This is a genomic window from Aphanizomenon sp. UHCC 0183 (assembly GCF_009712065.1).
Lineage (GTDB): Bacteria > Cyanobacteriota > Cyanobacteriia > Cyanobacteriales > Nostocaceae > Dolichospermum > Dolichospermum heterosporum.
Genome location: NZ_VILC01000002.1, coordinates 55,557 through 110,344 on the forward strand (window position 1 = coordinate 55,557; position 54,788 = coordinate 110,344).

General features: G+C 37.6%; 68 protein-coding genes and 3 pseudogenes (1 of these 71 only partly in view). 33 read left to right on the forward strand and 38 right to left on the reverse strand.

Annotation, left to right across the window (positions count from 1 at the left end):
* On the forward strand, nt 1-202 hold a 202-nt coding region (locus FJR37_RS00815), incomplete at its 5' end, for a tetratricopeptide repeat protein (protein WP_168465033.1).
* 782 nt (nt 203-984) lie between these two features.
* On the opposite strand, the gene FJR37_RS00820 is transcribed toward FJR37_RS00815, so the two are convergent.
* The 3 genes from FJR37_RS00820 to gloA form a co-directional block, all read right to left on the reverse strand.
* On the reverse strand, nt 985-1,614 hold the full coding sequence (locus FJR37_RS00820; protein WP_039204377.1) for a methyltransferase domain-containing protein: 630 nt from the start codon (nt 1,612-1,614) through the stop codon (nt 985-987).
* Nucleotides 1,615-1,772: 158 nt separating this feature from the next.
* On the reverse strand, nt 1,773-4,391 hold the full coding sequence (gene clpB / locus FJR37_RS00825) for an ATP-dependent chaperone ClpB (protein ID WP_168465034.1): 2,619 nt from the start codon (nt 4,389-4,391) through the stop codon (nt 1,773-1,775).
* Between the two features lie 92 nt (nt 4,392-4,483).
* Nucleotides 4,484-4,876, reverse strand: coding sequence for a lactoylglutathione lyase (gloA, locus tag FJR37_RS00830; protein WP_015080233.1), 393 nt, complete (start codon nt 4,874-4,876; stop codon nt 4,484-4,486).
* A 166-nt stretch (nt 4,877-5,042) separates the two neighbouring features.
* On the opposite strand from gloA, the pseudogene FJR37_RS00835 reads away from it, so the two are divergent.
* Nucleotides 5,043-5,618 (forward strand): annotated as a pseudogene (locus FJR37_RS00835) (Uma2 family endonuclease).
* A 25-nt stretch (nt 5,619-5,643) separates the two neighbouring features.
* Nucleotides 5,644-6,222: a Uma2 family endonuclease gene (locus FJR37_RS00840; protein WP_039204374.1), complete on the forward strand. Its 579-nt coding sequence runs from the start codon at nt 5,644-5,646 to the stop codon at nt 6,220-6,222.
* A gap of 303 nt (nt 6,223-6,525) precedes the next feature.
* Here the strand turns inward: FJR37_RS00840 and FJR37_RS00845 are convergent, their stop codons facing one another.
* The 5 genes from FJR37_RS00845 to FJR37_RS00865 all read right to left on the reverse strand — a co-directional run bounded on the left by FJR37_RS00845 (nt 6,526) and on the right by FJR37_RS00865 (nt 12,203).
* Nucleotides 6,526-7,359, reverse strand: coding sequence for a hypothetical protein (locus tag FJR37_RS00845; RefSeq protein ID WP_168465035.1), 834 nt, complete (start codon nt 7,357-7,359; stop codon nt 6,526-6,528).
* Nucleotides 7,360-7,533: 174 nt separating this feature from the next.
* Entirely contained in the window at nt 7,534-10,314 is a 2,781-nt protein-coding gene (gene secA / locus FJR37_RS00850; protein ID WP_039204139.1) for a preprotein translocase subunit SecA, read from the reverse strand.
* 173 nt (nt 10,315-10,487) lie between these two features.
* Nucleotides 10,488-11,024: a cytochrome c gene (locus tag FJR37_RS00855; protein ID WP_039204137.1), complete on the reverse strand. Its 537-nt coding sequence runs from the start codon at nt 11,022-11,024 to the stop codon at nt 10,488-10,490.
* A gap of 16 nt (nt 11,025-11,040) precedes the next feature.
* Complete coding sequence (locus tag FJR37_RS00860) at nt 11,041-11,679, reverse strand: hypothetical protein (protein WP_168465036.1); 639 nt, start codon at nt 11,677-11,679, stop codon at nt 11,041-11,043.
* A gap of 149 nt (nt 11,680-11,828) precedes the next feature.
* Nucleotides 11,829-12,203 (reverse strand): cytochrome c, encoded by a 375-nt coding sequence (locus FJR37_RS00865; RefSeq protein ID WP_039204151.1) that lies wholly within the window; start codon nt 12,201-12,203, stop codon nt 11,829-11,831.
* Nucleotides 12,204-12,632: 429 nt separating this feature from the next.
* On the opposite strand from FJR37_RS00865, the gene petG reads away from it, so the two are divergent.
* Nucleotides 12,633-12,746: a cytochrome b6-f complex subunit V gene (gene petG, locus FJR37_RS26700; RefSeq protein WP_015078754.1), complete on the forward strand. Its 114-nt coding sequence runs from the start codon at nt 12,633-12,635 to the stop codon at nt 12,744-12,746.
* Between the two features lie 281 nt (nt 12,747-13,027).
* Here petG and rsmD read toward each other — a convergent pair whose 3' ends face one another.
* Both rsmD and hisH read right to left on the reverse strand, forming a co-directional pair.
* Nucleotides 13,028-13,606 carry a 16S rRNA (guanine(966)-N(2))-methyltransferase RsmD gene (rsmD, locus tag FJR37_RS00875; protein ID WP_168465037.1) on the reverse strand — a complete coding sequence of 193 codons (579 nt, stop codon included), beginning with the start codon at nt 13,604-13,606 and terminating at the stop codon, nt 13,028-13,030.
* Nucleotides 13,607-13,732: 126 nt separating this feature from the next.
* Nucleotides 13,733-14,368: an imidazole glycerol phosphate synthase subunit HisH gene (hisH, locus tag FJR37_RS00880; RefSeq protein ID WP_027402806.1), complete on the reverse strand. Its 636-nt coding sequence runs from the start codon at nt 14,366-14,368 to the stop codon at nt 13,733-13,735.
* Nucleotides 14,369-14,434: 66 nt separating this feature from the next.
* Between hisH and FJR37_RS00885 the strand changes: the two genes are divergently transcribed.
* Nucleotides 14,435-15,013 carry a peptidase C15 gene (locus FJR37_RS00885; RefSeq protein ID WP_168465038.1) on the forward strand — a complete coding sequence of 193 codons (579 nt, stop codon included), beginning with the start codon at nt 14,435-14,437 and terminating at the stop codon, nt 15,011-15,013.
* Between the two features lie 38 nt (nt 15,014-15,051).
* Nucleotides 15,052-16,410: a DUF3370 domain-containing protein gene (locus tag FJR37_RS00890; RefSeq protein ID WP_168465039.1), complete on the forward strand. Its 1,359-nt coding sequence runs from the start codon at nt 15,052-15,054 to the stop codon at nt 16,408-16,410.
* Nucleotides 16,411-16,617: 207 nt separating this feature from the next.
* On the opposite strand, the gene FJR37_RS00895 is transcribed toward FJR37_RS00890, so the two are convergent.
* Complete coding sequence (locus FJR37_RS00895; RefSeq protein WP_168465040.1) at nt 16,618-16,806, reverse strand: hypothetical protein; 189 nt, start codon at nt 16,804-16,806, stop codon at nt 16,618-16,620.
* Nucleotides 16,807-16,968: 162 nt separating this feature from the next.
* Between FJR37_RS00895 and FJR37_RS00900 the strand changes: the two genes are divergently transcribed.
* Nucleotides 16,969-17,211 carry a hypothetical protein gene (locus FJR37_RS00900; RefSeq protein WP_168465006.1) on the forward strand — a complete coding sequence of 81 codons (243 nt, stop codon included), beginning with the start codon at nt 16,969-16,971 and terminating at the stop codon, nt 17,209-17,211.
* Nucleotides 17,212-17,525: 314 nt separating this feature from the next.
* A complete protein-coding gene (locus FJR37_RS00905; protein ID WP_053541094.1) occupies nt 17,526-17,768 on the forward strand; it encodes a hypothetical protein in 243 nt (80 codons plus the stop codon).
* Nucleotides 17,769-18,536: 768 nt separating this feature from the next.
* Here the strand turns inward: FJR37_RS00905 and FJR37_RS00910 are convergent.
* The gene (locus tag FJR37_RS00910; protein WP_168465041.1) at nt 18,537-19,469 is read right to left on the reverse strand and encodes an NAD-dependent epimerase/dehydratase family protein; all 933 of its coding nucleotides are present in this window, start codon (nt 19,467-19,469) and stop codon (nt 18,537-18,539) included.
* A gap of 293 nt (nt 19,470-19,762) precedes the next feature.
* On the opposite strand from FJR37_RS00910, the gene FJR37_RS00915 reads away from it, so the two are divergent.
* The 9 genes and pseudogenes from FJR37_RS00915 to FJR37_RS00955 all read left to right on the forward strand — a co-directional run.
* Entirely contained in the window at nt 19,763-20,905 is a 1,143-nt protein-coding gene (locus FJR37_RS00915) for a glycosyltransferase (protein WP_168465042.1), read from the forward strand.
* A 112-nt stretch (nt 20,906-21,017) separates the two neighbouring features.
* On the forward strand, nt 21,018-21,776 hold the full coding sequence (locus FJR37_RS00920) for a sugar transferase (RefSeq protein WP_168465070.1): 759 nt from the start codon (nt 21,018-21,020) through the stop codon (nt 21,774-21,776).
* Between the two features lie 530 nt (nt 21,777-22,306).
* Complete coding sequence (gene gmd, locus FJR37_RS00925; protein WP_168465043.1) at nt 22,307-23,386, forward strand: GDP-mannose 4,6-dehydratase; 1,080 nt, start codon at nt 22,307-22,309, stop codon at nt 23,384-23,386.
* 20 nt (nt 23,387-23,406) lie between these two features.
* Nucleotides 23,407-24,351 (forward strand): GDP-L-fucose synthase, encoded by a 945-nt coding sequence (locus tag FJR37_RS00930; RefSeq protein WP_168465044.1) that lies wholly within the window; start codon nt 23,407-23,409, stop codon nt 24,349-24,351.
* A 144-nt stretch (nt 24,352-24,495) separates the two neighbouring features.
* Nucleotides 24,496-25,047, forward strand: a complete 552-nt coding sequence (locus tag FJR37_RS00935; RefSeq protein ID WP_168465045.1) for a 5-formyltetrahydrofolate cyclo-ligase — start codon at nt 24,496-24,498, stop codon at nt 25,045-25,047.
* A 178-nt stretch (nt 25,048-25,225) separates the two neighbouring features.
* On the forward strand, nt 25,226-26,584 hold the full coding sequence (locus FJR37_RS00940) for an AAA family ATPase (RefSeq protein ID WP_168465046.1): 1,359 nt from the start codon (nt 25,226-25,228) through the stop codon (nt 26,582-26,584).
* Complete coding sequence (locus FJR37_RS00945; protein WP_168465047.1) at nt 26,581-27,246, forward strand: retron system putative HNH endonuclease; 666 nt, start codon at nt 26,581-26,583, stop codon at nt 27,244-27,246. The genes FJR37_RS00940 and FJR37_RS00945 overlap by 4 nt, the downstream gene beginning before the upstream one ends.
* An 81-nt stretch (nt 27,247-27,327) precedes the next feature.
* The gene (locus FJR37_RS00950; protein WP_168465048.1) at nt 27,328-28,062 is read left to right on the forward strand and encodes a carbonic anhydrase; all 735 of its coding nucleotides are present in this window, start codon (nt 27,328-27,330) and stop codon (nt 28,060-28,062) included.
* 228 nt (nt 28,063-28,290) lie between these two features.
* Nucleotides 28,291-28,380: pseudogene (locus tag FJR37_RS00955) on the forward strand (5-formyltetrahydrofolate cyclo-ligase); the annotation flags it as partial.
* 76 nt (nt 28,381-28,456) lie between these two features.
* Here FJR37_RS00955 and FJR37_RS00960 read toward each other — a convergent pair.
* Nucleotides 28,457-30,091 (reverse strand): AAA family ATPase, encoded by a 1,635-nt coding sequence (locus FJR37_RS00960; protein ID WP_168465049.1) that lies wholly within the window; start codon nt 30,089-30,091, stop codon nt 28,457-28,459.
* A 14-nt stretch (nt 30,092-30,105) separates the two neighbouring features.
* A complete protein-coding gene (locus FJR37_RS00965; RefSeq protein WP_152608956.1) occupies nt 30,106-30,615 on the reverse strand; it encodes a hypothetical protein in 510 nt (169 codons plus the stop codon).
* Nucleotides 30,616-30,645: 30 nt separating this feature from the next.
* Here FJR37_RS00965 and FJR37_RS00970 point away from each other — a divergent pair, with 30 nt between their 5' ends.
* Nucleotides 30,646-31,593, forward strand: a complete 948-nt coding sequence (locus tag FJR37_RS00970; RefSeq protein WP_039204149.1) for a hypothetical protein — start codon at nt 30,646-30,648, stop codon at nt 31,591-31,593.
* 86 nt (nt 31,594-31,679) lie between these two features.
* On the opposite strand, the gene FJR37_RS00975 is transcribed toward FJR37_RS00970, so the two are convergent.
* The 3 genes from FJR37_RS00975 to FJR37_RS00985 all read right to left on the reverse strand — a co-directional run bounded on the left by FJR37_RS00975 (nt 31,680) and on the right by FJR37_RS00985 (nt 33,593).
* Nucleotides 31,680-32,693: a vWA domain-containing protein gene (locus tag FJR37_RS00975; RefSeq protein ID WP_160290047.1), complete on the reverse strand. Its 1,014-nt coding sequence runs from the start codon at nt 32,691-32,693 to the stop codon at nt 31,680-31,682.
* 187 nt (nt 32,694-32,880) lie between these two features.
* Nucleotides 32,881-33,237 (reverse strand): hypothetical protein, encoded by a 357-nt coding sequence (locus FJR37_RS00980; protein WP_152608941.1) that lies wholly within the window; start codon nt 33,235-33,237, stop codon nt 32,881-32,883.
* 119 nt (nt 33,238-33,356) lie between these two features.
* A complete protein-coding gene (locus FJR37_RS00985; protein WP_039203738.1) occupies nt 33,357-33,593 on the reverse strand; it encodes a hypothetical protein in 237 nt (78 codons plus the stop codon).
* A 299-nt stretch (nt 33,594-33,892) separates the two neighbouring features.
* Between FJR37_RS00985 and FJR37_RS00990 the strand changes: the two genes are divergently transcribed.
* From FJR37_RS00990 to FJR37_RS01005, 4 genes are all read left to right on the forward strand, one after another.
* A complete protein-coding gene (locus FJR37_RS00990) occupies nt 33,893-34,069 on the forward strand; it encodes a hypothetical protein (protein WP_160290024.1) in 177 nt (58 codons plus the stop codon).
* A 56-nt stretch (nt 34,070-34,125) separates the two neighbouring features.
* Complete coding sequence (moeB, locus tag FJR37_RS00995) at nt 34,126-35,298, forward strand: molybdopterin-synthase adenylyltransferase MoeB (protein ID WP_039203739.1); 1,173 nt, start codon at nt 34,126-34,128, stop codon at nt 35,296-35,298.
* 469 nt (nt 35,299-35,767) lie between these two features.
* Nucleotides 35,768-36,484 (forward strand): response regulator transcription factor, encoded by a 717-nt coding sequence (locus tag FJR37_RS01000; RefSeq protein WP_039203740.1) that lies wholly within the window; start codon nt 35,768-35,770, stop codon nt 36,482-36,484.
* Nucleotides 36,485-36,693: 209 nt separating this feature from the next.
* Entirely contained in the window at nt 36,694-37,500 is an 807-nt protein-coding gene (locus FJR37_RS01005) for an endonuclease/exonuclease/phosphatase family protein (protein WP_039203741.1), read from the forward strand.
* A gap of 454 nt (nt 37,501-37,954) precedes the next feature.
* Here FJR37_RS01005 and FJR37_RS01010 read toward each other — a convergent pair whose 3' ends face one another.
* Both FJR37_RS01010 and FJR37_RS01015 read right to left on the reverse strand, forming a co-directional pair.
* On the reverse strand, nt 37,955-38,119 hold the full coding sequence (locus FJR37_RS01010) for a hypothetical protein (protein ID WP_168465050.1): 165 nt from the start codon (nt 38,117-38,119) through the stop codon (nt 37,955-37,957).
* 142 nt (nt 38,120-38,261) lie between these two features.
* Nucleotides 38,262-38,912 (reverse strand): alpha-ketoglutarate-dependent dioxygenase AlkB, encoded by a 651-nt coding sequence (locus FJR37_RS01015; RefSeq protein ID WP_168465051.1) that lies wholly within the window; start codon nt 38,910-38,912, stop codon nt 38,262-38,264.
* Nucleotides 38,913-39,538: 626 nt separating this feature from the next.
* On the opposite strand from FJR37_RS01015, the gene FJR37_RS01020 reads away from it, so the two are divergent.
* Both FJR37_RS01020 and FJR37_RS01025 read left to right on the forward strand, forming a co-directional pair.
* On the forward strand, nt 39,539-39,838 hold the full coding sequence (locus FJR37_RS01020; protein ID WP_015212917.1) for a BrnT family toxin: 300 nt from the start codon (nt 39,539-39,541) through the stop codon (nt 39,836-39,838).
* Entirely contained in the window at nt 39,835-40,035 is a 201-nt protein-coding gene (locus FJR37_RS01025; RefSeq protein WP_039203742.1) for a hypothetical protein, read from the forward strand. Before FJR37_RS01020 ends, FJR37_RS01025 begins: the two co-directional genes overlap by 4 nt.
* A gap of 103 nt (nt 40,036-40,138) precedes the next feature.
* Here the strand turns inward: FJR37_RS01025 and FJR37_RS01030 are convergent, their stop codons facing one another.
* Nucleotides 40,139-40,477, reverse strand: coding sequence for a type II toxin-antitoxin system HicB family antitoxin (locus FJR37_RS01030; protein ID WP_039203744.1), 339 nt, complete (start codon nt 40,475-40,477; stop codon nt 40,139-40,141).
* A gap of 53 nt (nt 40,478-40,530) precedes the next feature.
* A complete protein-coding gene (locus tag FJR37_RS01035; RefSeq protein ID WP_039203745.1) occupies nt 40,531-40,791 on the reverse strand; it encodes a type II toxin-antitoxin system HicA family toxin in 261 nt (86 codons plus the stop codon).
* 386 nt (nt 40,792-41,177) lie between these two features.
* On the opposite strand from FJR37_RS01035, the gene FJR37_RS01040 reads away from it, so the two are divergent.
* Genes FJR37_RS01040 through FJR37_RS01055 form a run of 4 tightly spaced genes read left to right on the forward strand, consistent with a single transcriptional unit; the run spans nt 41,178 to nt 42,483 of the window.
* On the forward strand, nt 41,178-41,420 hold the full coding sequence (locus FJR37_RS01040) for a transcriptional regulator (RefSeq protein WP_039203746.1): 243 nt from the start codon (nt 41,178-41,180) through the stop codon (nt 41,418-41,420).
* Between the two features lie 5 nt (nt 41,421-41,425).
* On the forward strand, nt 41,426-41,755 hold the full coding sequence (locus FJR37_RS01045; RefSeq protein WP_217355143.1) for a type II toxin-antitoxin system RelE/ParE family toxin: 330 nt from the start codon (nt 41,426-41,428) through the stop codon (nt 41,753-41,755).
* A gap of 8 nt (nt 41,756-41,763) precedes the next feature.
* Nucleotides 41,764-42,240 (forward strand): hypothetical protein, encoded by a 477-nt coding sequence (locus FJR37_RS26300; RefSeq protein WP_217355144.1) that lies wholly within the window; start codon nt 41,764-41,766, stop codon nt 42,238-42,240.
* Nucleotides 42,241-42,483, forward strand: coding sequence for a type II toxin-antitoxin system RelE/ParE family toxin (locus FJR37_RS01055; protein WP_168465052.1), 243 nt, complete (start codon nt 42,241-42,243; stop codon nt 42,481-42,483).
* Between the two features lie 314 nt (nt 42,484-42,797).
* Here FJR37_RS01055 and FJR37_RS01060 read toward each other — a convergent pair whose 3' ends face one another.
* The 3 genes from FJR37_RS01060 to FJR37_RS01070 form a co-directional block, all read right to left on the reverse strand.
* Complete coding sequence (locus FJR37_RS01060; protein ID WP_039203749.1) at nt 42,798-43,007, reverse strand: type II toxin-antitoxin system HicB family antitoxin; 210 nt, start codon at nt 43,005-43,007, stop codon at nt 42,798-42,800.
* 1 nt (nt 43,008) lies between these two features.
* Nucleotides 43,009-43,257 carry a type II toxin-antitoxin system HicA family toxin gene (locus tag FJR37_RS01065; protein WP_168465053.1) on the reverse strand — a complete coding sequence of 83 codons (249 nt, stop codon included), beginning with the start codon at nt 43,255-43,257 and terminating at the stop codon, nt 43,009-43,011.
* A gap of 140 nt (nt 43,258-43,397) precedes the next feature.
* Nucleotides 43,398-43,583: a hypothetical protein gene (locus tag FJR37_RS01070; RefSeq protein WP_152608942.1), complete on the reverse strand. Its 186-nt coding sequence runs from the start codon at nt 43,581-43,583 to the stop codon at nt 43,398-43,400.
* A 145-nt stretch (nt 43,584-43,728) separates the two neighbouring features.
* Here FJR37_RS01070 and FJR37_RS01075 point away from each other — a divergent pair, with 145 nt between their 5' ends.
* On the forward strand, nt 43,729-43,947 hold the full coding sequence (locus FJR37_RS01075) for a hypothetical protein (protein WP_015078641.1): 219 nt from the start codon (nt 43,729-43,731) through the stop codon (nt 43,945-43,947).
* Nucleotides 43,948-43,982: 35 nt separating this feature from the next.
* A pseudogene (locus FJR37_RS01080) lies at nt 43,983-44,381 on the forward strand (type II toxin-antitoxin system VapC family toxin); the annotation flags it as partial.
* Between the two features lie 436 nt (nt 44,382-44,817).
* Here the strand turns inward: FJR37_RS01080 and FJR37_RS01085 are convergent.
* The 7 genes from FJR37_RS01085 to FJR37_RS01115 all read right to left on the reverse strand — a co-directional run bounded on the left by FJR37_RS01085 (nt 44,818) and on the right by FJR37_RS01115 (nt 48,803).
* Nucleotides 44,818-45,393 (reverse strand): Uma2 family endonuclease, encoded by a 576-nt coding sequence (locus tag FJR37_RS01085; protein WP_168465054.1) that lies wholly within the window; start codon nt 45,391-45,393, stop codon nt 44,818-44,820.
* A 6-nt stretch (nt 45,394-45,399) separates the two neighbouring features.
* Complete coding sequence (locus FJR37_RS01090; RefSeq protein WP_053541113.1) at nt 45,400-45,711, reverse strand: HigA family addiction module antitoxin; 312 nt, start codon at nt 45,709-45,711, stop codon at nt 45,400-45,402.
* Nucleotides 45,712-45,789: 78 nt separating this feature from the next.
* The gene (locus FJR37_RS01095) at nt 45,790-46,068 is read right to left on the reverse strand and encodes a type II toxin-antitoxin system RelE/ParE family toxin (protein ID WP_053541114.1); all 279 of its coding nucleotides are present in this window, start codon (nt 46,066-46,068) and stop codon (nt 45,790-45,792) included.
* Between the two features lie 436 nt (nt 46,069-46,504).
* Nucleotides 46,505-46,921 carry a hypothetical protein gene (locus FJR37_RS01100; protein ID WP_039201219.1) on the reverse strand — a complete coding sequence of 139 codons (417 nt, stop codon included), beginning with the start codon at nt 46,919-46,921 and terminating at the stop codon, nt 46,505-46,507.
* 12 nt (nt 46,922-46,933) lie between these two features.
* Nucleotides 46,934-47,290 carry a papain fold toxin domain-containing protein gene (locus FJR37_RS01105; RefSeq protein WP_039201220.1) on the reverse strand — a complete coding sequence of 119 codons (357 nt, stop codon included), beginning with the start codon at nt 47,288-47,290 and terminating at the stop codon, nt 46,934-46,936.
* The gene (locus tag FJR37_RS26165) at nt 47,176-47,415 is read right to left on the reverse strand and encodes a hypothetical protein (RefSeq protein WP_174763371.1); all 240 of its coding nucleotides are present in this window, start codon (nt 47,413-47,415) and stop codon (nt 47,176-47,178) included. Before FJR37_RS26165 ends, FJR37_RS01105 begins: the two co-directional genes overlap by 115 nt.
* Nucleotides 47,416-47,423: 8 nt before the next feature.
* Entirely contained in the window at nt 47,424-48,803 is a 1,380-nt protein-coding gene (locus FJR37_RS01115; RefSeq protein WP_168465055.1) for a DNA cytosine methyltransferase, read from the reverse strand.
* A gap of 207 nt (nt 48,804-49,010) precedes the next feature.
* On the opposite strand from FJR37_RS01115, the gene FJR37_RS01120 reads away from it, so the two are divergent.
* On the forward strand, nt 49,011-49,301 hold the full coding sequence (locus FJR37_RS01120) for a type II toxin-antitoxin system Phd/YefM family antitoxin (protein WP_235335068.1): 291 nt from the start codon (nt 49,011-49,013) through the stop codon (nt 49,299-49,301).
* Here the strand turns inward: FJR37_RS01120 and FJR37_RS01125 are convergent.
* Nucleotides 49,251-49,928 carry a hypothetical protein gene (locus FJR37_RS01125; RefSeq protein ID WP_168465056.1) on the reverse strand — a complete coding sequence of 226 codons (678 nt, stop codon included), beginning with the start codon at nt 49,926-49,928 and terminating at the stop codon, nt 49,251-49,253. The genes FJR37_RS01120 and FJR37_RS01125 overlap by 51 nt on opposite strands.
* A gap of 316 nt (nt 49,929-50,244) precedes the next feature.
* Here FJR37_RS01125 and FJR37_RS01130 point away from each other — a divergent pair, with 316 nt between their 5' ends.
* Nucleotides 50,245-51,042 carry a hypothetical protein gene (locus tag FJR37_RS01130; RefSeq protein ID WP_168465057.1) on the forward strand — a complete coding sequence of 266 codons (798 nt, stop codon included), beginning with the start codon at nt 50,245-50,247 and terminating at the stop codon, nt 51,040-51,042.
* Nucleotides 51,043-51,055: 13 nt separating this feature from the next.
* On the opposite strand, the gene FJR37_RS01135 is transcribed toward FJR37_RS01130, so the two are convergent.
* From FJR37_RS01135 to FJR37_RS01160, 6 genes are all read right to left on the reverse strand, one after another.
* Nucleotides 51,056-52,231, reverse strand: a complete 1,176-nt coding sequence (locus FJR37_RS01135; RefSeq protein ID WP_168465058.1) for a DNA cytosine methyltransferase — start codon at nt 52,229-52,231, stop codon at nt 51,056-51,058.
* Between the two features lie 131 nt (nt 52,232-52,362).
* On the reverse strand, nt 52,363-52,938 hold the full coding sequence (locus FJR37_RS01140) for a Uma2 family endonuclease (RefSeq protein WP_039201117.1): 576 nt from the start codon (nt 52,936-52,938) through the stop codon (nt 52,363-52,365).
* 7 nt (nt 52,939-52,945) lie between these two features.
* Nucleotides 52,946-53,257, reverse strand: coding sequence for a HigA family addiction module antitoxin (locus tag FJR37_RS01145; protein ID WP_039201116.1), 312 nt, complete (start codon nt 53,255-53,257; stop codon nt 52,946-52,948).
* Nucleotides 53,250-53,498 carry a hypothetical protein gene (locus FJR37_RS01150; RefSeq protein WP_168465059.1) on the reverse strand — a complete coding sequence of 83 codons (249 nt, stop codon included), beginning with the start codon at nt 53,496-53,498 and terminating at the stop codon, nt 53,250-53,252. The genes FJR37_RS01145 and FJR37_RS01150 overlap by 8 nt, the downstream gene beginning before the upstream one ends.
* Before the next feature lie 413 nt (nt 53,499-53,911).
* Nucleotides 53,912-54,124 (reverse strand): type II toxin-antitoxin system HicB family antitoxin, encoded by a 213-nt coding sequence (locus FJR37_RS01155; RefSeq protein ID WP_039200400.1) that lies wholly within the window; start codon nt 54,122-54,124, stop codon nt 53,912-53,914.
* Nucleotide 54,125: 1 nt separating this feature from the next.
* A complete protein-coding gene (locus tag FJR37_RS01160) occupies nt 54,126-54,353 on the reverse strand; it encodes a type II toxin-antitoxin system HicA family toxin (RefSeq protein WP_235334821.1) in 228 nt (75 codons plus the stop codon).
* A gap of 238 nt (nt 54,354-54,591) precedes the next feature.
* On the opposite strand from FJR37_RS01160, the gene FJR37_RS01165 reads away from it, so the two are divergent.
* Nucleotides 54,592-54,788, forward strand: the 5' portion of a protein-coding gene (locus FJR37_RS01165; RefSeq protein ID WP_168465060.1) for a hypothetical protein. The gene runs 19 nt beyond the window's last position; only the first 197 of its 216 coding nucleotides appear in the window; it begins with the start codon at nt 54,592-54,594; its stop codon lies beyond the right edge, outside the window.

Below are 54,788 nucleotides of genomic sequence, written 5' to 3' on the forward strand. Positions count from 1 at the left end.
TGTGAATAATTTGGCAGGATTGTATGAATCTCAAGGTAAATATTCAGAAGCTGAAAATTTAGCTAAACAAGCAACCCTTCCCGCATTTAATACAGAAACAGCGTTAACCTTACTAGAAAGAATAGAAAATAATCCTGAACTATTGTCATCTATTCAAGAATCTTTGCAACAGCAAACAGACGCATCTGATGACAATACATAAAAACAGGTTTACGATGCAATCATAAAATTGTCTGAATCAGGATATCCAGGATTATAGGATTTACAGGATGATAAGTGTCAAAATACTTGATAAATTATTAAAATCCTGAAGAAGATCATGCTTGAGTTAAATAAATATAGTGCAATTTTGTGGGAAACCCTCACAAAACTAATTTTGATTCGCGTAATTCATCATCATAGCAGTATGCACCTAAATGAAATATATCTTAAGCCCCCTCCTCGCTTGCGGGGAGGGGGTTGGGGGTGGGGTTCTTATATCTCACTCAACCGAGAACCACTATAACTTATCAAAAACCATTGAGAATAACTACAAAAACCATAAATAGAAAACTACTTAGATAGAAAATGACGCAATAATCAAAGTAAAATCCCTAAATGATCCATAACAATTACTCTTATACATATCATTCTATAAATCCTATAATCCTGGACATCCTGATTCAGACAATTATTCCCAAAGCATCAGATAACAATCCAGAAAAATACTCTCATCATCCATTCATAACCCATCACCAAAAAAAGATAATAAAGCTATTGACTTCTCATTTTAAATATGTTATCCTAAACTTGATAAGGAAGAACTGCCTCACAAATAGACAACTTGACTCTCCGCGCCTCTGCGTCTCTGCGTGAGAAAAAATCATAGTGATGCAGCCCAAGCAGTAGGTTTCAAGAAAAAATCAGAACGGAAACGTCCCACCAAAAAGAAAACCGAGTAGATAGACAAGGATATTCTGATGATCTTAGAATGAGCGATCGCACTTATATTTTTTCTAAGATCAAAAAGTAGTGATATGGGAAAGTAGGATCAACATATTCTTCCCTCACTATCAAACCAGCTTTAGCAACAGATTCCAAAAACCGCTTTTTAGGATATCCTTTCAATCCCAATTCCCAATAATGTTCATCACAAAGTGGTGTTGTACTCCAAAATTGGGGAATTTCCCAGAGTAAATGTCTGGCTTTAAGTAGAAAAGAAGTTTTGATTTGCAATGACAGATATTGAGTAGTATTGGGAATCGAAATTACCAAATATTTCTTAGTAACTGCGGCGAGTTTTTGCAATGCTAATTCAGATTTTTCGTAAGGGAAATGTTCTAATACCTGAAACAGAACAATTGCATCAAACTTATCTTTTGGTAGTATAAAGTCCGCCGTCAAATCCAAGATTATATCTGGTTTGAGACTGGGATCAATATCCGCAGTAGTTACATTATAATTACTTTGTCGGAGTATTTCTGTAAGCAAAGAATTAAAAATACCAATTTCTAGAACATTTTTAACCTGACTACCCAAGGAAAACAATAACCGCGACTGATGATGATAACTAATAAATCTTTCCTTGGAAAGATATTGCGAACTTGTAATCCCTAACGAAGAAATCAATTCCATAGAAAGCCCCCTATTTACTAATGAAAATTCATTTAAAGTTTAGCGTTGGATAATGGCGGTATGAAAACTAAAAATTCCCTTTCTCAAACTCTTTGCGCCTCTGCGTGTTAGCGAAGCGGGGCGAAGCCTGACAAATTCATACTTTCATTCAGCAACGCCTAAACTTTTTTACTAAAACTTAACCCAGTTTCAGCCTTATCAATGATGATAGTATCACCAGAAACAAAAGTATTTTCCAGTAACTTCGTAGCCAGAGGATTTTCTACCTCTCGTTGAATTGAGCGTTTTAATGGACGTGCGCCATAAACTGGATCATAACCAGCTTCCACAAGATGATCACAAGCGGCTTGAGATATCTCGAAAGAGATTTTTTGTTCTTTGAGCAGATTTTCCACCCGTTTAAGTTGAATACGGATAATATGCCCCATTTCTGAACGATTAAGAGCGTGGAAAAGAATTAAGTCATCTATGCGGTTGAGAAATTCGGGACGGAAGTGACTTCGCAAACCTTCCATCACCTTATTACGCATTAAATCATACTTGGAATCATCCCCAGATACATCCAAAATATGTTCACTACCAATGTTGCTAGTCATAACTATGACAGTATTCCGAAAATCTACAGCCCGTCCTTGGGAGTCAGTAACTCTACCATCATCCAATACCTGCAATAAAATATTAAATACATCGGGATGGGCTTTTTCCACTTCATCTAACAGCACCACAGAATAAGGATGTCTGCGAATCGCTTCCGAAAGTTGTCCCCCTTCTTCATAACCAACGTATCCGGGAGGCGCACCCACTAAACGGGAAACCGAGTGTTTTTCCATGTACTCGGACATATCCAAACGCACCAAAGCATCATCCGAATCAAAGAGAAATTGAGCTAAGGCGCGGGCGAGTTCGGTTTTACCCACTCCAGTTGGTCCCATAAACAAAAATGAACCAATAGGTCGCCCAGGGTCTTTCATCCCTGCACGGGCGCGACGAATCGCCGCAGAGACAGCGGAAACGGCTTCTTCTTGACCAATTACCCTTTCATGCAAATGACTTTCTAATTGCAGTAATTTTTGCCGTTCTGATTCCAAAAGGCGATTGACGGGAATTCCTGTCCATTTAGCGACAATTTCGGCAATATCGGCTTCGGTGACTTGTTCGCGCAACAAAGTCGAACCTTGGGTTTGCATTTCTAAAAGTTTCGCTTCTTTAACTTCTCGTTCTCGTTGCACACCTTCTAACTTACCGTACTTCAATTGAGCGGCTTTGTTTAAGTCATAGTCTCGTTCTGCTTGTTCAATCTGCACCCGCATGGCATCTTCTTCTTTCTTCAACCCGCTGATAGATTCTAAAATATGCTTTTCCCCTTGCCATTGTTCATTAAATATTTGCTGTTTAACTGTTAAACTGGCAATTTCTTGTTCAATTCGTTCTAATCTTTCCCTGGTTGGAGAAATACTCTGTTCTTCTCCAGATAATGACAGCTTTTCCATTTCTAGCTGCATTAAACGCCGGTCAATGGTTTCTAATTCCGCAGGTTTGGATGTAATCTCCATTTTCAATTTCGCTGCGGCTTCATCAACTAAGTCTATCGCTTTGTCTGGTAAAAAGCGGTCAGCAATATACCGCGCTGATAAGGTTGCAGCAGCGACTAAAGCGGAATCGGAAATTTTAACATTATGATGCACTTCATAACGTTCTTTTAAACCTCGCAAAATCGAAATTGTATTTTCTACTGTTGGTTGATCTACATATACTTGTTGAAATCTTCTTTCTAATGCTGCATCTTTTTCAATAAATTTGCGATATTCATCTAAGGTAGTTGCCCCAATACAACGCAATTCACCCCGCGCCAACATTGGCTTAAGTAAGTTTCCGGCATCCATTGAACCTTGTTGATTAGAACCAGCCCCGACAACGGTATGCAGTTCATCAATAAAGAGGACTACTTGCCCATTTGATTCCGTAACTTCACGGAGGACATTTTTTAAGCGGTCTTCAAATTCACCTCTATATTTTGCTCCTGCAATCAAGCTACCGATATCCAAGGAAATCAATTGGCGGTTCTTCAAAGATTCAGGAACGTCGCCATTCACCATTCTTTGGGCTAAGGCTTCAGCGATCGCAGTTTTGCCAACTCCAGGCTCACCAATTAATACAGGGTTATTTTTACTACGTCGAGATAGAACCTGGATTACCCGGCGAATTTCATCATCTCTACCAATAACTGGATCTAATTTTCCCGCTTTTGCCTGTTCTGTCAAATCTCGTCCAAATCTTTTTAAAGCTTCCTCTTGCACATCCGCTTCTGCTTTTGGAGATGCTTTGATTTGGGGAGTAGCGCGAACCGATTTAACCCCAAGTTCTACTTGAGCAATATCTATATTTAAGCTTTTAAATAATCTTCTACCAACCCGTTCATCATTACCAAACGCTAAAATTATATGCCCTTCTGAGATTTCCTCCTCTCTCATTTTGGCTCTAATTTCATCGGCTTTGTCTAAGAGTAAATCTAAATTCCGCCCCAGGTAAAGTTGATCACTTTTTCCAACCTTTGGTTGACGTTGGGTAAAAGCCTCTAGTTGTTGTTTGAATCGGACTGAATCAACTTCCGCACGGGTGAGAATGGCTGTAGCTAGGCTGGTAGGCTCTTCTAAAAGGGCGATAATTAAATGTTCAACTTCTAATTGTTGTTGTTTATAAGCACGAACCACGTCTTGGGATTTTGTTACCGCTTCCCAGGCTGTATCAGTAAATTTATCAGGATCTGTAGGCTGCATTTGTAAAATTTTAGATTTTAGACTTGTAATTTAAGTTTAGGGGGGAATTGGGTAATGGATAAAGAAGTTATCTTCCTACCCTCTACCCTAAATTATTCTGGAGTTTTTAATTGAATCAATTCAACTTTATAACCATCTGGATCTTCCACAAAAGCAATTACCGTTGAACCATGTTTCATTGGTCCTGGTTCTCGGACTACTTTACCACCCAGTTGTCCAATGGTCTCACAGGTAGCGTAAATATTATGCACACCCAAGGCGATATGACCATAGGCACTACCTAAATCATACTTTTCTACGCCCCAGTTGTGGGTGAGTTCTAAAACTGAATGATCACTTTCTTCTCCATAACCGACAAAAGCCAGGGTAAATTCTCCCGCTGGATAATCTTTCCGGCGGAGTAACTTCATTCCCAATACATCACAGTAAAATGTTAAGGATTCTTCTAAATTACCGACGCGAAGCATTGTGTGTAGTAATCGCATATTTACCCTTTGTTTAATTCCTGTATCTTATATTCTATAGGGAATTTCCACGAAATCTGCGTTTAATTCTGCTTTTAATTGCTCAACCGTTGGTAACTATATATTAACTAATTTCAGCAACGGCTTGTGGTAAAATTGATTTTAATTTCAGATGGAGGAAATAATTATGATTTCATCACCTTTGATATTACATTTTCCCTCATCAGTGCAAATGACAGATGATCAATTTTTTGATTTCTGTCAAGAAAACCGTGATTTACGCATTGAGAGAAATAGATTTGAAAATATATTAATTATGCCACCTGTTGATTCAGAAACGGGAAATCGAGAATTTCATATTATTGGACAGTTAGCAATTTGGTCAGATGAAAATGGTACAGGAATTGGCTTTTCTTCCAGTGCGGGATTTACACTTTCCACAGGTGCAATACGTTCTCCTGATGCTTCCTAGATAAAGTTAGCAAGATGGGATCAACTTACACCTGCACAACAAAAGAAGTTTGCACCTGATTTTGTGATTGAATTAAGGTCTGCTTCTGATAACTTGTAACCTTTAAAAGATAAAATGCAGGAATATATGCAAGAACCAGGAATCCAATTAGGTTTATTAATTGACCGTAAAAATCGCCGAGTTTATATTTATCATCCTGGAGAAATAGAGGAATGTTTAGAAAATCCTGATACTGTGAGTTGTGAATCTGTTTTATCAGGATTTGTTTTGGATATGAATAAAATTTGGTAAACCAAATAAACGGAAGGAAATTATTATGCTTTCATCTCCCTTAATGTTACAAATGCCTTCATCAATGACAGATGATCAATTTTTTGAATTTTGTCAACTAAACCGTGATTTACGGATTGAGAAAAATAGATTTGGAGATATATCAATTATGTCACCCGCAGGTTCAGAAACAGGAAATAGAGAAGGTAGAATTATCCAACAATTAATGAATTGGACAGATGAAGATGGTACAGGAATAGCATTTTCTTCTAGTACAGGATTTACACTGTCTACAGGTGCGAAACGTTCTCCTGATGCTGCTTGGGTAAAGTTAGAAAGATGGAATCAACTTACACCTGCACAACAAGAGAAGTTTGCACCTATTTGTCCTGATTTTGTGATTGAATTAAGGTCTGCTTCTGATAACTTGCAGCCTTTAAAGGATAAAATGCAGGAATATATACAAGAACCAGGAATCCAATTAGGTTTATTAATTGACCGCAAAAATCGCCGAGTTTATATTTATCGTCCTGGACAAGTAGAAGAGTGTTTAGAAAATCCTGATACTGTGAGTTGTGATCCTATTTTACCGAGGTTTGTGTTGAATATGAGTAAAATTTGGTAGTGATAAAATTGCGAGTGAAAGGAAGCAATCTCTTGACAACCGATAAACCACCTAACGCAAAAATATCTCAAAACCCTTATTCCTCTGTGTCCTCTGCGCCTCCGTGGTTCGTTAATCAGGATAATTTATTTCTTGGAAGTCCCTTACTTAAAAAACAGCTTAGGAACGCAAATTTAATAACCTGCAATTCTGACTTAACCTGAAATGGTGCGTTACGCTGTCGCTAACACACCCTACTTTTGCACTTTATTTAATTCATATTTCTTACCTCTCTACAGACAAGTAAAAAGGTACTTTAAATCTTTAAAAAGGCGTAATAGAGAGTGATTTAACTTTTTTAGTTCCTCTTGGTGGTGAAAAGGTAAAAGTCTGGGGAGTGACATTAGGATTTGCGATTCTATTGAGGATTTTTTCTGTTAATAAGATATCTAATCCTTCACTTTTACCGACTAACTGTACTTGTTTGAGGTTAGCATTGTCTGGTTGCACAAAAGCACTAAATGTAAATCCCTCTTTAGCATCTTTGTAATGATAGACATAGAAAGAATTAGTATCTACAGTAGCCTGATTTCCTTTAATTACTCCATCAATAGCCGAAATAAGATAAGACAAAACATTTTTATCTGATAAATTACTATTAGCAATCTGTTTTCTTTCTTTAGCAGGAATATTTAAAAATGCTGAGGATGATATACTCATAAAAATTCCATCCCCTGATTTATCGAACTTTTGATAAGTAGTGACAGTATATTGCTTTAAATCAGGTCTGTGAATCCAAACCTGTTTACCGTCCGAAACTATTACAGTCAAAGGTTTGATTTCACCTGTAGTTCCTACAGTAGCGATTTCTGAGCGAAACTTTTGATCTGACTGGACAATGGTTTTGGTTTTGAGGTTGATATCAGCATTCACACCTTGACCACCTACTTTGAATTTTAGCTCTGATTCGGTGAGATAGCGATCGCTCTGCAAAAAGCCAGTAATAGCCTTAACCAGCAAGACTAAATCTATTTTTTCTGTAGTCTCATTGGTGGTTGTGGGTTGGAGAGGAGTATTTTGAGGTGGGATAGCATTGACAGCACCACCCAGAAGAGTAATAAGGCTGACAAATGCGATTGTGGATATAGTCAGTTTCATAAGTAATTTGTGATTAAAAGTCAATCATAAACTAGTATTTTATACATTTTGCCAATCTTATACCACATTTTGTGCTAACTCTCCTTCGTGGTTCATTTTTCCCCTAATTAACATAAAACAAAGACGCAGAAAAAACTCTCTGCGCCTTGTGCGTCTCCGCGTGAAAATATTACCTTAAACCATCTCAGCAGTTTGCTGCGCTTGAGGCTGGAACATAAACAGAGAATAAACCACATCACGGCGGATATTCACCATCATATCCAAGAACAACTCATAACCCTCGCTCTTATACTCAATCAGCGGGTCTTTTTGCCCATAACCACGCAAGCCAACCGACTCACGCAAAGCATCCATTTGTTGCAGATGCTCCCGCCATAAAGTATCTATGCGTTGGAGAATAAAGAACCGTTCCGCTTGACGCATTAAACCTGGTTGAATTTGGTCAATTTGCGATTCCTTCATATCATAGGCAATTCGCGCCTGTTCATGGAGGAAAGCCTTAATTTCCACCACCACCATATCCTCCAATTGGCTAGACTGCATATCAGCCAACAGGTAAACAAACTCCTTCACCTTATCCACCAACTTATCCAATTCCCATTCTTCCGAAGGTAAATCAGGGTTGATGTAATAATCAACAATGTCATCCATCGTTTTTTCCGCGTATTTAACCACCTGTTCCTTCAAGTCTTGACCTTCCAATACCCGGCGACGTTCCGCATAGATCGCCCGACGTTGGTTATTCATCACCTCGTCATACTCAAACACCTGTTTACGGATGTCGTAGTAATAAGTTTCGACCTTTTTCTGTGCGCCCTCTAAGCTGCGGGTTAACATTCCCGACTCAATCGGCATATCTTCTTCCACTTGGAAAGCATTCATCAAGCCGGCAACGCGATCGCCCCCAAAGATTCGTAATAGGTTATCCTCTAAACTGAGGAAAAATCTGGTAGTTCCTGGGTCGCCTTGTCTTCCCGCCCGTCCGCGTAATTGATTGTCAATCCGTCTTGATTCGTGACGTTCCGTTCCAATAACGTGCAAACCGCCACGTTCCACCACTTGATCATGTTCGCGGACAGTAAATTCTTCATATTCATGCTTAACCTGCTGGTAAGCTTCCCGCAACTTCTGAATTACCACATCATCTGTCGGGGCTTTTTCCGCCGCCACAGCCACCTTATCTTCTGCTTCCAACTCCGGTAAACTCCGTTCACCGTAAGCCTTAACAGCCACCTCTACAGCCGCTTTTAAAAGCTGTTCTGTTTCCTTGGTTAATTGAGTGGGGAAAATTTCTGGAGAAGCCCGCCAAGTTTTCACCTTTTTACCAGGAACAAAGCCTTGTCCACCACCGCTACCACCCATAGGTAGTCCCGAAGCCCTTTGTACGCCAAATTCATCATCTTCAGGGCTGACAATGCGGGGCATAAAGTATTCCCGTAGTTTCAACCGCGCCATATACTCGGAATTACCACCCAGGATAATATCTGTACCCCGTCCTGCCATGTTAGTAGCGATAGTTACAGCCCCACTGCGTCCAGCTTGGGCAATAATTTCCGCTTCCCGTTCCACATTTTCTGGTCTAGCGTTAAGCAACTCATGGGGAATATCTATTTCCTTGAGGAGTCGGCTGAGAAGTTCGGATTTTTCGACACTGGTTGTCCCCACTAACACAGGTCTACCATTTTCGTGCATTTCGGCACATTCTTTAGCGATCGCTCTCCACTTCCCTGGTTCAGTCTTAAACACCATATCAGACAAGTCTTCCCGTCTTCTAATCCGGTTAGTGGGAATAATCGTGACTTCTCGTTTGTAAATCTTTTCAAATTCCACCTCTTCCGTTTTTGCAGTTCCCGTCATTCCCCCCAATTTGGGATATAGCAAAAATAAGTTTTGATAGGTAATTGTCGCCAAAGTTTGGGTTTCTGGCTGAATTTCTACGTGTTCCTTCGCTTCAATTGCCTGATGCAACCCATCACTCCACCGTCTGCCCGGTAATACCCGACCTGTAAACTCATCCACAATCACCACTTCATCATTGCGGACAATATAATTTACATCCTTAAGAAACAATTCCTTGGCTTTAATCGCATTAAACATAAAATGCGCCCAAGGGTCTTCCGGGTCAAATAAATCTGTCACACCCAACTGACTTTCTGATTCAGCAAAACCCTCATCTGTCAAGAGAACGTTACGATCCTTTTCATTAACTTCGTAATGATCATCTTTTTTGAGACTAAAAGCAATTTCCGCCGCTTGCAGGTATTTTTCTGTCGGTCTTTCCACCTGACCAGAAATAATTAATGGAGTTCGCGCCTCATCAACTAAAATCGAGTCTACCTCGTCAATCACACAGAAATTAAACGGACGTTGCACCACCTCAGCCATAGATGTAGCCATATTATCCCGGAGATAATCAAAGCCAATCTCGCTATTGGTGACATAGGTAATATCACACGCATAATTTTTTTGGCGCTCGCTGGGGGTCATAGTGGACTGAATTAGCCCCACACTTAACCCCAAAAACCGGTGTACCTGACCCATCCATTCCGCGTCCCGACGCGCCAGGTAATCATTCACAGTAATTACGTGGACACCCTTACCAGTCAGGGCATTTAAATAACTTGGTAAGGTAGCTACCAAAGTTTTCCCCTCACCAGTTTTCATTTCGGCAATTTGTCCAGTATGCAGAATTATCCCACCCTGTAATTGCACATCAAAATGTCGCAATCCTAAGACACGCCGCCCCGATTCCCGAACCACAGCAAAGGCTTCCGGTAAAATATCATCTAGAGTTTCGCCTTTAGCCAACCGTTGTTTAAACTCGACGGTTTTAGCTTTTAACTGTTCATCAGATAGCGGCTTAATATCTTCCTCTAAGAGGTTAATTTCTGTAATGTAAGGTTGGTATTTTTTAAGTTTACGAGCGTTGGGATCGCCCAACAAAAGTTTTAGCATGGCAGTTTATAGAATTAAATCAAGGGAAATAGAGATTTAAGCTTTAGCTATATAATTATAGACTTTGAATGTCACTGGTCATTGGTCATTGGTCATTGGTCATTGAGAAAATTCTTCCTCCTGAACTCCTGATAGCGCAGCGTGGCGTTAGCCATACTCCTGAACTCCTAACTCTACTCCCATTCTGCACTGAGGCTGCGGAAATTATACTTATCAGCCCCAATATGACAACTTACACAACTACTCATAGTTGCAGGTTTGGGTAATTTGACACCGGGATGCAAAGCCTTAAAATAACGAGAGTCCTTGAGACGATAGGGTGTTGCTTCCTCTTGTAGTTGTACACGGGAAAATGTGTAAAGATATTTTGATACCAAAAGATGTGAAAACTTATCTAAGGGCTTAATTTGTGCGCCATAGTGCTGGGAGTCCTGTAAAAGATTTTTCCAAGTTTGGCTAGGAAATACAGCAGGTGGTAATGCGATGTGACAAGATGAGCAGTTTTCTAAATACAGTTCTTGTCCTGGTTGATATTGTGCTGGTATGACATCAACAGTCCCAATTGAGTCCACCGGGTTTGCACTGTGGGCGCTAGTGGCGAATCCCAATATCCAGCCTATAGCCACACTCCAAGCAAAAATCACCAGCATCACCATAAGTAGTTGGCGTTTTAGTCGGCGGTGGGATTTACTTTTAACTAAATTTGGCATAGAGTTCTCAATTTGACTATTTATTTGCAGTGGGTAGGGGAAAAGTTCCTAAAATCTCATCAACTCCAGCGCCTCTGGTTTCACTATCACTGACCCAATCATTATTATCATCTGTAAAATTTACTCCAGCTTGAAAATAACATTGGAGTTGTATCAATTGCTGATCTTTTGATATTAAAAAGTTGAAATCTCCCCCTTTTGTGGAACATTCAAATTGAGCTTTTTTAACTTGATTACTGTATTGTTTTTGTAGATATTTAGCATAGGGTGGATCGGTGGGTAAGGGTGTTAAAAATTTATTTTCATTTCCGGGGATAGGTAATGTACCTAAATAAGCTCCAAAACGACTACCATTTTTGGGTTTTTTAGCATCCCAACAGGTAAAATAGATTTTTTTATTTTCATCATCAATTACTAAGCTAATAATGTTATTCCGTGGACATTCTTTGTTATATTTTTCAATATATTCTGGATAAAATTTAGTTAGTTGTTTCCATAGGTTTTCACATTTTTGCTTTCCGCAAGATCCTTTAATAATTCGCTTTTGGGGTGTCTTTCCTAATGCAATTTCTGAATTAAATAATTCTAAATTCACTAAAGGAATAACTAATGATGTAATGATGGGGAATAAAAGAATTAAGTTGTTTAATTTCATATAAATGTAGTTGTAAACACTTTGGTTGTCTATTTTTTGTTGCGTTTCCTTGTTACCAGTTTCCAGCTTCTATGTCTACTAGAACTATTTAAATGGGCATGATAATTTATCAGTAAGCTTATAATCTTTTTTTAATCATGCACAAATATTCATAAGCTTTCTAAATAGCTTAAAAGGTCTGCCATTTCTTGGACACTAGGCTGGAATTTGGGCATGGGGGGAGTTTCACCGCTAGTTACTTGATGAATCAGTCCATAGCGGGATTTATATTTGGAGATTTCATGTAAACTTGGACCAACTAGTCCGGTTGCGTCTAAACCATGACAACCAGCACAGTTGATTTGAAAAATAGCTTTCCCCTGGACTGGGTTGCCTTGACGGGATAGAACACTTTTAACATAAGGATCGGAGGCTTTGACGATTTCCATCCCAAATAGGATTAATGGGAGGGCTATCAGTATCGCTACGATGAAGATAACGATCTGTTGAATGAGGGTTTCAGGTTTGATTAGCTGGTTATCCAAAAGGTTTGCTTTGACAATGTGCAAGTTTTCATTTCCTACACATAGCTTAAAATTTCTTGATTGTGTTCGCAAGTACAAATGATAATTTTTATCTAGTATTTATATTTTAATCTATATTCGTGATACAATCAGATTGTCAGCAAAGACATTAAAAACCTACCGGGGGACTCTCGGAAAGTTACGCTTGTCAGAGATGATTCTGCCAGTAATGGCAAACAGGATCAGGGCAAGAACCCAAATATTTAAGGAACCATGCCTGAAGCTGGGATAATTGAGAGATATAGACTGAAACTCTCTATAGAATCCCCGCGTCTTTATACCGGGGAGTGTCAAATTTAAAGCTACTATGGAACGCGGGATTAATGCAAAATTTGGTAAAATGAAAAATAGGAATCAAATCTTTCAATAATTGCAACAAGGAGCTTTACAGTGGTTGAACCCCTACTATCAGGTATTGTGCTTGGTTTAGTTTTTGTGACTTTAAGCGGTTTATTTTACGCTGCCTATAGACAATATAAGCGTCCTACAGAATTGGGCGGCTGATATTGATTGATGAGTTGGGAGTGAGGAGTATTGCCTTTACCATAGACCTCTTGCCTCAGTCCTAACACCCGCCTCAGAATTCATTCTGAGGCTAATAAGTAATTAGACAAAAATATTTATATTTACAGTCATTGCGAGCGAAGAGAAGCAATCACAACCCTTGGAATTGCTTCATTTTACTTCGTTTCATTCCCAATGACATTGTGTAATTAATTCTGTCTCACTACTTAGCAGAAGTCTTCTAAAGAAGACTGCTAAGGGAGTGCGTGGAGTATGTCACTCTATTTATTCTGAACTTCTGCAACTCCTGACTCCTGAATTCTTTCTTGATAAAATGTCAAAGCGGTTTTACCATAGCTTTTTTGACGACAGATTTCCCAGTTGGGGATAGTTAGTGGTGTCCAATCTTGGTAACGATGTTCGACTGCTATTTCTCCCTGGGAATCTAAAAGCTGATATTGAGCGATCGCTTGTAATACTGGTTCATATAATCCACTAGTATAAGGTGGGTCAAAATATATTCTGTCAAATTTTTGACCTGATAATTTTTTTAACTGTTGAGTAATATTTCCCCGTAATAGCTGAAATTTCTGTTCTGGTTTGGCTACCTGTTGCCAATTTTCTTGGATGATGGCACAGGCTTGACTTGATTGTTCAATGCCAATCACGACACTGGCTTCTCTGCACAAAGCCTCCGCACCCATAGAACCACTACCGGCGCACAAATCTAACCAGCGACAACCACTGATTCTCCCCTGCCAAATATTAAACAATGCTTCCCGGACTCGCGCACTGGTAGGTCTGGTATGTTCACCTGGTAAAGTTTTAAGCAGACGATTCCCGTAAATTCTTAGACTCATTATTCAATTTTAGATTTTGGATTTTGGATTTTGGATTGACCCTAGAGAGAAATAGGACCATACCATCAAGATCATCCGATTTTGGATTTTGAGTAAATAAACACCTGAAAATATTGCAAACTTTTGTTAAGCAAAAACTTTTTCACGGACTTGAGCCACAAAATTAGATAGAATTTGCAATCCCACATTTGATGATTTTTCAGGATGGAATTGGACAGCCATGAGATTTTCATGAGCGATCGCTGCTGTAAAACTTTGATCACCATGAGTCACAGTTGCCGCCTGCACTTGGGGATTTGTCGGTTCAACATAGTAAGAATGCACAAAATAAACCCAAGGATCTATAGGTAAATGTTCCCATAAAAGGTTTTTTGGCTGGTTGAGTTGGAGTTGATTCCAACCCATGTGGGGAATCGTCATCCCCGGTTCAGAACGAAACCGGCGGACTTTTCCTGGCACAATTCCTAATCCTGGTAACGTTCCTTCGGCACTGGATTCAAACAAAATTTGTAATCCTAAACAAATACCCAGGAACGGTTTGCCAGAGGCGATCGCATCTTTAATCGGTTGTTCCAAACCACGCGATCGCAAATGTTGTACCGCCGGATCAAATGCTCCCACTCCTGGTAAAACTATAGCATCTGCTTTTGCCAACTCTTGAGAACAATAAGTAACCAGAGGAGTCGCCCCAGCTTTTTCTAATCCTTTGCAAACAGAGTGCAAATTTCCCATATCGTAATCAACAACTGCAATCACTGCCATTTAGCTGCTCCTTGTAAATTTATGAGGGAGGGCTTTTAATTATTCTAATTCTAATTATTATTTATAATGCAAAAAAAAATACTATTAACTTCTTTTGACATTTGGTTAAGCCAACAAAAGTCAAATTCATCCGATGACTTGTTACTCGCACTAGCCAAAATGGCTTCACTCTCCCATGATTTAAATTTTTTGCCCCGTTTACCTGTAGATGTGCAACTGGCAAGTTCCCGCGTCATTGCCAAAATCAATGAACTCCAACCAGACTACATTATTTGTTGTGGCATGGCGGAAACTCGTTCCCAATTAAGCGTAGAAGTCCTTGCCCGTGGTACAGGCATCTTGCCTGTAAAATCTCCAAATTCTCTCGACATCTTGCCTCAAGAGTCTATAAATTCCCCCGAAAATATTTTCCAAACCAGCGTTGATCTCGAAAAATTATTAGTCCAAACAGCAGCAGTTGAGATTAGCTACGACTGTGGTAAGTTTGTCTGCGAGGGACTTTATTATTCAGTCTTAGACTATTTACACCAGTCCCAACTGTCAATTAAGTGTATTTTTGTTCATGTCCCAATTTTGAATCCAGAAAATTCGCTAGAGATAATTGCCGATTTCATTTTGATCATGAATAACTTGGCACTTCTCTAGAGAGATTAACGTCTGTTTAAACAAATTTACTGAGTATTATGTTGCCACTATTACTTGCTTTCACCCTTGCTCAAGCTGTTCCTGCCACGCCACCACCAGAAGAAATATTACAAATACAATCAGTACGTCCTTTACCGGGAAAATTGGATTCATTACCAGTATTTAACAGCAATAGTCCAGAACTGGTATCAGAAGAAGGAATTTTACTTTCTACCTTTCCAGCAACGGGAAAAAAAGTCCCATCAGCCCATTTAGATTTTCCCTTGCGCGGACAGTTTGATATTTTTGCCCATCATATTGCCAAAGCTGACCCACCGGAAAATTTACGTTCTTTGTATTTGGGCATCATCTTACATAACCCTGGTTCTCAACCAGTGGCAGTAAATATATTGCAAGGTGCAAGTTATTTAAGTCAACCAGATGCCCCGTTTAAGGAAATAGCATCTTTAATTCCCAATGACTTAGGCACAGTTTTTTCTGGTCCTGGGAGTCGGGTTATGTCTGATATTTTGAGAGGGAAAAGACAAGATATTTTTCCTCCCCAAATTGTTATTCCCCCAGGGAAAAGCCAGATGTTATTAAATTTACCCATTCCCGTTCAAGGATTAACACCCCCTTTAAATGGTCGGTCTACATATTTACGACTGCGAAGTAATGGTAATGTTTATGCTGCTAGTTTAGCGATGTTTGCCCGCATAAATACTGACGGTAGTGAACGTGCGCCGAATTTATCAGAATGGCAAAATTTATTAGATAATGGTGAATTATCTACCCCTAGAGATAAAGTCCCCACAACCATCACAGGAAACAACAAACCGACAATTTACGGGCGTGTAGCCGGAGTATCTAAGGGTTCTCGATGGTTAGCAGATATAGTAGATGAACCTAAAAGCAAGTATTTAACTATTCCTCAACCTGGTGCAGCCTTTTCCTACGGTTTGAGTACCTTACATGGGGGAACATTAGGCACAAATCAAATTCAAACCGCACCGATGTTAGTGCGTTATCCTGACACCGCTTATTACGCTCATGGCAATTATGGGATTCAATATAGTCTCAAGTTACCTTTATACAACAATACTCAAAATCCACAAACTGTGAGTGTTGCGATTCAAACTCCACTCAAAGAAAATCAATTAAGTAAACCTGGACTCCGCTTTTTTAAGTTACCGACTCGTCAAATCTTTTTCCGAGGAACTGTACGCTTACGTTATCAAGATCAGGGAAAATGGCAAAATAAATTTGTGCATTTAGTTCAGAAGCGCGGTGAATTAGGAGAATCATTAGTCTCATTAGATATAAAACCAGGAAATACATCTTTAGTCCAAGTAGACTTTCTGTATCCACCAGATGCTTCACCACCACAGGTTTTAACTGTGTCAACTCAAGCCAAGTAGTTCAACATAACCAAGTCATATCCCCGACTTCTTAAAGAAGTCGGGGATATTTATCTTTGGGGATCTTTTTGTTTATAGTGGGCATCATCCGACAAGAGATTTTTTGATCAATTAGATATTACTCCAGGTGTTTGTCATACATTATTAGCTCTTGTTACTTTTCGGACATCCTCCCAAGAGGCACTAAAACTACTACAACTACTGAAACTAATAAGTAAGAATTTTATCAAAAATATCATACAAAAAGCCGTAATTATGACAATATCTTTTTGATGGAATTTCGGTTATCGTCATTTGATAATCTTCGTGTCGCTTCTTGCTTTTTAGATTTAGAGATTTCCAATTAAAAAAATATCCCAAAATTTCCTGTTGATAGCGTAGTGTGGCGTTAGCCATAGTATGTCCATCCCGCAAAATTGGATACCGTTCGCGGAGCGTCCTGGAGGAACCTGGTGCTGCTGCAAGCGGTTCATCTTTTTTGTGGAGTTATCTTAAATCCAGTGTTCAATCTCATACTTCAATTTGGTAACGCTAAAATTCTTTATCGAGAAAATAAACATGAATAAAGACAGGATAGAACTAGCTAAAGAGAATTTAACAACGCATAAAGAAAATATGCGAAAGACGTTAGAACATCGCTTACAATTAGCCAAAGCGCAGAATGATGAAAACCTATCACGTCAGTTAGAAGCGGAAATGAGAGAATACAGCGAAAATCCTGAACCTTCTGGCATTACAATTGATTCTCTTGGGTTTCTACGCATCTTTAAGACTATTCTTGCTCCAAAGAGGGGAAAATAGTAAATAAGCTCTCGCTGCTGCCAATTGCATCATGATCCCTTTGGTCAGCGCGACCATGAATTGTAAAGTTCAGGATATTTTCATAGCAATTGCCAAAAATTACTAATTTAACGAAGTTAAGGACAATTGTCTCAAGTTAATTTTTTTTCACATAAGGCTACAACCAAGTTGTACAATGATTGCCAAAATTGTTATTGAAGAACTTTGCTTAACTTCGTTAAATTCGCACATACTATCGAGAATTTGAGCAATAATGAAGCTCTTCAGATTAAACTTCAGTGTCTAATCTAAAATTCTTTGTTAGGATAACGAAAATGAGTATAAAAAGAATGGAATTGGCTAAACAAACTGCAAGAAAGCATCAAGAAAATATCCAAAAAATCCTAGAACATCGCTTGCAAGTAGCGAGAACGCAGGATAACGAAAACCTATTGCATCAGTTAGAAGGGGAAATGAGAGAATATAGCGAATACCCTGAACCTTCTGGCATTAAAATTGATTCTCTTGGGTTTCTACGCATCTTTAAGACTATTCTTGCTCCAAACAGGGCAAAGTAGTAAATAAGCTGTCGGGGCTGCTAAGTAGGTGAACACAATAAAACCAAACTGTGTAAAGAAATGTAAAATCGCCCAAACCCTCTTCACTCTTGCCTCTTGCATGAGTGCCTTTTGCCTTGCCATAACGACAATTTTCAACACCAACCTACTTATACTCAAAACGGCTAGAAGCTGGACTTTTTTATCATACAAAGAACAAGTTCAAAGCCTCTCCCCGTTGAGGGGAGAGGCTAGGGGTGGGGTTTTATGGCAACCCATAGGTGTCAACTTAAGCTCAAATCTCTACCACATCTCGTTCCTAGTCTCTGACTAGGAATGCAGTTGATGAGGCTCTGCCTCTAATAACTCAATTTGCTAGTTATCTCGTTGAGGCTGGTAATTGGTAATTGGTAATAGGTAATAGGTAATTGGTAATAAAAGCTCTGGTTTCATCCTGTTCATCCTTTAATCCTGGATATTATCTCGACTATGGCTACGCCACGCAGGCTATCGCTCGATAACCACCTGATTCTGACAATTTACCTACAGCAATTTCCAATCATATAAGGTACATCTTAGCCCCCTCATCGCTTGCGGGGAGGGGGTTGGGGGTGGGGTTCTTGTTCCGGGTTTGATGACAATTTGCTGTAACTAGCAACTTACATTAATATCATTGAAGGCAGAGCCTTCTAGAATTCATTCCCAGTCAGAGACTGGGAATGAGATGACTTGAGTTGTTTGCGAGATAGATGTTTTCCGTTAAGTTGACACCATTTTACCCATTACTCATTACGTGGCGTTTAAAATCTCATCATCTACAGAAAAATCAACTTCTTTTTTATCTGCACCAGTCGCTAAATAGTCATTTTCTAAAGAATCTTTTAAACCAGAAATTAAATCATATTTAGGTTGCCAATTTAATTCTATTTGTGCTTTATTCACTGATGCAAAGAAATGCTGTACCCGCATCGGAAAAGCTTTCCGTTTACCGAAATCAAACTTTTTCGGATCATAATGGACGATTTTCACATCATCGGCAGATTTACCAGCAGCTACAGCACAAGCACGCGCTAACCCATCGAAAGTGACAAAGCGATCGCCCGAAATATTATAAATCTGCCCAATTGCCTGATCATTATCAATTATTTGGGTCATCGCTTGAGCTAAATCCCAGACATGACCAAGCTGAGTTAGGTGCATACCATTTCCGGGAATACAAATCGGGCGATCGCGCACAACTCTATCAAAAAACCAACTTTCCAAAGGATTATAATTTTGCGGTCCGTAGATATAAGTAGGACGAATAGAAGTAAAAGGAATTCCTAACTGCTTGAGGTAAGCTTCCGTTTCATGTTTACCCTTGTGACGACTCTTAGGATCAACAGCATCCCCTTCTAAATGGGGCATTTGGTCAGATTTGAGGTAAACACCCGCAGAACTCATATAAACAAAATGTTTGACCCGTCCTTGAAAAATTTCTGCCAGAGGTTGTGTATCCGTTAGTTCCCTACCATTATTGTCAAAAACGACATCAAAACTTTCTGGCGCTAACTTTTCTTGAAGTTGAGTTGAGTTAGTGCGATCGCCGATAATTTGTCCTACCCCCGCAGGTGCAGCATGATTACCACGATTGAACAAAACCACCTCATGTCCAGCTTTCATCAGTAATTCAGTCAAATACACCCCAATAAACCGAGTTCCACCGATAACCAGAATCCGCATAATTTTCTAATTCCTGAATAAAAATCACCCTTATTTGTAGAGGTTATCAGGTTGTAGTATCACTAGAGGAACATCTTTTGGTAGGATTATATCTTCTATTCAATCTAGAGATTTTCTGACTTCTGGATCACAGTGAGGAATATTTAATATAGCGGTATGCAGTTGGATGAGAACATAAACTTGTCATAGAACTTAGGCAGCACAAGACTTTAAACTCTGTCACCTGTCACCTGTCACCTGCTATATCACCTCATTAAAATAGCCTAATTACCTTCCACCCATTCAACTTAACCGTGTCCCTAGAATATGCCTTAGTTCATGAGTGGTTAACCCCTCAAGCCACAGGAGGTTCAGAACTCGTAGTCCAGGAAATATTAAATCACATTGACGCTGATTTATACGCCCTGATAGATTTTGAATCCAGCAATCCAGAAAGTTACCTGTACAAACGTCAAATTGGCACAACGTTTTTACAGAAATTTCCCCAAGCCCGCCAAGGAGTCCAAAAATATTTACCCTTATTACCCTTGGCTATTGAGCAATTGGATTTGCGAGAATATGAAGTCATCTTATCTTCATCTCATGCTGTAGCTAAAGGAGTCTTAACCACCCCTAATCAATTGCATATCTGTTATAGCCATAGCCCCATGCGCTACGCTTGGGATTTAACCTTTGATTATCTCAAGCAAAGCAAACTAGGGCAAGGAGCAGTCGGCTGGATCACCCGCCAAATCCTCCATAATTTGCGGCAATGGGACGTAATTAGTGCCAATCGAGTAGATTACTTCATTGCCAACTCTCAACACACAGCCAGACGGATTTGGCGTTGCTATCGTCGAGAAGCAACCGTCATCTATCCACCAGTCAACCTAGATGAATGTCTCTTTTCCTCGGAAAAAGAGGATTTTTACCTGATAGTTTCTCGGTTAGTTAGTTATAAACAAGTTTCCTTAATTATTGAGGCTTTTAATCACCTAAAAAAACCCTTGATCATTATTGGCACAGGTCCCCAAATGAACAAACTACGGGAAATAGCCCAACCACATATTCACATCTTAGGATGGCAACCCGATCATATCGTCAAAAATTATATGTCCCGTGCCAAAGCCTTTGTTTATGCAGCTTGCGAAGACTTTGGCATTGCCCTAGTTGAAGCCCAAGCTTGTGGAACTCCCGTAATTGCCTATGGTGCAGGTGGTGCATTAGAAACAGTTAGAGATATTCAGACACATCCTGATACAGGAACTGGTATATTATTCAAAATCCAAACAGTAGGAGCTTTAGTAGATGCCGTAGAAAAATTTGTAGATCAGCAACATTTATACAGTTATGAGTATATACAAACACACGCTAATCAATTTTCTCGCCAGGTTTTTGCAGAACGCTATCTCAGTTTTGTGAATGAATGCCGTGAAAAAGGAGTTTACAGACAGTAAACATCAGCCTTTTGTATTTATTTTCTCAGAAGACAGGAAATTTTTCCTCAAAATTACTGCCTTTTAGCTTTAAGATCGGGACTATGTGTGGTGTGGATTATAAAGGAGTATGATGACTGCCCAGAGTTCACTCCTCTCCGGCAAGCGATACCCGCGGAAGGATAACAGTACATCTATGACTGTTTTATCAAAACGTGGTCAAAAAGTTAAACAGCCAAAGGTGAAATCCAGAAGTTTATCTTTTGAGGGTTTATACGGAGAGTTCTTTAAACGACTGTTTGATATAGTTTTTTCATTGTCGGTCTTGATTTTGTTTTCTCCCATTTACATGATATTGGCCTTATTGATAGCCATAAGCTCCAAAGGTCCGATATTTTATGTTCAAGAACGGGTAGGCAAAAACTACCGCAGCTTTAATTGTATTAAGTTTCGCACTATGGTCAACAATGCCGACGAAATTCTCGTCGAAATGATGGCCACATCACCTAGCTTGCGAGCAGAATTTGAAGACAACTTTAAGCTCAAAACAGACCCAAGAATTACTAAAATTGGTCACTTTTTGCGAATTACCAGCTTAGATGAATTTCCCCAATTTTGGAATGTTCTCAAAGGAGATATGAGTGTAGTTGGTCCAAGACCTTTAGTAGCGGAAGAATTAATAAAATATGGTGATTATATCAATCATGTTTTAACGATTCGTCCTGGAATTACTGGTTTGTGGCAAGTATCCGGGCGTAATGATATTCCATATCCTCGCCGGGTGCAAATAGACCTCCATTATGTCAATTTTAGGAATTTTTGGCTCGATTTGCGGATTATCCTCAAAACAGTTAATGTTGTCATCATGCCGAAAAATAAAGGAGCTTACTAAGTAAGTACAACAATTCCCTCTTATGGGGCAACATTATGCCCCAAAAACCATTTTTGACAGCAGGCAATAGGCAATAGGCAATAGGCAATAGGCAATAGGCAAGAGTGAAGAGTGAAGAGGGTTTGGGCGATTTTACTTTTCTTTACACAGATTGGTTTTATTGTGTTCACCTACTTACACACTTTAGTTTTATTCTGTTCACCTAAGTAGGTGAGCGTTGAAAATTGTCGTTATGGCAAGGCAAGAGGCAAGAGGCAAGAGGCAAGAGTGAAGAGGGTTTGGGCGATTTTACATTTCTTTACACAGTTTGGTTTTATTGTGTTCACCTACTTACTTAAAATCAGGAATACTAATTGACATAAACCTATAATTATTTGTTAAATTGTTTTTTAACCAAAATATTTGTTGAACCTGATTTAATAGCGACTAAATATTTGCAGCCTGACTATTGGGCAGTTATATCACTTAAATGCTAATTTATATCAGACTGTTTGTAATCTTCAACTAAAAACAACAAGGCATCACCAAGCATGACACAAAGAAAACGAGCTTTAATTACTGGTATTACTGGTCAAGATGGTTCTTATTTAACCGAACTTTTACTAGAACAAGGTTATGAAGTACACGGAATTATTCGCCGTACTTCCACCTTTAACACAGACAGAATTGATCATATGTATGAAGATCCTCATAACGAGGGCGCAAGGCTATTTCTCCACTATGGTGATTTGACAGACGGAACAACTCTACGGCGGATTTTAGAAGAAGTTAAACCTACAGAAATTTATAACTTAGGCGCTCAATCCCACGTTAGGGTAAGTTTTGACTCACCTGAATATACAGTAGACGCTGTAGGTATGGGGACATTACGGTTATTAGAAGCAATCCGCGACTACCAACATCGGACTGGGATTGAAGTCCGTTTCTATCAAGCTGGTTCTTCGGAAATGTATGGTTTGGTGCAAGCAGTTCCTCAAAGTGAAACCACACCTTTTTATCCCCGCAGTCCCTACGCTTGTGCTAAGGTGTACGCTCACTGGCAAACCATCAATTACCGCGAATCTTACAATTTATTTGCTTGTAACGGTATTCTTTTTAATCATGAATCTCCAAGACGGGGAGAAACATTTGTTACTCGGAAAATTACTAGAGCAGTAGCCCGCATTGTTGCTGGTAAACAAAAAAATATCTACATGGGTAATTTAGACTCCAAGAGAGATTGGGGCTATGCGAAAGATTACGTCAAAGCTATGTGGTTGATGTTGCAGCAAGAGCAACCGGATGATTATGTGGTGGCTACAGGTGAAACCCATTCAGTGAAGGAGTTTCTGGAGTTAGCATTTAGTTATGTTAATCTCGATTGGCAGAAATACGTAGAATTTGATCAACGTTATCTGCGTCCTGCTGAAGTGGATTTACTAATTGGTGATCCCACTAAAGCCCAGCAGAAATTAGGCTGGCAACCATCGGTAACATTTAAAGAACTGGTTGCGCTAATGGTGGAAGCTGATTTACAAGCTGTGGGTTGTACTTCCTCCAATGGGAATGGTGGAAAACAAATTCAAGATATTGCTACTACCCGTCAAGAATTCGGATCTCTACACTTTTAATTCAGATCAAGGATAATAATATGACAGCCTTAGAATTAGAAAATAAACGAATTCTTGTCACTGGTGGGGCGGGTTTTCTCGGTCGTCAAGTGATAGATCAATTGTGTCAGCATGGCGCTAATCGTGAGAAAATTACTGTAACGCGATCGCACGATTGTGATCTACGGGTATGGGAAAATTGTCAACGGGCAGCAGACCAACAGGATATTATCATTCACTTAGCCGCTCATGTGGGGGGTATTGGTTTAAATAGAGAAAAACCCGGTGAGTTATTTTATGATAACTTGATCATGGGGACTCAGTTAATCCATGCAGCTTATCAACAGGGGATAGAAAAGTTTGTCTGTGTAGGAACTATTTGCGCCTATCCTAAGTTTACCCCTGTACCATTTAAAGAAGATGACATCTGGAATGGTTATCCAGAAGAGACTAACGCCCCCTATGGAGTGGCGAAAAAAGCCCTGTTAGTGCAACTGCAATCTTATCGTCAGCAGTATGGGTTTAATGGTATTTACCTGTTACCTGTAAACTTGTATGGACCTGAAGACAACTTCAACCCCAGCAGTTCTCATGTAATTCCCGCTTTAATTCGTAAAGTGCAAGAAGCCCAAACTAGGGGAGAAAAGCAACTTCCTGTTTGGGGTGATGGTTCTCCTACCCGTGAGTTTTTGTATTCTACGGACGCAGCACGGGGAATAGTCATGGGAACACAGTTTTATAATGATGCTGAACCCGTCAATTTAGGAACTGGTTACGAAATCTCTATCAAAGATCTAATTACCTTAATTTGCGAATTGATGGAGTATGAGGGTGAACTTGTGTGGGAAACCGACAAACCCAATGGCCAACCCCATCGTTGTTTAGATACGGAAAGGGCAAAACAGGCTTTTGGCTTTACTGCTGAGGTAGAATTTAGAGAAGGCTTGAAAAATACTATTGATTGGTGGCGCAAAAACGCCTCATAGAGAATCTCGTTCCCAGTCTCCGACTGGGAATGCTTCATAGAGTCTCTGACTCTAGTATATATAGAAGGCAGAGCCTTCTTAATTCATTCCCATACAGAGTATGGGAACGAGGGAAATCTAAAATCTAAAATCTAAAATCCAAAATTGTCTCAGCTAAATAAAAAAGAACTGCGGCGGACTTTACTCCAAAAACGCCAGTCAATGACATTATTAGAATGGAGAGAAAAGAGCGATCGCCTCACCACCAACATCCAAAACTCAGTTATATTTAATCAAGCAAATACAATTCTGGCTTTTTTTAGCTTTCGCCAAGAACCTGATATTAGCTCGCTGTATACCAACATTAACAAACGTTGGGGTTTTCCCCGTTGTGTTGATAAATCTCTAGTTTGGCATTCTTGGCAACCTGATGACACAATTAATATCGGCGCTTATGGGATTACTGAACCTCACCATGAAGCACCGATAATTGAGATTGAAGAAGTAGATTTAATTCTTGTCCCCTGTGTGGGTTGTGATGTCCAAGGATACCGCTTAGGTTATGGTGGTGGATATTATGACCGTTTGTTAAATTCTCCAGGTTGGGATAAGAAGCCAACTATGGGAGTGGTTTTTGATTTTGCTTATTTATCTCAATTACCTGTTGATAGTTGGGATAAGCCTTTAGATAGGGTGATTACAGAAAATGGATATTAGGTAATTATTAAATAATTTAAAGATGAATGAACCACTCCAGGCACAGAGGTCACAGAGAAATGAGGGTTTGAGAGATGTTTTGCGTAAGTCCTGATTTTATTAAATCGGAAATTTTTGATAAGATAAAAATATCATCTTGTTGGCGATTTGAATTTACAATTATATTCAATTTGTAATTATGCGTATTGAAGAACTACATTTACAAAACTTTCGAGGTTTTCGAGAACTCAAATTAACGCTTCCTCCTGATTTGGCTGTGTTTATTGGAGTGAATGGTTCAGGTAAATCGTCTATTTTAGATAGTATTGCTATCCTTTTATCTCAATTTGTAGCCGACGTGAGTGTACATTATGAATCTCGTCTATATATTGAAGAGGATGATATTCAAATAACTTCCAATGAAGTTTTTCTATCTACTCGTGTTGAAGTTGATTCAAATAACAAGTTGTGGTGGGAAGTTAGTCAAGATAGAAAAATGGGAATGCAATCCACGAAAGGAGACCTTTTTAATTATTTGCTGGAGAGACTTTTAAACGAAGTAATTCCTATTCATGATGATGAGCGAATTTTACAAATTAATAATAAAAATGATTTAATTTTACCAATTATCGTTTTTTATCACACCGACAGAATATTAATAAAATCTTCAGCCATAAAAGATATGAGTGAAGAGGAAAGAGAAAATACTTATGATAATAATAGACTTATTGGTTATCAAACAGCTTTTTCAGGAAATATAAATGATTTTCGAGATTTCTTATATTGGTTTAAAGAAGAAGAAGAATATGAAAATGAAGTTAGATTAAGACAAGATACCAACCTTAGAAATCCACGTCTTGAAATTATTAGAAAAGCATTAGAAACATTTTTAGAAGGTTTTCCTAATACCCAATTCTCAGATTTACACATAGTGCGCGTGAGTTCGAGTAGAGAAGGTGGTATTCGTCGTTTAAGTAAACCTTCGTTAGTTATTAAAAAAAATGGTGAAAACTTCAAACTAGATCAACTTTCCAACGGGGAAAAAACCTTACTCATGATAGTAGTTGACATTGCAAGACGGTTAGCAATTTTAAATCCTAGTATTACTAATCCTTCGGAACTGCTAGAAAAAGGCACAGGAATAATATTAATTGATGAAATAGATTTACATTTACATCCTCAATGGCAAAGAATTGTAATTCCTAGCTTTAGAAAAACATTTCCCAACTGTCAATTTATTGTTACTACTCATTCTCCTCAAGTTTTGAGTGAAGTCAACCGAGAAAACGTATTTATTTTAGAAGATTCAGAAATTGTAGAATTAACACCCCATACTTTTGGTAGAGACAGTAACTCAATTCTTTCTGAGGTTATGGGTGTGGAAAAAAGACCTGTAAAAATGCAAGAAAGAATAGATAAATGTTTTGAAATGATAGATAATGATAACTTAGAAGAAGCTAAATTAGAACTGCAAAAGTTATCTGAATCATTGGGAAATAATGATCCAGATATGATTCAAGCTTATACACTTATTGATTTTTTAAACAGGGTAGAATGAAACGCATTATCAAAGGTTCAGAACCTCCATGTCTTTTACAATATCGTCAGACACAGGACGCAAATTATGACGGATATCATCCCAAAGAACTTTTAAAAACGTCATTATTGAAAGAACAAGGCTATATTTGTTGTTACTGTATGCAACGAATATCTATACATAATATGGAAATTGAACATAACAAAGCTCAAAATAAGGATTGCTATCCACATTTACAACTAGACTATAAAAATCTAATAGCTTCTTGTTCAGGTAATAGAGGTAAAAGATTAAAAAATCTTCATTGTAATGGAAGAAAGGGATATTACGAAGGAAAGAAGATCATTTGTAAAATAACTCTTAATCCAGCAGATAGTAATAAAAATTGTGAAAACTATATCAAATATAGTTCTACTGGAAAGATTTTTTCTGATGATGAAACTATCAATCATGAACTAAATGAAATTTTAAATCTTAATCATGAAATTCTTGTTAAAAATCGTAAAGAGACATTATTTAGTGTTATTAATGCTTTAAATGAAAAGTTTCGTAATAAAACTTGGTCAAAAGAAGCTATCAAAAAGAAACTAGAGGAACTTAGTAGCAAAGATGCAGAAGGCAAATATACTGAATATGTCCAATATATTGTTTGGTATTTAAGCAAAAGATTAAATAACCCTTAAACCGTGTAATAAGGTACTCTCACATCATGATCAAATCTGATATCTTCTGTAAAAATTATGTAGAAGTTATCAGGTGGAGTCATGAGTAAAATTAACGGTTTTCTAGGTCGTCGTAACTTCTTAAAATTCGTAGGTTTAAGTACCTTGAGTATGGGTACTCTGACTGCTTGTAATGAAATCATTACTAACCGTTCAGAAGTCAGAATTCCTGAAAATAATCCTAATCCTAATCCAGTTAGTGCAGAGGAAGCAAAAAGAAGATTAACAGAAGGTAATAGAAGATTTGTTAATCAAAATCGTCAATATCCAAATCAATCAAAAAGACGTTTACAATCAGTTTCTAAAAAACAGTATCCTTATGCAGCAATATTAGGATGTGCAGATTCTCGCGTACCCCCAGAAATAATTTTTGATCAAGGATTAGGAGATTTATTTGTCGTGCGTATAGCTGGTAATATTGCCAGTAATGAAACTGTTGGGAGTTTAGAATATGCTACTGCTAATTTAGGAACACAATTAATAGTTGTTCTAGGTCATAAAGGATGTGGTGCAGTATCAGCAGCAATTGACAATCAACCAGATGATGGTAAAATTAACTCTGTAGTTGATGGCATTAAGCCAAGTTTATCTCAACCTCAAAGAACAAGAAGTAATATTAATGATGATAACAATCCAGTGATTAATAATATTGAATACCAAGCTAGGAAATTGCAGAATAATTCACAAATTATAGATAGATTAATCCGTGATGACAGATTAAAAATTATCGGCGCTTACTATGATATTAATACTGGTAAAGTTAGATTTTTAACTTGATATTTATTCCTCTTTTTTTCTTTATCTGCGTTTATCTGCGTCTATCTGCGTTTACAAGCCACCATGAATCTTCAACTCAAAACAAATCATATAGAAATTATCAAAAATCATGCACAAAAAACCTATCCAGATGAATGTTGTAGGCTAATTTTAGGTTATATTATATAGATAGTGAATATAACTACAGAAAACGTCTGGAATACAGAAAAGGGAATTTTACAGAAGACTTTATTAAATTCACCAGGTTGGAATAAAAAACAGACTATAGGAGTGGTTTTTGATTTTGCTTATTTATCTCAATTACCTGTTGATAGTTAGGACAAACCTTTAGAAAGGGTGATGACAGAAAACTTGATGACAACCACCAGTTTACAGTAGAAAAAATTGAAGTTAACTAAGATCCAAGAATAAGATTCTCTAAAAAACCTATTTCTAATTCTGATGCAGGTTTACCACCGCCACCTTCTATTAATTTTAAATATTTTCGCAATAGTTGCTGCATATTGGGAGTCCGATATTGGGGACTAATTTGTAATAAAGCATTTTCCCAATGAGTCTTTGTTGGTAAGTGTCCATATTCAGCTAAATAAATAGCTTCTCTGACTAATTTATCTAATTCCGCACCTGAATATCCGGCGGTTTTCTCAACAAGATATTCTAATATAGAAGATGGAGTTGGTGGTAATTTATAAGCGGTAGTGCGTTTTTGTAAGATTTGATATCTTTCCTCAGTATTAGGAGGCATAACTATAAAAATTTCATCAAAACGACCAGCACGGAATAATTCTGGTGGCAATTTTTCTCTATCATTAGAAGTGGCGATGAAAAAAATCGGATATTCGTGATCATTTAACCAGGATAAAAATGTCCCAAACTGTCTGGTACTAACTCCTGAACTATCACCTCCCACACCGGCAAAAGCCTTTTCAATTTCATCCATAAACAGGATATTCGGTGCTGATGCTTCGATGGCTCTAAGCGCTTGGAAAGTGTTGCTTTCCGATTCTCCTACCCAGCGCGATTGTAACCGAGCAATTTCAAAATTAATCTGGGGTACGTGCCATTCTTGTGCGATCGCTCTGGCAATAAAAGTTTTTCCACAACCAGGGAAACCTTCTAGTAAAATAGCACGAGGACGTAATTCTGGTTGTCCATCTTGAGCAAACCAACATTCACGGCTATATATCCATTCTTTAACTTTAGTTAATCCTCCCACATCCCTCAAACCTTGACCAGAGGGGACATAATATTCTAAAACTCCAGTTTTTCTAAGTTCCTGTTTTTTCGCTTCTAATAATAATTGTCCCGCAGATTCTGGATCTGTCCATAAATTCCGAGATGTTGATAATTTAGCAGTTTGAATTACCGCTTGCAAAGGCATTCCTTGAGCTTGTTCTGCTAATCTTCCAGCATCTGCTTCTGTTAAACCATATTTTTCTACAGCCACACTAAAAACATCTTCATAAAGTTCTGCTTCCACAGGTAAAGGTAAATCTATAATATGTACCATATTTCGCAAAATAGTCGGAATAGTCCAATCTGAACCAATGATAATTAAAGACATTCTTACCAAAGGTCTTTTTTGGTCTATCATCAATATTAATTCTTTCAATTTTCGCGCCATCAAATGATCATCAGGACGTAATAAAATAGACCAATCTGGTAATAAATAGGTATGTTGTCGTTGGAGATTTTTACTAACTTGGTCTTGTAAACGATGTTGGAGAATATCTAAAGATTGTAAAATGGGATTACCATTTCTATCAATAGCATTACCTAATTTTTGCCATTGTGCTTGATTTGGAGAACCCGCAGTTTCTAGTCTTTGTTGAAAACCTTCTGTACTATTCCATTGTGCTAATTCTCCATCTTGAATATCTGCATTATTCAAAACTGCTAAATGAGCATCAATTGTACAACAAATAGCGCGATTTTCTTCGGATGATCTCAAAAAAATTAATGGATAACGAGACTTTAATAAATCCTGTAATTCCTGCTGACATTTATGATAAGGTAATTCCGGTTTCATGTTTTTTAACTTCCTTAAAAATCAGCTTTGTTAGTATCAGTGCGAATATCCGTAACTGGTTCTGGTGTTTTTTCTGTATTACTACTAGGAGAATTTTCAACTTTATTGGTAGAGATATTTACAGTTTTGATTTCGGAAGTTGGAGTTACTGCTGGACGGAGAGGTTTTTTAGCAGGAGCAACAATAGGATTATTTACACTATTAACAGAAACAGGATTACTAATGGGAATTACAGGTTGGATAGGAACAGAAGCATCAAGAGGTAGATCTAAAGTTACAATAGTGCGATGACGACCAACTTTAATATCCGCAATCCAATTAGAAATTATCGCAGTTAAATTTTCGGAAGTTAACGTTCTAGCTGATTGTTGTTCAATAGTTTGACTAATCAGAGAACGATTATTCTCCTGACGAAAATAATCTTCAGGATAACTTTCATATAATGTACTCAGACTAATAGAATAGCTAATTTCCTTATTTCCTGCTTGTGGTATTCTGACAATTAGAGTATATTGAGACATCATGAAAACACTATTATTAATTATGAATTTTGTATGACGAGAGAAGCCCATGACCAATTTGCGAAAGAATATCTAGAGGAATTATTAAAACCTTTAGGTCAAGTAGATATTGGTAAAGATGTAAAAAGCGAAGTTAGAGAAATAGATATTTGGTTTGTTCCCAATCAATCAAAACCTGTAACTTCCGATTTAGGATTATTAGCAAAAATGGCAGTTACAAGCTGTCTATTTGAACCTTTTCGTAATCCTCCCAATGAAATGACAATTAGAAGTTGTATGTCAAAATTATACAGCCTTCATGAAGAATTGTTTCGACAAGCAAAAAGAGAAGATCGTCGGCTCATGGAAAACGAGTTCCCTGTTTTATGGATTTTAACACCAACTTGCTCAAAAAATAAATTAGATGGATTTAGAGCTACACTCAAAGATGATTGGGAAACAGGAGTTTATTTTCTAGGAGAATCGCAAAAAACCGCTATTGTAGCAATTAACCAATTACCCAAAAATCAGGATACACTATGGTTAAGGGTGTTAGGTAATGGGGAAACCCAAAAACAAGCAGTACAAGAACTAATCACAGTTTCCACAGAAAACCAGCGTAATTATCTACTGGAAATTTTAGCATCTTGGCGTAAAAATATAGAGATTAACACTAATATCAACGATGAAGATAGGGAGTTGATTATGACTTTATCACCAGCATATCTTAAACAACGCGAGGAATGGCGCGAGGAAGGACTACAAATTGGACTACAAACTGGACTACAAACGGGACTGCAAACGGGACTGCAAACGGGAAGACAAGAGGAATTGCGGTTAATAGTAGGAAGTTTACTAACAGCACGGTTTGGTAATTTAGATGAGGAATTATCTGCTATTGTTACTCCTATTATGGAACTTTCTCTCACAGAAAGAACCGATTTATTCCTCAACTTATCTCAGTTGTCCCGTGAAGAATTATTAGCTAAATTCCCCCATTAAATAACCCATTTTCGTAGGTTGTTTACATCCTTCAGATCCCCGACTTCTTAGAGAAGTCGGGGATCTTGTTTTTGTGTTTAATTATCCTAAATCCAACGGTCAGCTTCAGTTTTAAGTTGTTGACTCCAACGTTTAAACCAGAGGATACCACATCCTAAAATACCTAAAGTTAATTTTAATATAAATAACCTATCTGGGAACAAAGGTAATTTATAAAAAGATATATTTGGCATTCTGATATTTACAGGTTTAGCATTAATATTAAGTTCTCTGTTAGAGGAATTAACACTAACTTGCACTTGATATTCTTCTGCTGGTACTGCATTTGGTTGGATATATTGCAATTCATATTCTCGTAATGCTTTAAAAAAGGTTTCTAAACTTTTGACGGCTTCATTTGCATCTTGAGGAAATTTACTGATACCTCCTGTTAATTCAGCAATTTGTTTTAATCTTGGTTGATCAACAATATAGTTGAATATGTCACCAGAGGGAAGTTTACAAGATTGAATTAAATCAACCGCTTGTTTTTTTTCTAACCAACTATTAGGAATATTGCAGTTAGTAGCACGATTTCTTAACTGTTTTAAAGACTCTCCATAACCTAAAGTGTAAACTCTGACTGTAGGATATTTTTTAAAGACTTTTTCTAAATTAGTAAATTGTTGATCCTCTGTTTTCCGTTTACTGTTGTGATAACCATCAGATAATAACATTACCGCTAATTTAGGCGGAATTTGTGGTTCATCTTTTCTCAAATCGTTACTACTATTTGCTTGTCTTGTCAACTCTTCGGAGTTATCACCTAAATATTTGACTGCTTCTTTCAAAGGATTATATAAATTAGTCCCTGCGTTAGTGGGAGAAGATGCTAAATCAGCGACTCTTTTATCTAAATCTGGTGAATTTGCTGGAAGGAAATTTTTAGCAATAATTTCTTGGTTAACTTCATAATTATCTTTAGCAATCTGTGATTCTCCAAATGGTACTAAAGAAATATGTACAGGTAAATTTTTCTCGCGGACTAATTTAATAAATTCTTTAATAGCACGAATAGCACCATCTATTTTTTTAACTCGACTAGCATCTTTTTTTCTCATGCTTCCACTCATATCTAAAAGGATGACGACATAAGCAGGATCTGATGTTAGAGGGTGTTTGAAAAGTTTTGAATGTATAAATTGACCCCTCTCCAAACCTCTCCCCGACGCGGGGAGAGGCTTTGAAAACCCCATTCCCTGGTAGGGAAGGGGGGCAGGGGGGTTAGGTTTTTGGAGATTATGGGTTTCATCTGATACTTTTCAAACAACCTCTTAATTGTTCTCCCGGCGGAATTAATCTAAATTTTCTAACTTCTGCGAATTTGAGATTAATGGGAGTATCTTGACTTTTGGCGATAATTCTCGCAGTTTGTAATTTGAATTCAGATTTTTGTAATCCCTCAATAGGAATATTGTTATCATTAACAACTTTAACTTTTAAGGTGACAATATCAGCATCGGTAGGACGAGAAGATACTTCAATTTTGGAATTAGCAAGAACAGGTAATGGTAGAAATCCTAGTAAAAGAGTAACAATTCCTAATTTAAGCTTGGGGGTCAAGTAAGCGGTTATAGAAAATGAATCTGTAGAATTTTTCTTCATTGTTTTCATGATAAAGTGTCAAAATTTGATTATGTTTGAGGGTGGTAGTTTGATTTTCTGGTAAAAATCTTTGTTGAATTTTTACAGATTCTTCCGCTAAAAAACGAATAATTACATTATCAGAATTTACCTGTAAAGATGCACATTCTTCTGGTAAATGGGGGATATAAATATCTGCTGTATCCCCAGAACCAATGATTATGAGTTTCTTGGTGCTCTCTTTTGATAGCAGTTTCCCTTTCCTGACGCTGACGTTCTTGATATGCTTGCAATGCAGAAGCTACACCATCAAATAAACTGGGTTGTGATGCGGTAGAAATACCAGCAGTGACGTTAAATGTTTTTTGTCCACTCATATTCTATTTCCTGCTACTTGTTTTCTCTGATTTACTACTGTGGAGGCAAATTTTGGGAGCAAAGACATAATTAATTAAAATTTAATTCTTTTTTAAGAAAAATGTAACTCAAAGATATACTAATATATCTGTTGTCACAATTATCTAAATATCACTTAATTGTTGCATAAAATTTACATTCGTCAGCAAACATCAAGGCTATTTACATTTCATTAAACAGCCCGAAACCGGGATCTAGATGAACTGTATTCTTGCCCAGAATACTCTTACAGCAGATTTCGCTCTAATGAGGTACAAACTTGAATTATGAAACTCTTGTAGTGCGGGCATCTTGCCCGCTGGATATGCACCTCATAACACCGGAAAGTGCTGTATGTGATATATTATCCGTACAAAATACTCAAGCTGGTAAACTGCAAAGCTGGACTCTTGACGACAACCACCAGTTTCAATCCGAGACAATTAAACTAAACTGATAAAATTAGCAAATTTAAGTTAACATTAATACTCCGCGCTGATTCATACAACTGCCATGCTAAATCCCAATCTGGATGAAATCCAGTTGACGAAAGACGACTATGAACGCTATTCCCGCCACTTAATTTTGCCAGAAGTGGGCATGGAAGGGCAAAAACGCCTAAAAGCCGCCAGTGTATTGTGTATTGGTACTGGTGGACTAGGTTCGCCATTGCTGTTATATCTTGCAGCAGCAGGTATAGGCAGAATTGGTATTGTTGATTTTGATGTTGTGGATACTTCTAACCTGCAACGTCAAGTTATTCACGGGACATCCTGGGTAGGTAAACCCAAAATCGAATCAGCAAAAAACCGGATTCATGAAATTAACCCCCATTGTCAGGTTGATTTATACGAAACCCGTCTGAGTGCAGAAAACGCCCTGGATATTATTCGTCCTTACGATATCGTAGTTGATGGCACTGATAATTTCCCGACGCGGTATTTAGTCAACGACGCTTGCGTATTGTTAGATAAACCCAACGTCTACGGTTCTATCTTCCGATTTGAAGGACAAGCTACCGTCTTTAACTATGAAGGTGGTCCTAACTATCGTGACTTGTACCCCGAACCACCACCACCAGGAATGGTTCCTTCCTGTGCAGAAGGTGGAGTTCTGGGAATTTTACCAGGGATGATTGGCATTATTCAAGCCACAGAGACAGTGAAAATTATTCTGGGTAATGGTACTACATTGAGTGGTAGACTAGTGCTTTACAACGCCTTGGATATGAAATTCCGGGAGTTGAAACTGCGTCCTAACCCCATCCGTCCAGTTATTGACAAGCTGATAGATTACGAACAATTCTGTGGGATTCCCCAAGCCCAAGCCGAAGAAGCGAAACAGCAAATGGAAGTTCAGGAAATGACTGTGAAGGAATTGAAGGCGTTATTAGATAGTGGTGCAAAGGACTTTGTGCTGCTAGATGTGCGTAATCCTCACGAGTACCAAATTGCTAAAATTCCTGGTTCAGTATTAGTCCCTTTACCAGATATTGAAAATGGTGATGGTGTGGCTAAGGTGAAGGAATTACTCAATGGACACCGTTTAATTGCTCATTGTAAACTGGGTGGACGTTCGGCGAAAGCCTTGGCTATCTTGAAGGAAGCGGGGATTACTGGGACAAATGTTAAAGGGGGAATTAATGCTTGGAGTCAAGAAGTGGATGCTTCTGTTCCTCAGTATTAATCATTTTTTTTCAGGATTGTTGATCATGTTTAGCAAAAACCTATAACTATCTCCAGTCCGATGTTAACAGCAAGATACCCGATATTTTAGATGGTTGGGTATCTTGTGATGATGTATATAGAGGCATCTATTTTAGTTATTGATATAATTTATACAAAAAAATCTTTAAAAAATACCAAAATTGTCCATTACTTATACTTCTTTTAAAGAGTAAGATGTCTAAAGTTTGCACAAACTTCATGAAAAATTTAGCCATAACACTTTCCAGCTAGAAGAGGACATCCCCTAATCATAAAACATGGCTTGAGCAGAATGTGGTATTACCCTTGCTGCTTGATTTAGATACTAAAAGACTTTTCGCTTTCCTGCTATCAATAAACAGGGATTGAGGGTAAATTTACTTTCAAAAACTCAACTTGAGCAGTACCTATCGTCACAGCAACTTGCCGAAACAAAAATATATTGCATTATGGATACGCTTTCCACAACTAAGTCTAAGATTCTGATTGTAGATGATGATGCCAGTGTCCGCAACCTGATTCAGCGTTTCTTGAGTCGTAAATATGAGATAGAATCAGCCGCGGACGGTAAAACGGCTCTTGTTGCTTTTGAAAAATTAAATCCGGCTTTAGTGATTCTTGACTGGAATTTACCAGATGCAAATGGATATAAACTGTGTCAAGAGATGCAGAGCCGTACCAATGCTTTGGTAATGATGCTTACTAGTCGCAATGATGAAGCTGATAAGATCAAGGTTTTAGCTGCCGGTGCGGATGATTTTTTAACTAAACCATTTAGTTTGGCTGAGGTGGAAGTTAGGGTGGAAGCACTATTAAGGCGTGTTCGCTATATTCAGCCTAGTGTTTCACAACGTCTCACTTTTAATCAGTTGTCTATTAATTCGGAAGCACGGGAGGTTACACTCAATAATAAGGCTTTGCCTTTGACTGCTTTGGAGTTTAATATTTTACATTTTCTGGCTACCCATCCTAGGCAAGCATGGAGTCGTACTCAATTAATTCAAAAGATTTGGGGGTGTGATTATGTGGGTGATGGGCGCGTTGTTGATGTGCATATTGGTCAATTACGCAAGAAAATGGAGGCTGATTCTAGTATGCCGGAGTTTATTAAGACGGTACGGGGTTATGGCTATAAGTTTGATCCACCTGAAAATACCACAGTTTAAATTTGGCGAAATATGATGGTTGTGATGGCTTAACAATTTGCTCAAATCTGGGCTTGATGAGATGATTTAGGTGATTAATCGGTAGATATTGGGGCTAAAGTCTGTCAGGGAGTCGTATCTACTCAAGCCTCGGATAAAACCTTTAATTTTTTGCTTCTATAGGATATTCTCTGGTTTAGGAACTGCACTGTTAGCTTTAAAAAATATATATGCAAATTACTGTAATGACTTTTAACCTCCGCTATGATAAACCAGATCCTGGGGTGCGTCAGTGGAAAAAGCGTGTAGGGGCGATCGCTTCTTTAATTCAACATTACAAACCGGATTTGCTGGGTACACAGGAGGGTAAATCTCATCAACTAGCGGATTTACAGGCGCTCTTACCTGAATATAACATTATTGGGGGCGATCGCACTGGAACAGGAACGGGTGAACATTGTGCAATTTTCTACAACCCACAATGTCTGAAACTTCAGGAAACACAGGATTTTTATCTCAGTGATACTCCAGAAATTCCTGGTAGTATTACTTGGCGAACTCGTTTACCACGTATGGCTACTTGGGCTAATTTTGAAGTTGCTAATCCTGGTCTATCTTTAACTATATTAAATACCCATCTAGATCACGAAAATGCCAAATCTAGGGAGTTAAGTGCAGCTTTAATTAGTCAACGGTTGGCAGAATTTCCGTTAAAAAACTACTTACTGCTAACCGGGGATTTTAACGCTAATCCTGATACTCCAGAACGGCAAATTTTTCTATCCCCTTTAGCTAATGGCAAACAATTACAAGATCCTTTAGACACTCTGCCCCTAGAACAACAGAAAACTTTTCATAATTTTACGGGTCAAGCCTGGGATGCTATTGATACTATATATTGCGATCGCTGCGCTGACCAAAGGTATCGCTCTTTCTCAGTAGAACAAGTCATTATTGATCGTCAACAGTGGGAAGGGGTGTGGCCTTCTGACCATTTTCCAGTGATTGTAAAATTAACAATAAGGAATGTGAATTAAATAAGGTGCAAAAGTAGGGTGTGTTAGCGACAGCGTAACGCACCATTCCAGGTTACATCAGAATTGCAGGTTATTAAATTTGCGTTCCTAAGTAGGTGAACACAATAAAACCAAACTGTGTAAAGAAATGTAAAATCGCCCAAACCTCTTCACTCTTGCCTCTTGCCTCTTGCCTTTTGCCTTGCCATAACGACAATTTTCAACGCTCACCTACTTAGTTTCATGATCTGTGTAGGTGCACCTATTTATTGTACTCAGTTATGGATTACCCCTTTAATGCTCAAAATCTAATTTAACACATTTACAATATTACCAAACGATACCCAAATTTAACACAAAACCCTTTAAAACATCGGCTCTTGCGTCTCTTTTATGGTAATTGAGGATTGATGATAACAAAACCCTTACGGGACAAGGGTTATAAACAATTATTTCCATATTTTCAATGAAATGCCTACACAATAGGACTTTCAATGATTTTGAACCAGGTTTTCCATAAAAATAACCGAAGAACCGCAATTTCTAATTCACCTCGTTCAATAATTTGATAATCATTTCTTTGATTAGCAATTTTAGCAATATCTTCTAATATTCTTCGATTTTGATCATAAGCAAGCAAATCACCAATAATAATAAAACTATTTAAGGGAGCGCAATCAAGTAAAAACTTGATATTTTCTTGAGTAGTACCTGTATTTCATATTTCATTTAGACAATTTTGAAATATAAAAAGATGGCAATTACTAATAACTTCTGTTAAATTAGTGAATAATTCTAAATGTTAAATTGATTCGTGGCTGAATTTCTTTAGCTGTTTTAGCAATTTGGTGTTGCCAAAAATGCTGAGTTTCACCTTGCATTAGCAGAAAACTACCACTAGCTAAATCAATATCAATCTTGTGATTTTTTGAATGCTTGTGTCGTAAGGAAAAACGACGAGTTGCACCAAAACTAACTGAGGCAATTATGGGATTTTCCCCTAATTCGGGTTCATCATCACTATGCCAGGAAACACTATCTTTACCATCACGATATAAATTGAGAAGAACACTATTAAAACTAACTTGTGCAATTTGCTCAATTTTAGATTTAATTAATTTCAATGTAGGATTCCAATGTTCTGGATGTTGTTCTATGCCAGAATAAGTATACGATTTTCCTTCATCTCCATACCATGCTGTCAATCTTGGTATAGGCATTTTCTTACCAAAAAATTGGATTATTTCTTGTTTCCAGTTAATACTAGAATATAAATCTGAAAAAAGCTGATTACTTTCTTTGGTGCTACAAAAATTCGGATATAGTATCACTTCTCCATTAGTAGAAATAATAGTTTTTTTGTTAACCTGATTTTCTACCTTCATATTATTAGTATCTGGTAGATAATCCCAAAGACTGATTTGATTATACATAATTTGATTGAATCTCCATAATTATACAGTTTAGTGAAATCATCAGATTGAATTATTTAGGCAGGTATTTTACCTGCCCATGTAATCCTATTCTATCCCCTCAATCCGATTTTTCACCTCCTGATACAACTCCCTCAACCGATCTAAATTCTCCTCACTCGTCTCCCAATAACCGCATCCATTCATTCAATCTCAAACAGCGAACTGCTTGCAGCAGCGCTTCGCTATCGCACTCCCAACATCCTAAAAAGCGATTCCTAGGTCGCGCTTCGCTATCGCACTCCCAACATCCCCAAAAAGCGAACTGCTTGCAGCAGCGCTAGTAGTTCGTCAAATTTATTTTGACGGGTAATGGAAAAAAACTTCTGTTCTTCCCTCCCCCCCTACCTCCCCCACCTCCCCCACCTCCCCCACCTCCCCCACCCCCCCCACCTCTCTTCTCCCCTTCACCCGTCATTTTCGGGTTGACAGACTACTAGTTCCCTCCGGGACGCTCCGCGAACGCTATCGCACTCCAATATCCCCAAACAGCGATACCTACGTTAAACTACCGATAATACTGTCAAAGTATAAAATTATGGTATAATTATGGGGTCAACTTATTTAATCTCTTGTAATTTATAAATTTGCGTTATAATTTTGATTGGAATCCAGCAAAAGAAAAACAGAATATTCGTAAACATCAAATCAATTTTCGTTTAGCATCAACTGTTTTTCGTGATCAATATCAATTAAGTTTATATGATGAAGAACATAGTGATTATGAAGACAGATGGATTACTATAGGTTTAGATGAAACGGGTATTTTAAGGGTTGTTATTCATACGTTTGAACAAACAGATGAAGACTCGTGTTTGATTCGTATTATTTCAGCACGGAAAGCAACTTTTAATGAACAGCAGTATTATCAAGGAAGAAAGCTATGAAAGCAGAATATGATTTTTCACAAGCTGAACAAGGTAAATTTTATCATTCTGATGCAACTTTTCATTATCCTATTTACCTTGAACCAGATGTTGATAATTTTTTCAAAAAAATTGCTCAGGAAAAAAACATAGATGTGCAAATTTTAGTCAATGAATGGTTAAGAAATAATATTAAATTAATTGAAAGCATTCAGTAAAAGCAAAAAAGCGATTTCTAGGTCGCGCTTCGCTATCGCATCCCCACATCCCCAAAACAGCGATTGCTAGGGGTGCTTCGATATTGCTGATCTATTTAATAATCTAGGCTTTAATAGATTTATCAGCAGCATTAATTAATATTTCATCCATCCAAGCATTAATACTTTTTCCAGCTTTTTTAGCTGCAATAAAAATTTTTCTGTGATGTTCTGGAGTAGTTCTAAATGGCAATTTTCCAGAAAAAGGTTTATCAGGTTCTTCTCCCAATTCTTCACAAAAAGCTAGATAGCCATCAATAGAAGTTTCAAATTCTTGACGTGCTTCTTCGACAGTTTTAGCTTTAAAAGTAACAACATCATTAATATCAAGAACTCTTCCAAAAAGTATTCCTGCTTCTACATCTACTTCTATTGACGCTGTATATCCTTTGTAACTCAACATAATTTTAATAATCCTCACTCAGTTTTTTTGTGATTGATTTTACTACAAACTATTTATGGTTCAATTCCTGCTTTTATCAAAAATTCTCTCACTGATTTCACTGCTCCTTTATCGGTTTCTTTTTCTGGATGTGGTTCATGGAAATAACCTCTAACATCATTTAATTTAACTCTTACTCGTGAACCGCTACCTTGACTAATATCAGCACCTAAAGCTGTAAATAAATTCTCTATATCTTGCCAAATAATATTTGCTGGTACAGGATTTGTAAAAATTAATTCTAAAATCTTTTGCTGTTTATTATTAAGATTCATCCTTTTTTACTTTGGTTCTTCGGTTATTTTTATGGAAAACCTGGTTCAAAATCATTGAAAGCCATATTGTGTAGGCATTTCATTGAAAATATGGAAATAATTGTTTATAACCCTTGTCCCGTAAGGGTTTTGTTATCATCAATTCTCAATCACCATAAAAGAGACGCAAGAGCCTTTACTTTTAACAGAAGCTAATATATTAAGGTATCACATTATGATATCATGTCAATAGATAATCTACAGTTACTGGTCAAAAAGCGATTCCTAGGTTGCGCTTCGCTATCGCACTCCCACATCCCCAACATCCCCAAACGCGATCACCTAAATTCATCACCAGAATAAAAAATGATAAGATACTAATAAGATTTTATTCATATTAGTATCTTATGAATGTGAGTTTTCCGATACCAAAAGAACTTGAGTCTTATCTTGAGGTTCAGCTTCAATCTGGCAATTATGATACTGTAGCGGACTATTTTTTGATGTTGTTGCAGCAAGATCGACGGCGTAAGGATGCTCAAGCAAAATTAGCTAGTTTGTTGCAAGAAGGTTTGGACTCAGAAGCTGAACCTGTAACTCCTGAATATTGGCAGGATTTGCGCCGATCAATCTTTGGTGCGGCGCAGTAGTAATTATGGCTTTTCAGGTAATTGTTCGCAATCGTGCTACTCAAGATATCAGACAACAAGCAAATTATATTTTGGTGAATGGTAATCGGGAATCAGGGGAGAAGTTTTTGGAGTTTGTTGAGTATGCTTTTGCTCAATTGGCGATAACTCCCAATATGGGTAAGGTTGTGTCGTCTTTGTCTGATATGGGAACAATTCGTCAGTGGTGGATTAAGAATTTTAAGGACTATTTGATTTTTTATAAAGTTCAGGAGGAACAAGTGGAGATTCTACGGGTTCTGCATGGAGCGAGAGATTTAGAGGATCTCTTGCCATTCTTAGATGAGGAAGTTTAATTTTTTAATTGCACTTCCTCCAAACCCCCAACAAGCGATCGCACTCCTACACCCCAAAAAGCGAACTGCTTGCAGCAGCGCTAGTTCCCTCCGGGACACTCCGCGAACGCTATCGCACCTCTCACATTCCCAAAACAGCGATATCTTCAGTCAGCTTCGCTATCGCACCCCCACATCCTCAAACAGCGATTCCTAGGTCGCGCTTCGCTATCACAATATTTTCTCTTAACTGGTATAATCATTCCTATAGTTCACTGTTTAAAGAAACTATGCAAATTAAAGAAATGACGGCGGAACAGTTACAAAACTTAATCCGTACTACTGTAGATGAAATGCTAGATGAATACTTCGGTGATCCTGATGAGGATAAGGAAATTAAAGAATCATTCAAGCAAAGTTTATTGGAAATCCGGTGTAAACGTCAAGAAGGAAGACCTACTATTCCTCTAGCCGAAGTTTATAAAAGGTACGGGATAGAACGTTAAATGAGTTATTCTGTAAGTTTTGAATCAGAGTCTATCACTGATTTAGATAATTTAAATCAGTTTGTACGTCTGCGGATTCTGAATAAAATTCAATGGTTAAGTGTGAATTTTGAGCAGATAACTCCTCTATCTCTTACAGGTCAATGGTCAGGTTTTTATAAGTTAAGAGTGGGTGATTATCGAGTTATTTATGAGTTAGATATAGAAGAACAATGGTTCTTGCGTAGATTTTATGGTAATTGAGGATTGATTACCGCGAAACCCTTACGGGGCAAGGGTTATAACCTATTATGCCCAATATTTTTAATGAAATGCCGATACAATAAGGCTTTCAATGATTTTGAACTGGGTTCTCCATAAAAAGTACCAAAGAACCAGAACAATTAATCATTATCATTAGAATTGCTCATCGTAGAGAAATTTATTAGATCAACATCCCCAAAAAGCGATTCCTAGGTCGCGCTTCGCTATCGCATTTTCAACATCCTCAAAAGCGATTCCTGCGGAGCGCAACGCTTACGCACTCCCACATCCCAAAAGCCTCAATTAAGCAGACATTAAGACATTAAACGATGTGTAGGTTCAGGAATTTTTCGACCTAACTCTTGAGCAGTTTCTATCCATTCCTGCATAATAATTTCTATATTTTGCAGTGCTTTTTGATAAGTTTCTCCATCAGCAGCACATCCCGGTAAATCTGGAACTTCTGCGATAAATGATTGGTCTTGTTCACTCCAATAGAGATTAATTTCATAGCGCATAGTCATCTTAACCTCCTAGCTGATATTTAAGTAACATTTCACGAATTTGTTTAACTTGATATGCTTTGGCTTTTCCTTGTTTGGGTTGAAGGTTCAAGATTTCCTCAATTCCTTCTTTTGTAAAAATGTGGTGACTTCCACGAATTCTTTCATCAAATCCTAATCTGATTAAGAGTTGACACAATTGCTCAAAGGATATATTTGTGTCAGATGCGCCTGATAGTATCTTAGCTAATAGCTTGTCTTGTTGACTCACAAGTTATGATTTTGTTAACTCAAATGTTTATAATAGCCGAAAGCGAACTGCTTGCAGCAGCGCTAGTTCCCTCCGGGACGCTCCGCGAACGCTATCGCATTCCCAACATCCCAAAAAGCGAACTGCTTGCAGCAGCTTCGCTATCGCACCCCAAACATTCCTAAACAGCGATCGCATTCCCACATCACAAAACAGCGAACTGCTTGCAGCAGCGCTAGTTCCCTCCGGGACGCTCCGCGAACGCTATCGCACTCCCCAACATCCCATAACACCCCCATATCCCAAAAGCGAACTGCTTGCAGCAGTGCTTCGCTATCGCATCCCACACATCCTCAAAAAGCGATACCTTCGGTGCGCTTCGGTGCGCTTCGCTAACGCTGTCAAAATATAAAATTATGATATAATTCAGTGGTACTATTCTGTATAGTTAAATTCAGGTAAAAATTATAACTATAAATAAGCAAAAAATGTATGTCTAATTATCAAGAATTGCTACAGCAAGCTAAAAATCTAACTGCTGAAGAACAACTTAAATTAGTAGCTGAATTAATATCAGTGGTTCGTAATCGCGTTATAGATAAATCAAAAAAGCGTAGTATCCTAGATTTAGAAGGTTTAGGTAAGGAAATTTGGCAAGGTATTGATGCTCAAGAATATGTTAATCAGGAACGTGGAAAATGCAATGGATAGAACAATTACAGGGTTAAACTGTTGCTTTAGATACTGCACCGCTGATTTACTTTATTGAGCAAAATCCTGAATATATAGAAAGGGTAAGGCTGTTTTTCAGAGCATTAAATAATCGTGAATTTAAGGTAATTACATCTGTTGTAACTTTACTGGAAGTATTGGTTTATCCTTTGCGACGTGGAGATATAATATTATCTCAACAGTATCGTGATATCCTCTTTGAGGATGAGGAAATTTTAAAGGTTATAGAACTTTCTCCAGATATAGCGGAAATAGCAGCACAATTAAGAGCAGTATATAATTTGCATTCTTTAGATGCTATTCAAATGGCTACTGCTATTTATGGAGGTGCGTCTTTTTTCTTGACAAATGATATTCGTTTACCTTCTTTACCAGGGTTAACGGTTTTCGTTTTAAATAACTTAATAAGTTGATTATTTTTGAATGTAGCGATCGCACCCCCACATCCCCACATCCCCAAAACAGCGAACTGCTTGCAGCAGCGCTTCGCTATCGCACCATCTCCAACAGCACAAAACTATAGTAGCTTTATACTTAGGGCTTGCTGAAAAAGTGTTTCTGGAAAGGTAAGGGAACATTCGTCTTTAGGTAAATCACCTCTTATATAGAGAGAATAATAATCAAGCATTGCAGACTCATTTAAGCCGTTGATAGTAAATGTATTATCAGGTATCTCCCACGCTTCTTACAATCTTCTTGATAGGAAATTGGAGAACCTTTTTCACAATAATCTGCCAAATAGTATTTTTTAGAAGAATCTTCTTTTTGATTGGCATTTCACCTTTCCAAATAAAAATGTCAACAGGCATAAAAATTACAACTCCCTTTTTAATCTCAAATAATTACCAATTACCAAATCATCCCCAAGTTCAAAACAAAACCCTTCAAAACATCTTCCCCCGAAACCGTAGCAGGAGATTTCAAAACCTCAACCTCCTTACCAGGTATATAAATTTCCACTTGACGAGATTTCCAATTGATTAATATACCCAAACGCACACCATTATCTATATATTCCTTCATCTTTTCCTGTGTAGTCTTCAAACTATCACTAGAAGAAAGTAACTCAATTACAAAATCAGGACAAATGGGAGGAAATTTTTGTTTTTCCTCATCAGTTAAATTATTCCATCTTTCTAACTTTACCCAAGCAGCATTAGGGGAGCGAATAGCACCATTTGGTAAAATAAATCCGACATCAGAACCAAAAACTACACCTTGTGATTTGTCATCGTTCCAATTTGCTAATTGAGCAGTTAAACCAGAATTAATATTGCTAGTTATCCCACCCAATAAAGGTTTTAATAAAAGACTACCATCAGCATTACGTTCAATTTTGATTAATTCATTGATTTGGCAGATTTCAAAGAATTGATCATCAGTTATTTGAATTGATGGAGGTAGATAGAGAGTGATAAAGTCCATATTCTTCTAAACCAATGTCATAACTTGCTCATATTCTTCCTTATGACTTTGCAAAGCATCCCAGACATCAACTTTTTGCTGAAGATTTAACCAAAGTCTATGTCCATTTCCCAAAGCTTTACCAAGACGAATTGCAATATCTACAGTAATTGATTTTTCACCATTAATAATTTCCTGAATTGTTTGATTAGATACTCCTAAAATTTCAGCAAAATTGCTAGGATTAATATCTAAATCATCTAAAATATCTGCAATTATTTCACCAGGATGTATTGGTCTTACTAATCTATCTTGAGTAATATCTTGCAAATTATTCATAATTAATACTCCTTAATAATTTGGTTGGCTTTATTTAACGATGTTCAATCATTTAATACTATATTAACACAATATTCATTAATGGTAATCTTCTAAATTGACATCATAAGCATCCCCATCTTCAAATTTAAACGTTATCCGCCAGTTTCCTGATACTTTAATTGACCAAGTTCCTTTTCTGTCTCCTTTTAATTCATGCAAATCATATCCCGGTAATTTTATATCGTCTACCATTAAAGCTGAGTCTATAACTTCAAGCCTAATTCTAATTTTCTTTTCTAAATTTGCAGGAACTCCTTTATTAAAATTTTCTCTGAATAGATTTTGTAATGCTTTACTTTTAAATGTTTGAATCATCTTGAATTTCATATCATTATGTAGATTATACAAAGTTTCTACATACAGTTACGCGATCGCACCTCCACATCCCCAAACAGCGAACTGCTTGCAGCAGCGCTAGTAGTCTGTCAACCCGAAAATGACGGGTGAAGGCAAGCAGGGGGAGAAGAGAGGTGGGGGAGGTTGGGGAGGTGGGGGAGGTGGGGGAGGTGGGGGGGGGGAGGGGAGGGAAGAACAGAAGTTTTTTCCGATCATTACCCGTCAAAATAAATTTGACGAACTACTAGTTCCCTCCGGGACGCTCCGCGAACGCTATCGCACTTCCCACACCCCCAAAACAGCGATTCCTACGGAGCGCTTCGCTATCGCATCCCACAAATCCCCAAAAGCGAACTGACAAGTCAGCGCTTGCGCTATCGCATCCTCACATCCCCAAAAGCGATACCTTAAGTAATTATACAGTAACTCTTTCCTGTGTTAGTTGAGGATTTGATTCAGTAAATTTTTCTTGATTCATCTCCTCTCTTGTAGCACTCTCACTATTACAAAATTGCTCAAATAATTCAAAAAAGTTATTTAGTGCATCTCTTTCATCAGCAGAATAAAAAAGAATAATACTATCCCATCCATGTGAAGAACTAATTTTAAATCTTCTCTGTACCCATTCTTGGAATTGATTAAATTCTAGCTCTTGTTGAGTTGGTGGTAAACCTAAATCTGATCTAGAACCCATATATCCATCTAAAAAAGCTCTTAGTCGAGTAATCGAACATTGACCTAAAAACATTCCTGGTCTTTGTTTAATTCTTTGGAGCATTTCATAGAAATATTCATCGGGAATTATAGTAATACTATGATGATTTTTTTCCATAATCTTTAACTCCTAAAAAATTTCTTCTGTGATTTGGAACTGCTGCCCGTTATACAGTTTATTATAAAACAGTAAGTTGGCTAACCATTGATTTCTGGTGATTCCATCAGGGTGATGATTATCAAATATCATTTCTACTCCATCTATTATAATCATAATCCCTTGATGACGACCATTAATAGAGATTACATCTCCAGAAACACTTTCATCATAGATATAACTATCGCGTCCTATTCCTGAACCTGTATAAAGTTTTAGCCGCTTTCCCGAAATTCTCTGTGATACCAAGTAATCTTGGATAGCTTGAGCGCATTCAACACATTCCAGATTCTTATATTTGGCAATAATTTCTTTAAGTTTAATCTTGATAAATACTCTTCTGCACTGGTGGGCTTTAAAATTTTACGTCCTTTATACTCATCTATAAGACCCTTGATAAAACCTTCTAGATAACCTTTAATTTCTGCACGAGTTTTTGAACTAATAGCTGTCATATTCAAAATTAAACCGATAGAATGATTGTTAACAATGCCTTTGCTAAATGGTAAATGACAGGAATAGAAACTGCATTACCAAATTGATGTTTGGCTGTATTTTCATTATCCGCTATTTTGAAACTTTTAGGAAATCCTTGTAATCTTGCGTAATTTTCTGCGGTTAAAGGTTTAAATTGCTTTGGTTGATAAATTTTTTTGATAAATGTTTGCTTATATGCTTCAGGTTCTTCACATTCTATAGATATAGTAGCCACATAATCTCTTGTTCCAGTTGCGGTTAAAGTTCCAATCGCATCAGCATGAGGTAAAAATATTTTAGAAATACCATTAATTCCTGAAGAAATTTTAGAATTTACAAATTCATAACCTTTACCTTCTACAAGACGAAGAATTTCTTTGTCTACTAAGGCGTTAATTTCTTCAATCTGTAAATTAGAAGTTAAAGATTCTAACACTTCAAATTTTAAAGGATTACCATCTTTTTCACCATAAATTTTCTTTCTTCTATTTTTTAAAATAGTTTGACATATTAGCTTTTCTCTATAATTTGTTTCTATTAATTCCCAAGAATGAATTGTAGTATGTCCATCTCTAATATCAGCAAAAGTAAAGAAATCGTTTAATTCATCTATTTTTTGGAATCTGCCTCTAGAAGCTGGAATTTTGCCATCATTAAATAAAACTTCTGGAGGAAATTTCTTTTTAGGAAAATTACTTTTTTCAATTCCAGGAATTATATCATAAAGCTTTAAGCGTTTATTTAATGGTTTAGGAAAAGTAAACCCCCAACAATTTGCAATATCATTTCTAATACCAACAATAAATATTCTGTCTCTATCTTGAGGTAAACCAAAATCGTAAGAATTTAGCACCTGATATTTAACCACATAACCAAATGATGTTAAATTACTAAGTATATATTCTAAACTTTGTTTGTTTCTTGGCTCGGTTAAACCCTTGACATTTTCAAATATAAATGATTTAGGTTTATTAACTTCTACAACTCTAAAAACATCAAGCCATAGTTTACCTCTGGGGTCATCTAAACCTTGCATTTTACCTGCTATAGACCAAGGTTGACAAGGTACACCACCAACTATCAAATCTATTTCAAAAGGTAATTTGTTTAAATTTGTAATATCTCCTAAATATGGTTCATCTGCATTATGATCACTAATAAAATTATTTTTATAAACCTTAATAGCTTCTTTATCTATTTCTGAATACCCTAAACAAATTCCTCCTAATTCTTCTAAAGGAATTCTAAATCCACCTATTCCAGCAAATAAATCTACAAATGTAAACTTTCTTGTACAACTTATAATTTTAGTCGGTTGGAATAATTGAAATAATTCTAATTGTTGAGCATAAGTGCTGCTTTTCATAGGGTTTATCAGTGAAGTTATAGATAGATTCTTACATTCTATACTGTCACCAGTAAAGCGATCACATCCCCACATCCCAAACAGCGATCGCACTCCCAACATCCCCAAAAGCGATCGCACTCCCCACACCTCCAAACAGCTATATCTTCCCTTGACAAAATATTTTCATACAATTAACATGAAATTATCAAATAATTTATTGAAATTATGATGTTTAGTCTAAGCGATATTCACCCCTTATCAGAATTTCAGCGCGGAGCAAAGATGTTTCTGGATAAGTTAAAAGAAACTCAATCTCCCATTGTGTTGACTGTGAATGGTAAAGCTGCTGCTGTGGTTCAAGATGCTGAAAGTTATCAAAAACTCATTGATAGACTGGAATTACTGGAATCTGTTGCTAAGATCCGTCAAAGTATAAATGAGTTTAAACAAGGTGAGGGTATGTCCTTAAATCAAGCATTTGCAGAATTTAAGGAAAAATATGGCATACCGGATTGAGATTTCATCTAGTGCTATTGCTGATACAGGATTTATTAGGAGATGAGTTATAAAATTTGAGACTAAATAGCGATCGCATCCCCACATCCCAAAACAGCGATCGCACCCCCACACATCCCAAAAGCGATCACACTCCAAACATCCCAAAAGCGATCGCATCCCCACATCTTCAAACAGCGATCGCATCCCACACATCCCCAAAAGCGATCGCACTCCCAACCCCAAAATAGCGATCGCACTCCCAACACCCTCAAAACAGCGAACTGCTTGCAGCAGCGCTTCGCTATCGCATCCCACACATCCCCAAAAGCGATCGCATCCCCACATCTTCAAACAGCGATCGCATCTCACACATCCCCAAAAGCGATCGCACTCCCAACCCCAAAATAGCGATCGCACTCCAACACCCAAAAGCGATCGCACCCCACACATCCCCAAACGCGATCGCATCCCCACATCCCTCAAACAGCGATTCCTACGGAGCGCTTCGCTATCGCACTCCCACACCCCAAAAGCGATCGCATCCCCACACCCCAAAACAGCGATTCCTACGGAGCGCTTCGCTATCGCATCCCCACACCCCAAACAGCGATTCCTACGGAGCGCTTCGCTATCGCACTCCCACATCCCTAAAACAGCGATCGCACCCCAACATCCCCAAAACAGCGATTCCTACGGAGCGCTTCGCTATCGCACTCCCACACCCCAAAAAGCGATTCCTACGGAGCGCTTCGCTATCGCACTCCCACACCCCAAAAGCGATTCCTACGGAGCGCTTCGCTATCGCATCCCCACATCCCCAAAAGCGATCGCTATTGCGTAGTAATTTTGTACTTATTTAGATTTTACACCAACAATCAAACACAATTTCAGTAGATATGACAGTTTAGGGGGTAATTTTGGGTAATACTAAGAAAGCTCAATAAGTTAAATATAGCTTTGTATGTCTACTGAATTAACTGCTGAAACTTTAATCCCACTTTCTGTCCAAGAACGGAAAGCACTAATTTTGCATCATGCTTCATTAATTGATGTGACTCACATCGCAGATGAAGATTTACACATAGCATATAAATATGGAAAAATTATTTCCTCAATAGCACCAGCTTACTTTCAATATCAAATTGCACAAGACAAGCAGAATGGATCTGTTTTAGAATTAGATAGACAATCTCAGTTAATTAGTAGTAAAACTGAAAAATTCGCAGACGATTTTATTGAGTGGTTAAAACTTGACTTTGAAAAGAACAATTCAAGAATTGAGGATCATCCTAACCCATCCAATCTTTTTGAACTCTGTGGAGCTAAATTGCTAGTTACTAGCAACTCAGTGACAAGAAGCCTTAGTACAACAATGGGAAGTCTCTGGGAAAAAATATCTAATATTAGTCCTTATATTATTAACCCAGAATTTGAATTTGGAATTAAAATTACTGGAATTGATATTCTAGTTTTTTCGGAAGAAACAGTCAAGTTTGCACAACTAAAAACTCTAAAAGGAACATTGACTGGTTCGCAAGTACCAAGAGCAAAAAAAGAATTAAGCATTCATAAAAACTCTTTGTTTATAGCAGCTTTTGATTTAGGTAAATGGACTTTTTCAAATAGAAGTAACATTCCTCGCATTGCTGGTAAACCATTTTGGAATATGATTTGCATGGATTATGATCTAGTTGAAAATCATATCCGAGATATGTTACAGAAAATTGATCAAGCATTTGCTGAATTAGCCACAAAATAAATAGTTACCAAATCTATAGAGAAAAAAGTGAAAGTTGTTCAGATATCTCTTTACCTTTTGCTTTGTTTCCTTGAATTAAGTTGAAAAGATAACTCCCAAGTTCTTTCGCAAGTAATACCGGAACTGCATTACCAATTTGTTTGTATTTAGAACTGACAGAACCATAAAAAATCCAATCATCGGGAAAAGTTTGAATTCTTGCAGATTCACGGACAGTTAAAGAACGTAATTCTACAGGATGACACATATCTGTAGCTTTTTGGTGTGGACTTGTTGTGATTGTTGGAGAAGGTTTATCCCAAGATAATCTTCTGTAAAAACCTACTTTTCCACCTCCCGAATTATAAGCACCTCCCATAGCTTCTTGTTTTAATTCCTCTGGTAAATGCTTCCAGTTTTGTCCAGATTCCAATAATCTTAAATATTTTAAGCGACTTTCTGGATAAGCCATAAATTCTCGTTCTGTATCAACTAAATCTGTTATAGCATCTTCTAAAGTTCGCCATTTAGGTAAAATTTTACCATCTTTGCAATATTTGGGAATGGGAAATGTAGCAGCTTCACCATCTCTAGAACCAATAAATACTACACGCGCTCTATTCTGTGGAACGCCATAATCTGCGGCTTCTAAAAGGTTATAAACGACGTTGTAGCCTATTTCCTTCATTTCTGATAATACTACTTTTAAAGCAGCACCAGCTATTTCATCAACTTCTAAGGGTGGGTAATCTTTTCCTCTTTGGTTAATTGGTCTATGACGAAGTGGAGCAGAAAGCAAACCTTTGACATTTTCCATTAAGAAAAAACGGGGTTGGACTTCTTTAACAATGCGAACAAAGTCCATGAATAAACTACCGCGAGGGTCCATAACTGAACCTCTTTTCCCTGCGGTACTAAATGGCTGACAAGGTGGACCACCAGTTACTAAATCTACTTCTCCTGGTTGTAAAGCACGTCCTAAATTTAAAACCATTCCCCCTTCTTCAAGTAATTCTTGAGAACTGACGTTTTGTATTTCTCTGGGAATAGCACTTTCCTGCAAAAATGGACGATTAAGCGCAATTGTTTTTGTAGCATCACGGTCTTTTTCTACTACACTTACTGTATGAAATCCTGCTTGTTCCATACCCAAATCTAGACCGAAAGCACCTGTAAATAAGGAAATAGAAATAGCTTTACCATCTATCATTCTTGTCGTTCCCCAACAATTACTAAAATCAATAGTTATATAATGAGATGTATAAGGAACTTGCTCATATATGACTAGTTAGATTAAGTGTATCACTTTTTGGAGATAAATAGATTTAATAATTGTAAACATTACCAAATCATCCCCAAATTCAAAACAAAACCCTTTAAAACATCTTCCCCCGAAACCGTAGCAGGAGAATCTAAAACCTCAACCTCCTTACCTGGTCTATAAATTTTCACCTGACAAGATTTACGATTAATTAATATACCCAAACGTACACCATTATTTATATATTCCTTCATCTTTTCCTGTGTAGTTTTCAAACTATCACTAGGAGAAAGTAACTCAATAACAAAATCAGGACAAATGGGAGGAAACTTTTCCTTTTCTTCTTTAGTTAAATTATTCCATTTTTCCAACTTTATCCAAGCAGCACTAGGAGAACGAATCGCACCATTTGGTAAAATAAAACCGACATCAGAACCAAAAACTACACCTTGTGATTTGTCATCGTTCCAATTTGCTAATTGAGCAATTAAACCAGAATTAATATTGCCAGTTATACCACCCAATAAAGGCTTTAATATCAGACTACCATCAGCATTACGTTCAATTTTGATTAATTCATTAATTTGACATAATTCAAAAAATTGATCATCAGTTATTTGAATTGATGGAGGTAGATAGAGAGTGATAAAATCCATATTTATTCTACACTAATGTCATAACTTTATTATATTCTTCTTGATGACTTTGCAAAGCATCCCAAACATCAACTTTTTGCTGAAGATTCAACCACAGTCTCGGTCCATTACCTAAAGCTTTACCAAGACGAATAGCAATATCTACAGTAATGGATTTTTCACCATTAATAATTTCTTGAATTGTTTGATGAGATATTCCTAAAACTTCGGCAAAATCGTGATAATTAACTTCTAAATCATCTAAAGTATCTGCAATTACTTCACCTGGATGTATTGGCCTTGCTAATCTCTCATCAGTAATATTTTGCCAATTATTCATAATTAATACTCCTTGAATATTTCAGCCCACAGCATATGCTGACATACATATCTATCATTACTCCCGGTTCGCTCATTTTTTTTGGAGTTCGAGAAATTGCCAAAAAAATAGAAAATCTAGGTTTCGTAATGGTTTTAGCGATTTCCCGAAATTTAGCTTGAACTACCCTCGGTGCTAAAAACTCTATTTTTATGCGAACTGCTTGCAGCAGCGCTTCGCTATCGCCTACGTCATAGTACATTTGAATTACAGGCTAAAACCCCTATTAAATCGTTCAGGTTTTTTCTAACTCAATTTAAAATAGGCGAACCGGGAGTCATTGTATTGCTTATTCCATAATTACAGTACCAAAAAGCGATTCCTACGGAGCGCTTCGCTATCGCACTTCCCAACATTCCCGAAATAGCGATCGCACCCCACATTCCCAAAAGCGAACTGCTTGCAGCAGCGCTTCGCTATCGCTCACAACCCCCTAATTTTAAGTGATCGCAATTTCAACTTACTCCTAAACAGCGATTCCTACGGAGCGCTTCGCTATCGCACTCCCACACCCCAAAAGCGATTCCTACGGAGCGCTTCGCTATCGCACCTTCCAAACCTCAAACAGCGATACCTTCGGTCAGCTTCGCTATCGCACATCCCCAAAAGCATCAATTAAGCAGACATTAAACGCTGTGTAGGTTCAGGAATTTTTCGACCTAACTCTTGAGCAGTTTCTATCCATTCCTGCATAATAATTTCTATATTTTGCAGTGCTTCTTGATAAGTTTCTCCATCAGCAGCACATCCCGGTAAATCTGGAACTTCTGCGATAAATGCTTGGTCTTCTTCACTCCAATAGAGATTAATTTCATAGCGCAGAGTCATCTTAACCTCCTAGCTGATATTTAAGTAACATTTCACGGACTTGTTTAACTTGATATACTTTGGCTTTTCCTTGTTTGGGTTGAAGGTTCAAGATTTCTTCAACTCCTTCTTTTGTAAAAATGTGGTGACTACCACGAATTCTTTCATCCCACATTCCGCACCCCAAAAGCGATCGCATCCCCACAAACCCAAACAGCGAACTGCTTGCAGCAGCGCAACGCTTACGCACTACCCCACATCCCAAACAGCGAACTGCTTGCAGCAGCTTCGCTATCGCACCCCCACATCTCAAAAGCGATTCCTGCGGAGCGCTTCGCTATCGCACTCCCAACATCCCAAAAAGGGAACTGCTTGCAGCAGCGCTTCGCTATCGCACTCCCACATCCCAAAAGCGATCGCCTTGAGTTATCCCACTATTTTCTCTTAACTGGTATAATCATTCCTATAATTCACTGTTTAAAGCAACTATGCAAATTAAAGAAATGACGGCGGAACAGTTACAAAACTTAATCCGTACTACTGTAGATGAAATGCTAGATGAATACTTCGGTGATCCTGATGAGGGTATGGAAATCAAAGAATCATTTAAGCAGAGTTTATTGGAAATCCGGCGTAAACGTCAAGAAGGAAGACCTACTATTCCTCTAGACGAAATTTATAAAAG

What these genes read in the sequence shown, in the direction of transcription:
- hisH (WP_027402806.1), bottom strand. Translation starts at nt 14,368, where the DNA reads ATGGCAGTGATTGCAGTTGTTGATTACGATATGGGAAATTTGCACTCT.
- gmd (WP_168465043.1), top strand. Translation starts at nt 22,307, where the DNA reads ATGACACAAAGAAAACGAGCTTTAATTACTGGTATTACTGGTCAAGAT.
- FJR37_RS00930 (WP_168465044.1), top strand. Translation starts at nt 23,407, where the DNA reads ATGACAGCCTTAGAATTAGAAAATAAACGAATTCTTGTCACTGGTGGG.
- FJR37_RS01035 (WP_039203745.1), bottom strand. Translation starts at nt 40,791, where the DNA reads ATGAATCTTAATAATAAACAGCAAAAGATTTTAGAATTAATTTTTACA.
- FJR37_RS01085 (WP_168465054.1), bottom strand. Translation starts at nt 45,393, where the DNA reads ATGGACTTTATCACTCTCTATCTACCTCCATCAATTCAAATAACTGAT.
- FJR37_RS00855 (WP_039204137.1), bottom strand. Translation starts at nt 11,024, where the DNA reads ATGCCAAATTTAGTTAAAAGTAAATCCCACCGCCGACTAAAACGCCAA.
- FJR37_RS00820 (WP_039204377.1), bottom strand. Translation starts at nt 1,614, where the DNA reads ATGGAATTGATTTCTTCGTTAGGGATTACAAGTTCGCAATATCTTTCC.
- FJR37_RS01120 (WP_235335068.1), top strand. Translation starts at nt 49,011, where the DNA reads ATGATGTTTAGTCTAAGCGATATTCACCCCTTATCAGAATTTCAGCGC.
- FJR37_RS00965 (WP_152608956.1), bottom strand. Translation starts at nt 30,615, where the DNA reads ATGATGTCTCAATATACTCTAATTGTCAGAATACCACAAGCAGGAAAT.
- FJR37_RS00975 (WP_160290047.1), bottom strand. Translation starts at nt 32,693, where the DNA reads ATGAGAAAAAAAGATGCTAGTCGAGTTAAAAAAATAGATGGTGCTATT.
- FJR37_RS01150 (WP_168465059.1), bottom strand. Translation starts at nt 53,498, where the DNA reads ATGTACTATGACGTAGGCGATAGCGAAGCGCTGCTGCAAGCAGTTCGC.
- FJR37_RS01095 (WP_053541114.1), bottom strand. Translation starts at nt 46,068, where the DNA reads ATGATTCAAACATTTAAAAGTAAAGCATTACAAAATCTATTCAGAGAA.
- moeB (WP_039203739.1), top strand. Translation starts at nt 34,126, where the DNA reads ATGCTAAATCCCAATCTGGATGAAATCCAGTTGACGAAAGACGACTAT.
- FJR37_RS01015 (WP_168465051.1), bottom strand. Translation starts at nt 38,912, where the DNA reads ATGTATAATCAAATCAGTCTTTGGGATTATCTACCAGATACTAATAAT.
- FJR37_RS01060 (WP_039203749.1), bottom strand. Translation starts at nt 43,007, where the DNA reads ATGACTATGCGCTATGAAATTAATCTCTATTGGAGTGAACAAGACCAA.
- FJR37_RS01005 (WP_039203741.1), top strand. Translation starts at nt 36,694, where the DNA reads ATGCAAATTACTGTAATGACTTTTAACCTCCGCTATGATAAACCAGAT.
- FJR37_RS01030 (WP_039203744.1), bottom strand. Translation starts at nt 40,477, where the DNA reads ATGTTGAGTTACAAAGGATATACAGCGTCAATAGAAGTAGATGTAGAA.
- FJR37_RS00900 (WP_168465006.1), top strand. Translation starts at nt 16,969, where the DNA reads ATGAATAAAGACAGGATAGAACTAGCTAAAGAGAATTTAACAACGCAT.
- FJR37_RS00960 (WP_168465049.1), bottom strand. Translation starts at nt 30,091, where the DNA reads ATGAAACCGGAATTACCTTATCATAAATGTCAGCAGGAATTACAGGAT.
- rsmD (WP_168465037.1), bottom strand. Translation starts at nt 13,606, where the DNA reads ATGAGTCTAAGAATTTACGGGAATCGTCTGCTTAAAACTTTACCAGGT.
- FJR37_RS00840 (WP_039204374.1), top strand. Translation starts at nt 5,644, where the DNA reads ATGCTTTCATCTCCCTTAATGTTACAAATGCCTTCATCAATGACAGAT.
- gloA (WP_015080233.1), bottom strand. Translation starts at nt 4,876, where the DNA reads ATGCGATTACTACACACAATGCTTCGCGTCGGTAATTTAGAAGAATCC.
- FJR37_RS01145 (WP_039201116.1), bottom strand. Translation starts at nt 53,257, where the DNA reads ATGAATAATTGGCAAAATATTACTGATGAGAGATTAGCAAGGCCAATA.
- FJR37_RS00890 (WP_168465039.1), top strand. Translation starts at nt 15,052, where the DNA reads ATGTTGCCACTATTACTTGCTTTCACCCTTGCTCAAGCTGTTCCTGCC.
- FJR37_RS01045 (WP_217355143.1), top strand. Translation starts at nt 41,426, where the DNA reads ATGGCTTTTCAGGTAATTGTTCGCAATCGTGCTACTCAAGATATCAGA.
- FJR37_RS01075 (WP_015078641.1), top strand. Translation starts at nt 43,729, where the DNA reads ATGTCTAATTATCAAGAATTGCTACAGCAAGCTAAAAATCTAACTGCT.
- FJR37_RS00845 (WP_168465035.1), bottom strand. Translation starts at nt 7,359, where the DNA reads ATGAAACTGACTATATCCACAATCGCATTTGTCAGCCTTATTACTCTT.
- FJR37_RS00920 (WP_168465070.1), top strand. Translation starts at nt 21,018, where the DNA reads ATGACTGCCCAGAGTTCACTCCTCTCCGGCAAGCGATACCCGCGGAAG.
- FJR37_RS00905 (WP_053541094.1), top strand. Translation starts at nt 17,526, where the DNA reads ATGAGTATAAAAAGAATGGAATTGGCTAAACAAACTGCAAGAAAGCAT.
- FJR37_RS01125 (WP_168465056.1), bottom strand. Translation starts at nt 49,928, where the DNA reads ATGTGGGAGTGCGATAGCGAAGCGCTCCGTAGGAATCGCTGTTTGGGG.
- FJR37_RS01135 (WP_168465058.1), bottom strand. Translation starts at nt 52,231, where the DNA reads ATGATAGATGGTAAAGCTATTTCTATTTCCTTATTTACAGGTGCTTTC.
- FJR37_RS00980 (WP_152608941.1), bottom strand. Translation starts at nt 33,237, where the DNA reads ATGAAGAAAAATTCTACAGATTCATTTTCTATAACCGCTTACTTGACC.
- FJR37_RS01100 (WP_039201219.1), bottom strand. Translation starts at nt 46,921, where the DNA reads ATGGAAAAAAATCATCATAGTATTACTATAATTCCCGATGAATATTTC.
- clpB (WP_168465034.1), bottom strand. Translation starts at nt 4,391, where the DNA reads ATGCAGCCTACAGATCCTGATAAATTTACTGATACAGCCTGGGAAGCG.
- FJR37_RS00885 (WP_168465038.1), top strand. Translation starts at nt 14,435, where the DNA reads ATGCAAAAAAAAATACTATTAACTTCTTTTGACATTTGGTTAAGCCAA.
- FJR37_RS01115 (WP_168465055.1), bottom strand. Translation starts at nt 48,803, where the DNA reads ATGAAAAGCAGCACTTATGCTCAACAATTAGAATTATTTCAATTATTC.
- FJR37_RS01040 (WP_039203746.1), top strand. Translation starts at nt 41,178, where the DNA reads ATGAATGTGAGTTTTCCGATACCAAAAGAACTTGAGTCTTATCTTGAG.
- FJR37_RS00860 (WP_168465036.1), bottom strand. Translation starts at nt 11,679, where the DNA reads ATGAAATTAAACAACTTAATTCTTTTATTCCCCATCATTACATCATTA.
- FJR37_RS00970 (WP_039204149.1), top strand. Translation starts at nt 30,646, where the DNA reads ATGACGAGAGAAGCCCATGACCAATTTGCGAAAGAATATCTAGAGGAA.
- FJR37_RS01090 (WP_053541113.1), bottom strand. Translation starts at nt 45,711, where the DNA reads ATGAATAATTTGCAAGATATTACTCAAGATAGATTAGTAAGACCAATA.
- FJR37_RS01055 (WP_168465052.1), top strand. Translation starts at nt 42,241, where the DNA reads ATGAGTTATTCTGTAAGTTTTGAATCAGAGTCTATCACTGATTTAGAT.
- secA (WP_039204139.1), bottom strand. Translation starts at nt 10,314, where the DNA reads ATGCTAAAACTTTTGTTGGGCGATCCCAACGCTCGTAAACTTAAAAAA.
- FJR37_RS01130 (WP_168465057.1), top strand. Translation starts at nt 50,245, where the DNA reads ATGTCTACTGAATTAACTGCTGAAACTTTAATCCCACTTTCTGTCCAA.
- FJR37_RS01155 (WP_039200400.1), bottom strand. Translation starts at nt 54,124, where the DNA reads ATGACTCTGCGCTATGAAATTAATCTCTATTGGAGTGAAGAAGACCAA.
- FJR37_RS00950 (WP_168465048.1), top strand. Translation starts at nt 27,328, where the DNA reads ATGAGTAAAATTAACGGTTTTCTAGGTCGTCGTAACTTCTTAAAATTC.
- FJR37_RS00945 (WP_168465047.1), top strand. Translation starts at nt 26,581, where the DNA reads ATGAAACGCATTATCAAAGGTTCAGAACCTCCATGTCTTTTACAATAT.
- FJR37_RS00985 (WP_039203738.1), bottom strand. Translation starts at nt 33,593, where the DNA reads ATGAGTGGACAAAAAACATTTAACGTCACTGCTGGTATTTCTACCGCA.
- FJR37_RS26165 (WP_174763371.1), bottom strand. Translation starts at nt 47,415, where the DNA reads ATGACAGCTATTAGTTCAAAAACTCGTGCAGAAATTAAAGGTTATCTA.
- FJR37_RS00910 (WP_168465041.1), bottom strand. Translation starts at nt 19,469, where the DNA reads ATGCGGATTCTGGTTATCGGTGGAACTCGGTTTATTGGGGTGTATTTG.
- FJR37_RS00940 (WP_168465046.1), top strand. Translation starts at nt 25,226, where the DNA reads ATGCGTATTGAAGAACTACATTTACAAAACTTTCGAGGTTTTCGAGAA.
- FJR37_RS01000 (WP_039203740.1), top strand. Translation starts at nt 35,768, where the DNA reads ATGGATACGCTTTCCACAACTAAGTCTAAGATTCTGATTGTAGATGAT.
- FJR37_RS00895 (WP_168465040.1), bottom strand. Translation starts at nt 16,806, where the DNA reads ATGGCTAACGCCACACTACGCTATCAACAGGAAATTTTGGGATATTTT.
- FJR37_RS01140 (WP_039201117.1), bottom strand. Translation starts at nt 52,938, where the DNA reads ATGGATTTTATCACTCTCTATCTACCTCCATCAATTCAAATAACTGAT.
- FJR37_RS01025 (WP_039203742.1), top strand. Translation starts at nt 39,835, where the DNA reads ATGAAAGCAGAATATGATTTTTCACAAGCTGAACAAGGTAAATTTTAT.